54 protein-coding genes (1 of these 54 cut by a window edge) are annotated in these 51,657 nt (G+C 35.4%); 36 read left to right on the top strand and 18 right to left on the bottom strand.

Translation table 11 applies throughout. The annotated features are described in order from the left end of the window. The 3 genes from DWQ18_05305 to DWQ18_05295 form a co-directional block, all read left to right on the top strand. Positions 1-3,341, top strand: a 3,341-nt coding sequence (locus DWQ18_05305) for a hypothetical protein (GenBank protein RDJ34303.1), incomplete at its 5' end; no start/stop codon positions are given. A 110-nt stretch (positions 3,342-3,451) separates the two neighbouring features. Next, entirely contained in the window at positions 3,452-4,063 is a 612-nt protein-coding gene (locus tag DWQ18_05300) for a hypothetical protein (GenBank protein ID RDJ34302.1), read from the top strand. A gap of 139 nt (positions 4,064-4,202) precedes the next feature. Beyond that, entirely contained in the window at positions 4,203-5,204 is a 1,002-nt protein-coding gene (locus tag DWQ18_05295; GenBank protein ID RDJ34301.1) for a hypothetical protein, read from the top strand. 5 nt (positions 5,205-5,209) lie between these two features. On the opposite strand, the gene DWQ18_05290 is transcribed toward DWQ18_05295, so the two are convergent. Further along, positions 5,210-5,623: a hypothetical protein gene (locus DWQ18_05290; GenBank protein ID RDJ34300.1), complete on the bottom strand. Its 414-nt coding sequence runs from the start codon at positions 5,621-5,623 to the stop codon at positions 5,210-5,212. A gap of 55 nt (positions 5,624-5,678) precedes the next feature. Here DWQ18_05290 and DWQ18_05285 point away from each other — a divergent pair, with 55 nt between their 5' ends. Genes DWQ18_05285 through msrA form a run of 3 tightly spaced genes read left to right on the top strand, consistent with a single transcriptional unit; the run spans position 5,679 to position 7,495 of the window. Further along, the gene (locus DWQ18_05285) at positions 5,679-6,020 is read left to right on the top strand and encodes an Lrp/AsnC family transcriptional regulator (GenBank protein RDJ34299.1); all 342 of its coding nucleotides are present in this window, start codon (positions 5,679-5,681) and stop codon (positions 6,018-6,020) included. An 8-nt stretch (positions 6,021-6,028) separates the two neighbouring features. Next, on the top strand, positions 6,029-7,003 hold the full coding sequence (locus DWQ18_05280) for an FAD-binding protein (GenBank protein RDJ34298.1): 975 nt from the start codon (positions 6,029-6,031) through the stop codon (positions 7,001-7,003). A gap of 36 nt (positions 7,004-7,039) precedes the next feature. After that, complete coding sequence (gene msrA, locus DWQ18_05275) at positions 7,040-7,495, top strand: peptide-methionine (S)-S-oxide reductase (protein ID RDJ34297.1); 456 nt, start codon at positions 7,040-7,042, stop codon at positions 7,493-7,495. Positions 7,496-7,497: 2 nt separating this feature from the next. On the opposite strand, the gene DWQ18_05270 is transcribed toward msrA, so the two are convergent. Further along, positions 7,498-7,932, bottom strand: coding sequence for a universal stress protein (locus DWQ18_05270; GenBank protein ID RDJ34296.1), 435 nt, complete (start codon positions 7,930-7,932; stop codon positions 7,498-7,500). 320 nt (positions 7,933-8,252) lie between these two features. On the opposite strand from DWQ18_05270, the gene DWQ18_05265 reads away from it, so the two are divergent. The 3 genes from DWQ18_05265 to DWQ18_05255 all read left to right on the top strand — a co-directional run bounded on the left by DWQ18_05265 (position 8,253) and on the right by DWQ18_05255 (position 9,368). Further along, positions 8,253-8,492 (top strand): Lrp/AsnC family transcriptional regulator, encoded by a 240-nt coding sequence (locus DWQ18_05265; GenBank protein RDJ34295.1) that lies wholly within the window; start codon positions 8,253-8,255, stop codon positions 8,490-8,492. After that, positions 8,492-8,737 (top strand): Lrp/AsnC family transcriptional regulator, encoded by a 246-nt coding sequence (locus DWQ18_05260; protein RDJ34294.1) that lies wholly within the window; start codon positions 8,492-8,494, stop codon positions 8,735-8,737. Before DWQ18_05265 ends, DWQ18_05260 begins: the two co-directional genes overlap by 1 nt. A 73-nt stretch (positions 8,738-8,810) precedes the next feature. Next, the gene (locus DWQ18_05255; GenBank protein RDJ34293.1) at positions 8,811-9,368 is read left to right on the top strand and encodes a hypothetical protein; all 558 of its coding nucleotides are present in this window, start codon (positions 8,811-8,813) and stop codon (positions 9,366-9,368) included. On the opposite strand, the gene DWQ18_05250 is transcribed toward DWQ18_05255, so the two are convergent. Then, positions 9,369-9,659, bottom strand: coding sequence for a hypothetical protein (locus DWQ18_05250; GenBank protein ID RDJ34292.1), 291 nt, complete (start codon positions 9,657-9,659; stop codon positions 9,369-9,371). Position 9,660: 1 nt separating this feature from the next. Beyond that, positions 9,661-10,653 carry a transcription initiation factor IIB gene (gene tfb, locus DWQ18_05245; GenBank protein RDJ34291.1) on the bottom strand — a complete coding sequence of 331 codons (993 nt, stop codon included), beginning with the start codon at positions 10,651-10,653 and terminating at the stop codon, positions 9,661-9,663. A 199-nt stretch (positions 10,654-10,852) separates the two neighbouring features. Between tfb and DWQ18_05240 the strand changes: the two genes are divergently transcribed. From DWQ18_05240 to DWQ18_05230, 3 genes are read left to right on the top strand one after another with little or no spacing between them, the layout of a single operon-like run. Continuing rightward, a complete protein-coding gene (locus DWQ18_05240) occupies positions 10,853-11,671 on the top strand; it encodes a hypothetical protein (protein ID RDJ34290.1) in 819 nt (272 codons plus the stop codon). Positions 11,672-11,674: 3 nt separating this feature from the next. Continuing rightward, a complete protein-coding gene (locus tag DWQ18_05235; protein ID RDJ34289.1) occupies positions 11,675-11,947 on the top strand; it encodes a hypothetical protein in 273 nt (90 codons plus the stop codon). A gap of 22 nt (positions 11,948-11,969) precedes the next feature. Further along, positions 11,970-12,554 (top strand): DNA protection protein DPS, encoded by a 585-nt coding sequence (locus DWQ18_05230; GenBank protein ID RDJ34288.1) that lies wholly within the window; start codon positions 11,970-11,972, stop codon positions 12,552-12,554. Between the two features lie 21 nt (positions 12,555-12,575). Here DWQ18_05230 and DWQ18_05225 read toward each other — a convergent pair whose 3' ends face one another. Beyond that, positions 12,576-13,766 (bottom strand): cation:proton antiporter, encoded by a 1,191-nt coding sequence (locus DWQ18_05225; protein RDJ34287.1) that lies wholly within the window; start codon positions 13,764-13,766, stop codon positions 12,576-12,578. A 67-nt stretch (positions 13,767-13,833) separates the two neighbouring features. After that, positions 13,834-15,222: a hypothetical protein gene (locus DWQ18_05220; GenBank protein ID RDJ34286.1), complete on the bottom strand. Its 1,389-nt coding sequence runs from the start codon at positions 15,220-15,222 to the stop codon at positions 13,834-13,836. A gap of 166 nt (positions 15,223-15,388) precedes the next feature. Between DWQ18_05220 and DWQ18_05215 the strand changes: the two genes are divergently transcribed. Continuing rightward, the gene (locus DWQ18_05215; protein ID RDJ34377.1) at positions 15,389-15,703 is read left to right on the top strand and encodes a hypothetical protein; all 315 of its coding nucleotides are present in this window, start codon (positions 15,389-15,391) and stop codon (positions 15,701-15,703) included. On the opposite strand, the gene DWQ18_05210 is transcribed toward DWQ18_05215, so the two are convergent. After that, positions 15,704-16,696 carry a biotin--[acetyl-CoA-carboxylase] ligase gene (locus DWQ18_05210; GenBank protein ID RDJ34285.1) on the bottom strand — a complete coding sequence of 331 codons (993 nt, stop codon included), beginning with the start codon at positions 16,694-16,696 and terminating at the stop codon, positions 15,704-15,706. It abuts the gene before it with no gap. A gap of 87 nt (positions 16,697-16,783) precedes the next feature. On the opposite strand from DWQ18_05210, the gene DWQ18_05205 reads away from it, so the two are divergent. Continuing rightward, complete coding sequence (locus DWQ18_05205) at positions 16,784-17,320, top strand: inorganic diphosphatase (protein RDJ34284.1); 537 nt, start codon at positions 16,784-16,786, stop codon at positions 17,318-17,320. Between the two features lie 4 nt (positions 17,321-17,324). Here the strand turns inward: DWQ18_05205 and DWQ18_05200 are convergent, their stop codons facing one another. Further along, positions 17,325-17,840: a hypothetical protein gene (locus tag DWQ18_05200; GenBank protein RDJ34283.1), complete on the bottom strand. Its 516-nt coding sequence runs from the start codon at positions 17,838-17,840 to the stop codon at positions 17,325-17,327. 82 nt (positions 17,841-17,922) lie between these two features. On the opposite strand from DWQ18_05200, the gene DWQ18_05195 reads away from it, so the two are divergent. The 3 genes from DWQ18_05195 to DWQ18_05185 are packed head-to-tail and all read left to right on the top strand — an operon-like array spanning position 17,923 to position 19,948. After that, positions 17,923-18,333 (top strand): CoA-binding protein, encoded by a 411-nt coding sequence (locus DWQ18_05195; GenBank protein ID RDJ34282.1) that lies wholly within the window; start codon positions 17,923-17,925, stop codon positions 18,331-18,333. Beyond that, positions 18,334-18,693, top strand: a complete 360-nt coding sequence (locus DWQ18_05190) for a hypothetical protein (protein RDJ34281.1) — start codon at positions 18,334-18,336, stop codon at positions 18,691-18,693. It abuts the gene before it with no gap. 43 nt (positions 18,694-18,736) lie between these two features. Continuing rightward, positions 18,737-19,948 (top strand): redox-regulated ATPase YchF, encoded by a 1,212-nt coding sequence (locus tag DWQ18_05185; GenBank protein RDJ34280.1) that lies wholly within the window; start codon positions 18,737-18,739, stop codon positions 19,946-19,948. Positions 19,949-20,123: 175 nt separating this feature from the next. Here the strand turns inward: DWQ18_05185 and DWQ18_05180 are convergent, their stop codons facing one another. From DWQ18_05180 to DWQ18_05170, 3 genes are all read right to left on the bottom strand, one after another. Continuing rightward, positions 20,124-20,360 carry a winged helix-turn-helix transcriptional regulator gene (locus tag DWQ18_05180; protein RDJ34279.1) on the bottom strand — a complete coding sequence of 79 codons (237 nt, stop codon included), beginning with the start codon at positions 20,358-20,360 and terminating at the stop codon, positions 20,124-20,126. Positions 20,361-20,591: 231 nt separating this feature from the next. Beyond that, entirely contained in the window at positions 20,592-21,980 is a 1,389-nt protein-coding gene (locus DWQ18_05175) for a cysteine--tRNA ligase (protein ID RDJ34278.1), read from the bottom strand. A 7-nt stretch (positions 21,981-21,987) separates the two neighbouring features. After that, positions 21,988-22,773, bottom strand: a complete 786-nt coding sequence (locus DWQ18_05170) for an NAD+ synthase (protein RDJ34277.1) — start codon at positions 22,771-22,773, stop codon at positions 21,988-21,990. 86 nt (positions 22,774-22,859) lie between these two features. Here DWQ18_05170 and DWQ18_05165 point away from each other — a divergent pair, with 86 nt between their 5' ends. After that, positions 22,860-23,177, top strand: coding sequence for a hypothetical protein (locus DWQ18_05165; GenBank protein RDJ34276.1), 318 nt, complete (start codon positions 22,860-22,862; stop codon positions 23,175-23,177). Positions 23,178-23,182: 5 nt separating this feature from the next. Here the strand turns inward: DWQ18_05165 and DWQ18_05160 are convergent, their stop codons facing one another. After that, on the bottom strand, positions 23,183-23,485 hold the full coding sequence (locus DWQ18_05160) for a Rieske (2Fe-2S) protein (protein ID RDJ34275.1): 303 nt from the start codon (positions 23,483-23,485) through the stop codon (positions 23,183-23,185). A gap of 83 nt (positions 23,486-23,568) precedes the next feature. On the opposite strand from DWQ18_05160, the gene DWQ18_05155 reads away from it, so the two are divergent. Genes DWQ18_05155 through DWQ18_05140 form a run of 4 tightly spaced genes read left to right on the top strand, consistent with a single transcriptional unit; the run spans position 23,569 to position 27,763 of the window. Then, positions 23,569-24,807: an adenosylhomocysteinase gene (locus DWQ18_05155; protein RDJ34376.1), complete on the top strand. Its 1,239-nt coding sequence runs from the start codon at positions 23,569-23,571 to the stop codon at positions 24,805-24,807. 36 nt (positions 24,808-24,843) lie between these two features. Beyond that, the gene (locus tag DWQ18_05150; protein ID RDJ34274.1) at positions 24,844-26,502 is read left to right on the top strand and encodes a methionine--tRNA ligase; all 1,659 of its coding nucleotides are present in this window, start codon (positions 24,844-24,846) and stop codon (positions 26,500-26,502) included. After that, on the top strand, positions 26,502-27,245 hold the full coding sequence (locus tag DWQ18_05145) for a DUF726 domain-containing protein (GenBank protein RDJ34273.1): 744 nt from the start codon (positions 26,502-26,504) through the stop codon (positions 27,243-27,245). Before DWQ18_05150 ends, DWQ18_05145 begins: the two co-directional genes overlap by 1 nt. Before the next feature lie 38 nt (positions 27,246-27,283). Then, positions 27,284-27,763, top strand: a complete 480-nt coding sequence (locus tag DWQ18_05140) for an RDD family protein (GenBank protein ID RDJ34272.1) — start codon at positions 27,284-27,286, stop codon at positions 27,761-27,763. A 9-nt stretch (positions 27,764-27,772) separates the two neighbouring features. Here the strand turns inward: DWQ18_05140 and DWQ18_05135 are convergent, their stop codons facing one another. Then, complete coding sequence (locus DWQ18_05135) at positions 27,773-28,300, bottom strand: hypothetical protein (GenBank protein RDJ34271.1); 528 nt, start codon at positions 28,298-28,300, stop codon at positions 27,773-27,775. Positions 28,301-28,410: 110 nt separating this feature from the next. On the opposite strand from DWQ18_05135, the gene DWQ18_05130 reads away from it, so the two are divergent. The 3 genes from DWQ18_05130 to DWQ18_05120 are packed head-to-tail and all read left to right on the top strand — an operon-like array spanning position 28,411 to position 34,130. Further along, the gene (locus DWQ18_05130) at positions 28,411-30,489 is read left to right on the top strand and encodes a glycosyltransferase (protein ID RDJ34270.1); all 2,079 of its coding nucleotides are present in this window, start codon (positions 28,411-28,413) and stop codon (positions 30,487-30,489) included. After that, positions 30,486-33,164: a DUF2334 domain-containing protein gene (locus DWQ18_05125; GenBank protein RDJ34269.1), complete on the top strand. Its 2,679-nt coding sequence runs from the start codon at positions 30,486-30,488 to the stop codon at positions 33,162-33,164. Before DWQ18_05130 ends, DWQ18_05125 begins: the two co-directional genes overlap by 4 nt. 45 nt (positions 33,165-33,209) lie before the next feature. Further along, entirely contained in the window at positions 33,210-34,130 is a 921-nt protein-coding gene (locus tag DWQ18_05120; protein RDJ34268.1) for a response regulator, read from the top strand. Positions 34,131-34,139: 9 nt separating this feature from the next. Here the strand turns inward: DWQ18_05120 and DWQ18_05115 are convergent, their stop codons facing one another. Next, positions 34,140-34,538 carry a response regulator gene (locus DWQ18_05115; protein RDJ34267.1) on the bottom strand — a complete coding sequence of 133 codons (399 nt, stop codon included), beginning with the start codon at positions 34,536-34,538 and terminating at the stop codon, positions 34,140-34,142. A gap of 308 nt (positions 34,539-34,846) precedes the next feature. Here DWQ18_05115 and DWQ18_05110 point away from each other — a divergent pair, with 308 nt between their 5' ends. The 6 genes from DWQ18_05110 (at position 34,847) to DWQ18_05085 (ending at position 41,407) form a co-directional block, all read left to right on the top strand. Further along, positions 34,847-35,767 carry an elongation factor Tu gene (locus tag DWQ18_05110; protein ID RDJ34266.1) on the top strand — a complete coding sequence of 307 codons (921 nt, stop codon included), beginning with the start codon at positions 34,847-34,849 and terminating at the stop codon, positions 35,765-35,767. Between the two features lie 32 nt (positions 35,768-35,799). Continuing rightward, the gene (locus DWQ18_05105) at positions 35,800-36,330 is read left to right on the top strand and encodes a nicotinamide-nucleotide adenylyltransferase (GenBank protein RDJ34265.1); all 531 of its coding nucleotides are present in this window, start codon (positions 35,800-35,802) and stop codon (positions 36,328-36,330) included. A 228-nt stretch (positions 36,331-36,558) separates the two neighbouring features. Beyond that, positions 36,559-38,103, top strand: a complete 1,545-nt coding sequence (locus DWQ18_05100; GenBank protein RDJ34264.1) for a tetratricopeptide repeat protein — start codon at positions 36,559-36,561, stop codon at positions 38,101-38,103. A 106-nt stretch (positions 38,104-38,209) separates the two neighbouring features. After that, positions 38,210-40,036, top strand: a complete 1,827-nt coding sequence (locus tag DWQ18_05095; protein RDJ34263.1) for a cation:proton antiporter — start codon at positions 38,210-38,212, stop codon at positions 40,034-40,036. A gap of 84 nt (positions 40,037-40,120) precedes the next feature. After that, a complete protein-coding gene (locus DWQ18_05090; GenBank protein ID RDJ34262.1) occupies positions 40,121-40,333 on the top strand; it encodes a hypothetical protein in 213 nt (70 codons plus the stop codon). A 63-nt stretch (positions 40,334-40,396) separates the two neighbouring features. After that, on the top strand, positions 40,397-41,407 hold the full coding sequence (locus DWQ18_05085) for a ketol-acid reductoisomerase (GenBank protein RDJ34261.1): 1,011 nt from the start codon (positions 40,397-40,399) through the stop codon (positions 41,405-41,407). 4 nt (positions 41,408-41,411) lie between these two features. Here the strand turns inward: DWQ18_05085 and DWQ18_05080 are convergent, their stop codons facing one another. After that, positions 41,412-41,834 (bottom strand): methylmalonyl-CoA mutase, encoded by a 423-nt coding sequence (locus DWQ18_05080; protein ID RDJ34260.1) that lies wholly within the window; start codon positions 41,832-41,834, stop codon positions 41,412-41,414. 78 nt (positions 41,835-41,912) lie between these two features. On the opposite strand from DWQ18_05080, the gene DWQ18_05075 reads away from it, so the two are divergent. Genes DWQ18_05075 through mce form a run of 5 tightly spaced genes read left to right on the top strand, consistent with a single transcriptional unit; the run spans position 41,913 to position 47,766 of the window. After that, complete coding sequence (locus DWQ18_05075; GenBank protein RDJ34259.1) at positions 41,913-44,402, top strand: M1 family peptidase; 2,490 nt, start codon at positions 41,913-41,915, stop codon at positions 44,400-44,402. Positions 44,403-44,407: 5 nt separating this feature from the next. Beyond that, positions 44,408-44,815, top strand: coding sequence for a hypothetical protein (locus tag DWQ18_05070; protein RDJ34258.1), 408 nt, complete (start codon positions 44,408-44,410; stop codon positions 44,813-44,815). A gap of 42 nt (positions 44,816-44,857) precedes the next feature. Then, complete coding sequence (locus DWQ18_05065) at positions 44,858-45,775, top strand: methylmalonyl Co-A mutase-associated GTPase MeaB (protein RDJ34257.1); 918 nt, start codon at positions 44,858-44,860, stop codon at positions 45,773-45,775. 5 nt (positions 45,776-45,780) lie between these two features. Further along, a complete protein-coding gene (locus tag DWQ18_05060) occupies positions 45,781-47,370 on the top strand; it encodes a methylmalonyl-CoA mutase (protein ID RDJ34375.1) in 1,590 nt (529 codons plus the stop codon). Beyond that, positions 47,371-47,766 carry a methylmalonyl-CoA epimerase gene (gene mce / locus DWQ18_05055; GenBank protein RDJ34256.1) on the top strand — a complete coding sequence of 132 codons (396 nt, stop codon included), beginning with the start codon at positions 47,371-47,373 and terminating at the stop codon, positions 47,764-47,766. On the opposite strand, the gene DWQ18_05050 is transcribed toward mce, so the two are convergent. The 3 genes in view from DWQ18_05050 to tpiA are tightly spaced (at most 39 nt apart) and all read right to left on the bottom strand, a layout consistent with a single transcriptional unit that may run on beyond the window. Next, positions 47,767-48,324: a CBS domain-containing protein gene (locus DWQ18_05050; protein RDJ34255.1), complete on the bottom strand. Its 558-nt coding sequence runs from the start codon at positions 48,322-48,324 to the stop codon at positions 47,767-47,769. A 39-nt stretch (positions 48,325-48,363) separates the two neighbouring features. Next, entirely contained in the window at positions 48,364-51,072 is a 2,709-nt protein-coding gene (locus DWQ18_05045; protein ID RDJ34374.1) for a pyruvate, phosphate dikinase, read from the bottom strand. A gap of 34 nt (positions 51,073-51,106) precedes the next feature. Then, positions 51,107-51,657: the 3' portion of a triose-phosphate isomerase gene (gene tpiA, locus DWQ18_05040; protein ID RDJ34254.1), read on the bottom strand. The gene runs 106 nt beyond the window's last position; 551 of the gene's 657 nt are visible here — the last part of the coding sequence; its start codon lies beyond the right edge, outside the window; it ends in the stop codon at positions 51,107-51,109.

The following is a 51,657-nucleotide window of genomic DNA, read 5'->3' as shown; positions in this document are numbered from 1 at the left end:
CTGCAGCTGATACACTTCTTGCATCTGTTCAATTCAACCGTGCAATAACTGATTCACTATCCACAGATGATTCGATCTTCCGAGTCATTACATTTGGCAGAACAATAACTGATTCACTATCCACAGACGATTCCATCACAAAGGTCACCTCATTTGCACGTCTATTCACTGATGCTGTCTCTGTAAATGACATACTTGTTCCATCAACTTCATTCAACCGCTTCATGACTGACTCACTAGCTGCAGCTGACACACTTCTTGCATCTGTTCAATTCAACCGTGCAATGACCGACTCACTATCCACAGACGATTCCATCACAAAGGTCACCTCATTTGGCAGATTATTCACTGATTCAGCATCATTGCAGGATTCTATATCAAAATCTACGTCATTTAGAAGATTCATGACCGATTCCATGTCTGTATCTGACCCACAAATATTGAGAACATTTGGAAGAATATTGCAAGATTCTGCATCCATTAGCGATTCAATAACTGTTTTGCGTACAAGATATCGCTCAGCTGATGATTCACTAAGCATTTCAGATTTGGTAGGTCTTAGAGGAAAGCTCACTATTGAAACACGAAACAATACATTGATTCCAGGTGCAATATACCGTATCACTCCAAACCCATACACTGGATTTGGAACTCTGACAGTAAGTGATGGCCTATCACCTGATTCGGATCTATCAAACAATGGCTCGATCTCGTTGCTAAATGTACTGCTAGGTAGTTACAAACTAAATCAGACTCAAACTCCATCAGGTTACGTACCTATAACAAAGAAAGGACTAGTCACTGTACACGGCACTAACATTAATGCACTAATGAAATTCGTTGTTGTAACAAATACAACGAATCTGCCTAATTCAGGAGTAATTGACATAGATAATGTCAATATTGATAGTAATCAATTTGGAACATTGCTTAATCCAATAAAGCTAACGAAAGTTAAGAACGGAGTACAGACTCCAATTGTAAAGGTAAATGATCTACCTACACCAAAACTCGTAGGTAAGAACAATACTATTGCAATTTCAAATGCAACTGATTCACAGTATACTCTACTTTACAAATCACTTGCAGAGTTGTTACCAAACGAATCTCCGGATTCTATAATCAATGCATTTAGATTAAACGCAACCGATGCTGGAAATTCAACATCATTGTCTTATGTTGGTATATTGGGAGCTACAGCACAAAGCAATGTCTATGGTCAATATCTTGCAACCCAACCTGTTGAACAATTCAACTGTGGTCAAAGATACATTTACTCACTAGATAACACACTAGTTCCAACATATGGTGGCATCAAGAAGGTTGACTTCACAATATTTGAAAACGGTACATGTCCTGGAACTCTTGATTATGTAACATATGAAGTTGCATCAAAACCACCTATAGAATCAGGCATTCCATCTATCACTGAGAAGGACCCAACACAGAATACATTACTATACATTAATGCAAGATTCCCAGCCGAATTGTCAAATGGTACTGGAATAGACTTTGATAACTCTACAAATACAGAATCATACACCTTTACAGTCTTGACAGCAAAGCCTGAAACAAACAACATTGATGATCTTACAGTGTACACATTTGATGAGATAAACAACGTGTGGACGACCTCTGGAATAACTGAGGTTTCAAAGTATGAAATTGAGTCAGGAATTCATTCTGGCAAAGTACAGATAGAGTTTGCCGTAGAGCACACATCCAAGTTTGCAATTGGTGGAAAGAAGTCTCCAGTAACCAGCACTTCTGGCGGTGTCTCATCACAAGCAGGTCATGGTAAAGTTGGTGTTGGACCTGTTGGAGCCGGCGCTGGAGCTGGAAGTGCATCTGGTGTGTCTCAAGAGAAGCCATCAAAACCGGCTGGAATAACAAACATCGATAGTGTATACTATAATGTCTGTGATGATAACATTGTCAAGGTAATGGTTTCAGGCGAATCATTCCCAACAAATGTGGTCTTACAAACAAAGCATTCAGGCATAATTCCTGCAAAACTTGCAGACTATCAACCATATGCATCAGATAATCAACATTCTGATGTTGCAAGATATGTCTATGAGGCATACATTAATCCAAATGAGACGTACTTTGTTGTGTCTGCCGACGGAGGGTCATCCACTTCTAACACAAGTATTCAGATAATAGAATGTGAAGGAAACGTGTATCTAGTTAAAGAAGATCCTTATTCCAAACCTCAAATCTTTGACTTTAAGATTCACATAGATGATCAAAACAGGCTCATTACTGATGCTAGTTCATACGAGTATGTCACAGAACCTACATCTGTTACTGTCTCTGCACTAATTGATAATGCAAAAAGCGAGTTACGCAGAGCAGAGCTTAGATTGATTACAATGGGTGATGATAACATCGAACGTAATTACACCGGATTAAAGATGAAAGTAGAAGAATTGACTGGAATTTCAAACACCACTTCTAGAGTATACATAACGGTTCCAGCATCTTTACTAAAATCCCCTGCAACTGAATTCTGGATACATGCATTAAATGCAGACGGTAAAGTAAACGACTCTGAACACCTATTCTTGGGATTAACACCAAACAATATCGATATGAGTTCATTAAGTGTAAAATTAGAGATGGATATGCAGACAATTAAAGCTCAAGGAACCATTCTCAAACCCCACGCATACATCAACAACCAAGAGTCTACCTCAATGTATGGTATAGTGACATTATTAGTAGATGGAAGATCTATTGATGCAATTCCGTATTTGTTCAAACCAGGATTCAACGACGTTGAATTATCTTGGATGATTCCAAAGAATGTTCAAAAACTAGATTACAACATTAGTGCCAGGGTGGACTTGTATGGTAATGATTTGTCTACTAGTACTGGTATATTGAATACCTTTGTTAGAACACAGTCTAAACAAATCCAAGACTTTGTCGAGTTGGATTTGATTAGAAATGCTAATGGTGATGTAGTTGCAAGACCCTCATTGATTTATGCATCAAATAATGATGATTCTGATATGAGATTTAGGGTAGTATCTCCACAAGGAACCTGTGTGATTGGATCTGATGATTCTTGCTTGGTTAGTTCATCTACATTTGGAAATCGTGGTGATTTGACTAGTGTTCAGATTGATGGACAAATATACCGAATCAAATACTCTGGTGCAAATAACCCTCTAGAGCGATTCTCAATAACCTCATTTGACCCAATAGTGGGTGATTGGTCAGTCCAATTAGAATCCACAAATGGTATAATTCCATTTGCCCAAGCAACCTCGGATGTAAATATCAAGGTAAAATACAGGGCAGAACTATCTGAAATAACTACCTTGAATTCATAATTTATGAAAAAATCCTTCACTTTTGTGCCTGAGATTAATAAAATCTGAGTACCCGTCTGTTCATTTTTTACAAACTAATTCTAAAAACTACTGCACCAACTATATGAATAATGAAAACTTTGGACCCAAAGCATTTTGGATTACTATTGGTGGCAATAGTAGCTGTGTCTTCAGGTGCAACATATGCAATTTTAGAAGGAGTTTCAGTACAACCCACTATCAAAAATGGCGTTCAGCTATTAGGTCATGTAGAAGTAGTAGTTAGCGATGCACAGGGCAACATCAAGGCGTATCGACAATCTGATAACATGATTGTTACTGATGGAATGGAGCTTTTAGCAGAGAATTTGTTTTCAACTGTAAATGCATCTTCAGCCAAAATCAGCCATATGGAAATTGGAACAGGCGGTGAAACTGCACCAGCAGCAGGACAGACTGATATTATTACAGTAATATCATCATGTGCTAGAGAAGTAGCTGCATTTAGTTCTGTTAATGGCACTATGAATGGTTCTCCAAATGCAAATGTTACAGCAACTGCAACATTTGAGGGCGGTAACGTGGGACCAAACGATTGTGATGATAGCAGCATTGATGAGGCCGCAATATTCAACCATGCCACTGGCGGTGAAATGTTTGCAAGAAACACATTCACAGCAGTTGAACTAACTGCAGATGATACATTGGCATTGACTTGGACATTCCAATTCACTGACACTTAGATCCAAATCTAGGTGTCTCAAAATTTTTATTCTTATCTTTCCTACGAAGGCATTATAAACAAAGCAAATTTCAAAATAATATGTCTGGTTCTGCTCTTCAATCAAGATTAAATTTGGGATTTTTGTTTTTGGAATTACATTGAAATCCTTAATCTTTTTACTGATCTTTGGATTAATTTCTATGATCCCAATTACAGCATATGCGGAAATACTGAGTTTCTCTTTAAACAAATCTCAATATGTTTCTGGGGATTCTGTGATTCTTAATGGTCAGATAGACTCCCCACAACCTGGCCAATTTGTCATTATGCAAATTGTAAATCCTCAAAATTCTGATTTTGCTGCAGTAGATACCTTTCTTGCAAATTCTGATGGTAGTTTCTCTAAATCCTACAAAGCCGATGGTCCAAAATGGTTACAAGAGGGAACTTATACTGTCAAAGTATTCTACCTTGGAGAAGAATATCAAAAGTCATTTCAATTCTCGTTAGGTGATTCCTCAGAAACTATGCCTAAGAATACACAAAAACAACCATCAAAATCTTTGACTCCAAAACACTCTGTTGATGTTACTAAAGAGCCTAAAACCCATATTCCTGGCTTTCCAGCATTTGATAAATCTCCACAATACTATATTGATAGATATAATTCTGATTTAGCATTCAAGGATTGGTTTGATTCTCAATTTACTGGGAAAAATATTGAAGATGTTGTAGGTTATCCTAATACCCACACTCCCGATTTTCCAAAGTCAGATAGATCTCCTCAATACTATGTTGATTGGTATAACAGTGCAAATGATTTTAGAGATTGGTTTGAATCTCAATTTCCTGGCGAAACCATCTACACTGTTTTAGGATTTCCCAATCCTCCTGCAATTCCAGATTGGATACGCAATAATGCTGGATGGTGGTCTACTGGCAAGATATCTGATAAAGAATTTGTGTCTTCAATTCAATACATGATTGATAATCAAATTATCTTTATTCCAAATTTATCTAATTCAGAAACTGTTAGTAATGATTCAATTCCAGATTGGATACGCAATAATGCAAGTTGGTGGTCTGTAGGTCAAATCACTGATGATGAATTCATTACTGCAATAAAATTTCTAGTTGAGCAAGGAATAATTCGAGTTTAGATTTTTTATTTTACCATGACTATCCCTGTCATCCAGGGATGTGTTTGACAGTAGTAAAAGTACTGACCTGATTTAGAAAATACCTGAGAAAAATTTTCCTTTGGGAGAATTTTTCCACTATCAAATAAACCGTAATGGCCTACTTCGGCGCTTCCACTTACTATGGAATGAACTTTGTTACCTGCATTATACCATGTGACCTCTTGCCCAACATTTATCACAAGACCAGTTTCAGAATAACACGATTCATTGATTTCACATCCTTGAGTGTCTGCATTTTTTGCAATTTCTATCTGAATATCTCCAAATGCAAATGAAGAGCTTCCTAGCAAAACTATGGATGCAATGGCTAGAACTCCACACACAACACTTGCAAGTCTGAGTCTCTGTTCCTTGTCATGCTGAACTATCTGTGACATGATTTGGGAATCTGATTAATTTCATATATCGAAATCTAATTTTTGTTTGTCCTGGATGGTCTTTTTGCTTATACTGGACAAACCTGACATGTTTTTACAAGAAAATCTACCGAATTTAGGCACGATCTCAGAGAAACTTTTTATCAATAGGTTCATGAGATACCTCATGAACGAGGCCTATGTTCTTCTAAACGTTGATTACAAAAATCAAAGAGAAATTATTGAAGCATCCAAAAAAATTTCTGTAGTAAAATCAGTAAAGACCGTTTATGGTATTTGTGATATTTTGGTTATTCTTGAGTCTGATGACATGCAAAAAATCAAGGATGCAATAGATAACGATCTACATAACATGAATGGTATCAAAAACTTAACTTCGTTAATCTCTGTAAACTAATTTAGAAATTGGCCCAAGAATATGAAATAATTATAGTTGGAGCAGGTCCTGCTGGTCTTTCAGCTGGAATATACATTGCAAGACAACAAGTTTCGGTTTTAGTCATCTCAAAAGATTTGGGTGGACAGCTTAATTTGATTCCGAAACTTGAAAATTATCCGGGTACTATAATGTCAAGTGGTCCGTTACTTGCTAAAACTTTAGAGAGTCAATTCTTGTCATTCAAAGGTGAGATGACATATGATACTGTGGAAAAAATTGAAGAAGCAGATGGTAAGATGAGAGTTAAAACATCTCGCTCAGAATATTTCGCAAAAGCTATAGTTGTTGCTGCTGGTAAAGTTCCAAATAATTTGGGATTAGAAAATGAATCTCAATTTGCAAACAAGGGAGTACATTATTGTACAAAATGTGATGCACCATTTTATCAGGGACGAACTACTGCATCAGTAGGTGTTGGCGCTTATCTTTTAGAATCCGGTATACTGCTTTCACGAATGGCATCAAAGGCATACATGATTTACAAAGGCGGAAAACTTGGTGGCGATAAAGATCTAATTGCATCCCTTGAGAAAAAAGAAAACGTTGAATTAATTCCAAGCTCTAGCATTAAAGCCATCTCTGGTAATGGAACTCTTCAACAAATTACTGTAGTTGACGCTACCGGTTCAGAAAAAACACTGCAAGTTGATGGTCTGTTTATTGAGATGGGTTCTAAAATTAATTTGGATTTTGTAAAGGATTTGGTAACAATTAACACTAAAGGTGAGATAGAAATTGAATCTGGAGGAAAAACTTCACATCCTGCAATTTTTGCCGCTGGAGATGCAACAAGCATTCCCTATAAGCAAATTGTCGCTGCATGCGGAGATGGTGCTGCAGCAGGGCTTTCTGCCTTTAATTATGTCGAAAAGCTAAAGGGAAAACCTGGAATTCGTGCCGATTGGAAAAAACAGATTGGCGATACAGTATTCCATTACTAGTGTTAGATTTTTAATCTCAATTTACTAATGTATTGTATGAAGGCTACATTTGCAGCTGGGTGTTTTTGGCATGTCGAGGAAATCTTTCGTAAAACCAAAGGTGTCTTAGATACTACTGTTGGATATATTGGCGGAAAAGTTGAAAATCCTACATATGAACAGGTCTGTACTGATAAGACTGGTCATGCAGAAGCAGTTCAAGTAGAGTATGATCCTCAAAAAATCTCATATGATGAATTATTAGACATCTTTTGGAATAATCATAATCCTACTACTCTAAATCGCCAGGGTTTTGATATTGGAATTCAATATCGTTCTGCAATATTCTACCATGACTCTACTCAAGAAGAATCTGCCAAAAAATCTAAAGAATCCTTAGAAAAATCCGGAAAATTCCAAAACCCAATAGTGACTGAAATTGTTCCTGCTCCAACATTTTACAAGGCAGAAGATTATCATCAAAAATATTTTGTAAAGAATGGTATGGTATGAGATTATTTTACTATTAAAACTGGAATGCTAGATTCATGTATAACAAAGTTTGATGTACTTCCCAAGAACATACTCTTAAGGGAACTTCTGCCTCTTGATCCAATAACTATTAAATCAAATTTATTATTTTTTTGATGAGCTGTTTTTACAATGTTGAATCCGATATTGCCTTGTAGGATTTTTGTTGTAAATGAAACTCCTGCTTTTCCACATGTCTTCTTTGCATCATCTAGAACAGTACGTGCCTCTTTCCTCATTTCGTTACTTACTGAAGCTACACCGCGTGTTTCAGAATATGATTGTGTGTACATACAATAGACTCCAGTAATCTTTGCCTTGCAGTTTTTTGCAATTGTAATTGCCATTTCTAAGGCTCTAATGGAATTCTTGGAACCATCAATTGGTACAAGTATTTTATTGATGGAATTGCCCTGCATGACAAAATTTTGAATTCACAGGTTAAAAACCTAGAGATAGAATTTGCTAATTTGTAAAGTTCTGGTGGACCCAAGGGCTAACTATGGTCTGGCTGGGAAGGGTGTTGGCAGCGGGTCCAACAGACTAGTTATAATTTCATTAAATAGAATCTATGTAATTGTGTGTTCAAAACAAACGAACTATGCCTTTCTGATGTTTAATTTGGGGGAAAAACGTTTTTCTTATGAACACTTTTTCATAAATCTGATATTTTTTTAAACAATTTCTAACCTAATTCTTAATTGATATTAAATAACATAATTTGATAATTATGCTGAAAATGGCATCAGCATACGTGTTAATCAATTGCGAGTTAGGTTCTGAAGAATCTGTTATTTCTCAACTAAAAGCACTTGATTCGGTAAAGGAGGTACATGGAACATTTGGAGCATATGATATCTTGGCTAAAGTTGTTTCTGATGAAGTAAGTGCTCTAAGGGAGACCATTACATGGAAGATTAGGAAAATCGATAAAATCCGTTCTACCCTGACATTAATGGGAATAGAAGGCCAAGAATAATGCCTACAACCTATTTTTTACTAAACGTAACTCTTAATCAGGAACAATCAGTTATAGATAATATCAAAAATTCTCTTTCCGAAATTGCAAATATAATATTTGACATACAGGGTGTTTTTGGTGTGTATGATATTGTACTCAAAGTTACTTCTGATTCAGAAGATTCCCTACGAAATACTGTGATGAGCAAAATAAGATCTATTCAAAACATTCAATCTTCCATTACAATGATTGTTAATGAATGATGTCCACTAGATTATGTCATTTGTGAATCTTAATTTTCATATTTGTAATTAATATCTAGATTGCTTCTCTAGTATGGATATTCTTGCGATAGCCGAAGAAAACTTTCTAATTTCATACGGTGTGGTTTTTCTCATTGGAATTTTACAGGGCACAATACTTGGACGTGGTATAAGAAAACGATTTCCAAGATTAAAAATTCATGCAAGGATTACTTCGATTGTTTTGTTACTATTATTCTCAATTAACGCAATTTCAAACGTAATTAAATTTGCAATTCCCGAAAAAATCACCGTTTCTGAAATTGTCGTCCCTGCTACTCCTGAGGAAGGAGTTGCTTTTTTAATTAATGTCCTTGGGTTAAATGCTGGATTTGGAACTATAGTTGCACTTTTTGTTTCTGTCACATTGGTCTTGTTTTTTAAATTTGCCGAGATACCAAATGTTGCAAGATATTTCATGTTTGGATTAAGCGTTATTGTGCTTTTGGTTGCTATTCTAAGCCGATTTACAGAATATGTCCCAAGTTTCTTTCAAGTAATGATGTATGCATTTTATCAATTTGGTATAACTGGCGGAATATTTTTTGTAACTAGGCGTCGTGAACACGAGGAATTACCTGAATTCAGATAATTACTCCATACATTTTGGCAGTTTTCCTTCGTGTCTATTTTTGTAATCTTGGATTAATTCCTGATAGATTTTTTGATATTGTTCTGATATGGTATACCTGAATCTAGTAGCCTGGGCGGTACAATCATTGGATAACGTATCTGCTAGTTCTTTTCTAATGTTTTCAGTTCCTTGAATTAGTAATATCTTCATTGCAGCATGCATCATAAATACACCTGGTTTTGTTGGTGACTTGTTGATAGTTTCAGAATTGTAATCTAGCCAATCCGACCATGATATGCTTTCAGACATTCTAATCCTGAAGAATTTTCCTTAATCCTGCACATCGATTCCTAATTGTAACTTCTGTCACTCCAGATGCAATTGAGATTTCTTTTTGTGATTTTGATTCGCCACCACTAATACATGCAAGATAAAGTGCGGCAGCTGCTATTCCCATAGGATCTTTTCCTGCAACTATTCCTAATTTTTTTGCTTTATCTAATATTGCCACTGCCTTGCGTTTTGTTTTTTCGCTTAATTCTGCTATGCTTGCAATTCGTGAAACTCCTTTAACAGGATCTACTACTGGCATCTTTAGCTCCAGCTCTCTAAAAATTAATCTGTAACATCTTGCAACATCTTTTCTTCTAATGTTGATTCCTTTTGCAACATCATCTAAAGTTCTTGGAGTTTCAGTATTACGACATGCAGCGTATAAGCAGGCTGCTACCAATCCCTGAATTGATCTTCCTCTTACAAGTTTTTTCTCCATTGCTTTTCGATAAATATATGCAGCCTTTTCTACTACTGCATCACCTAAAGCGAGCTTGTCTTTTAGCTTGTCCATTTCATTTAGTGCTTGTCGTAAGTTTCTGTCTGCTGATGAATGTGCTTGTGTTCTACTGTCCCATGTTCGTAATCTCTCAATTGAGCTTTTCATGCTTGCAGATAGTGGTTTACCTGTAGAATCCTTATTGACTGCTCCAATGATGGTTGATAGTCCCATATCGTGCATGGTGATTGATGTTCCAGCTCCTGCACGAGCTCTGTTTGTTTCATCATTTGCAAATGAGCGCCACTCTGCTCCTGTATCCTCTAGTTTGTCATTTACAACAAAACCACAAATGCCACAGATTAGCTCTCCCGTGTTTTCATCTGATACCATTTTTGATTTACCGCAAGAGGGACATCGTTGTGCAGATATTGACGTGTTCAAAGGACAGATAGATGGGGTATTTTGACTTATTATCCATTTTACACATATTCTTAGGGTGATTTGTGTGTAGGTTAAGCTAACCTTCATTCTAAGTTTTTAGAATGAGATTTTGTGGGTAATTTTCTATCAGAAAATTCTTTCAAATTCAAAACTTCATTAATGCGATCAGATTTGCGATCACAGGATTAGGTTTGAATCTGTGAATTTTACGCAAGACAAAGATCGTAAAATGTTTGTCAAAAACACACAAGAAATAATATTGTAATTTTTCATTTTCATTCTTTGTCTGATGAACCCTGAAGAATTATCCTCCCACCTTGAATACTTTGGATTAGACCAAGTTGATTCAAAAATTTACATGGGATTGTTGCAACTGGGTTCCATCTCTGTTGGTACGATGGCTGCAAAATTAGAAATTGATAGAGGAAAGGCATATCGTTCATTAAACAAATTAAAAAACTTTGGAATCGTCACAACAACTTTTTCAAATCCTACAATATGTACAGCTGTTGAACCAAAAACTGCATTAGCATCAATAATTGAGCGACACGATGATGAAATCACCACAATGAAGAATCTTGCAAAAAAACTTACAGAACAACTATCCACAGTTACAAAAACTGCCGAATCTCCAGACATTACGTCCTTGTCAATCATTCAGGGAAGAACCAACGTCTATTCGCGCATTGGAAAGATGATTCAGAGCGCAAAAAATCAAGTTTACATCATGACTACTATTGAAGACCTTACGATGATGTATCATACTTCAATTCCTGAGAAAATATCTCTTGCAAAAAAGAATGGTGTTGACGTTAACATCTTGACACAATTGAATAATGACAAAGATTATCCGTTGATTCATAGATTAAACTCCTCAGACGTCAAATTAGGGAAACTTCCCTCAAAAAGTAGAATTATAGTGGAATGTGATAGGCAATTGATTATGTCTGGGGCAATTAGTGATGCAGTGAATCTAAAGGATGAAGGAGATTCGATTCTATTTACAAATTCTTCGGAGATGGTAAATAACATGTTTAGCTTATGTTCACTTTTGTGGAAAAAATCTAAGAAATTAGAGTTATCTGTTATTTCCCAACGTGAGTAAGAATTGAAATTTAACCAAGTTCAAACACTGGAAGATAAATCTAAAAAATTATTATCCCTGAATCCTAATTTTACTCAAGAACAAAAATATCTGATTGATACATTGGTTGACCCAATTCACGTTATATCCAACTCTAATGAGTTGCTAAAGCAGAAAATACTTCCTTTTGTGGATGCTCCAACGAAAGAATATTTTTACATGATAGAAAGGGCACAAAATAGACTACTTGAGACTCTTGAAAAAATTAGAGACAATTCAAATCCTAAGGCTTTTTAATTCCATCCTATAATCGCCTTTAATGACTGATTCAAAACCAAATGTCGTTGGTATTGAAATTCTCAAAAAAAATGGCCTTAATGTGGATGAATTAGTGAAATCTTTGGTTGTAAATGCTGCAGTGGAATTTACTGCCTATTACTATTTCACAAATCTTAGGGCTCATTGTACAGGAATGGATGGTGAAGGAATAAAGGGAATAATTGAAGATGCACGACTAGAAGACCTTAGTCACTTTGAATCTTGTATAGAGAGAATCTATCAATTAGGTGGAAGCCTCCCCAATGATGCAACCGAATTCATCAAAATATCTGGTTGTGAATTCCTTCAATTGCCTCCTAATCCAACTGACTTGAAAGCAATTTTGGAAAAATGCCTAAAAGCTGAACAGGGTGCAATAGTAAACTGGGATAAAGTTTGCAAGATGACTCATGGAAAAGATCCTGCTACATACGAAATAGCAAAAGACATTCTTGCCGAAGAAATTGAACATGAATCTTGGTTTCTTGAATTATTGTATGGTCGTCCATCAGGACATATGCGAAGAAAATATTCTGGAGAACGTCCTCATACTCGTAAACATTCAAGAGCACTTGATATGGCTTAGGCCTTTCATTTTATTTTTACATTAATTCATTGAACGTAATAACGGCCTTGCAATTATTGGTGTAATTATAGTTGTTATAAAACAAATTGCCACACAAATTGAAAATAGCGCCAAATCTAACACACCTACTGAATAAGCTAATGCTGTAATTGCTAAACCAACAGTACCTCTCCCATTAAGTAATGTTGAAATTGCCAATCCTTGTTTTTTAGGAAAATGAAAAATCCTTGTTCCTACATACCCTCCAAATGTTTTTCCAATTATTCCAAGTATAACTAACAATATTAGGAATGGAATGTGATCTTCTAATGATTGGGCACTAAATTTCATTCCAACAATTGCAAAAAATAATGGTGCAAATATCCCAAACGTAATTTTTGTCATTGTTTTGAAAACTTTACTTTCTTCTCTTTTGGGTAATAATTTTTCACTAAAAATTAACCCCGCAAAAAATGTACCTATGATAAAATGCAATCCTGCTAAATCAGCAATTATTGATAAAACTATTGCCACTGAAATAAATATGATAAATAAAATTTCCTTTGATTTGAACTTGTTAAATTCTTTTAATTTTGAGGGTAACCAACGATTTGCTTTGTAAACTACAAATGTAATGGCAACAATTCCTAACAAATAAGCTACTATTTGAACAACTGATTCTCCAATTTCATAATATGCAAATTGCATTCCGTCACTTAGATGAAGTTGTAAAATAAATGCCAAAATAATCAATGAAATGATGTCATCAATAATTGCTACCGACATCACCGTTGTGCCAATTTTAGTTTTGAGAATCCCCAATTCTCGTAAAATAATTGCACTTACTGGTACTGAAGTTACTGATAATAACAATCCGATGAACAGTGACTCTGATAAATTTAGACCAAAAAACACTGAAAGCACGTACCCTGTAAAAAATGGGATTATCAATGAAAGTATAGAAATCACAAACCCTGATTTTCCGGAATTTTTTATCTCTCTTAGATTCATTTCAATACCGATGAATAACATTACAAAGAAAATTGAAACGGTAGAAAGAAGGTCTAGCATCTCATTTGGATGGACAATTCCAATTAAAGTGGGGCCTAATATGATGCCTGCAAGTAGCTCTCCACCCAAAGATGGTTGTTTTATTTTTTTAAAGACTATTCCAAGAAGTCTAGCACTAACCAGTAAAATTCCAACGGCAAATAATATCTCCAAAATTTCCATGATCTTCTAGATTCTTGATTCTTGATATACTATGCACTAAATTTATTCAATCTCTTTATTCAATTTTTTAATTAAGAATACAATATGCATAAGATGGCTTCAATGATGGATACATTATGTTATTTTCATCTGTGGTATGCTTTAGTCCAATTGAGTGTCCAAGCTCATGTGTCATTATCATTTTGACTGTCTGTACATCATACAGTTGGAAACTACCATCACATGAATAATCTCCAAGTGCTACTTCGACTACTCCCTTACCTAGATGAGCATGCCCTAATACCCCTGCCCCTAAATCACGTACAACCCATGTGGTCCAAATATTTGCCTCATGCTTTTTGTTTGTATATGTGAATTTTATTTTTGCAGTTTGATTATTGACTTTCAAATCTTGAGTTTCCCAAAAACTTAATGATTCACTCAGTGTTCCTACATGATCAAGTGGCAATCCAGAAGGTTGCTCATTTACAAATATTTTGTAATTGATAATGTATGTTCCATTGATAATTTGGTATGTTGGATCTGGAAATTTATCTGCAGCTGATTTTGCTTCTTGTTCAAAATTCCACTTTACATAGTCTCTGAGGAATTTTTTAATCACATCTCTACTTGGATTTGGATATTCGATGTATCTTTTTTCATCAGAGATGTTCTTTGATATCGTTGAAAGATATTTTTCAAACGTATTGTATTCTTCCTCTTGCCTTTGTTGTATTTCATATGCCGCAGGTTTACTGTTTATTACTATGAATCCTTTTTCAATCATAAATTGAATACTTGAGACAAATTCTGTATCTGAAATTTCTCCATTTGACCACCATCGTGCATTATCTTTAATCCATGATGGAATTGAGCCTGTTTTGTTTTCTTCATTGTATGTGCTGGGAATTTTTATTATTTTATTATTCACCATGTATCCTATGGATGATAAAAACTCCTCATCGCTTATGGTTTTTTGACTCCACCATTCTGCATTCTGTTTTACCCAGAATGGAATCTCAATTAAAGTAGTTTTTTGTGGTGGCAAGGGTTTTGGTGTAGGAACATATGGATATTTTGAAATCGTTTTATCGATAAACTGATAATAGTTTTTTGCAACTCTATTTTCAGGTTCTATGTCTAGAACTTTTTCAAAATATTTTTGCGATTCTGTATATTCACCCAAGTTCCCAAAACCAATTCCCATGCCAAGTAATGATATCACATCCTCTGGCTCCTTTTGAAGGGCCTTGTAGAATTGTTTTAGTGAATTTGGATGTTGTTCCAGATTGCTTAACGCAATGCCCTTCATTTTCAACGTTGAGACATTATCTGGTACAATTTTTAGAATATCATCATAGATTTTTACCGCAGCCGAGTAATCTCCAACTGCAAAATGTTTTTTTGCCTCATCAAACAATTTGGCCGGATCTTTTTCCTCTTGGGCAGAAACTGTGTCTATTGTTACTAGGGACATGAAAACACATACCAATAAAATTATGATGCTATTCAATAGAACATTTAGAAATTCAGATTTAGATATGTCTTATTCATAATTTGTATGGTTTCATGCATCAATATTATGACCTGAGTTAAGGAAAAAACTTTAACAGCCAAGACTAATTCCTGATTATATGAAAAAAATGGGACTCGGAGCATTATCTGGCATCCAGCTAAAAATTAAATCTGCAAAAAGTGATCTTAAAGAAATTGCTGACCTCTCTCAACCATTGCCTGAGCTCATAACTTCTGCAAATTTGATTAGAGCAAATGAACATCTAACCAAAACAAACAGCAAACAGTCTGAATTAATTACTTATTACGATGCTTATACTCAACATTTGGAAACTCTCTTAGAAACTGTCTTTGAAATTCAAGATGATCTGAAAAATCTTCTTCGTGAACAATCAAAATTGATAGAGAAAACACCAAAAAAAGCAAAAAGAACACGAAAATAATTATCTTAAATGGATTGCGTCTCCTGCAACAATCCTTTCGGTCTTGTTTCCTTTCTTAATTACTAGTGCTCCATCATCATCAATTCTAATGGCTTTACCGCTGATTTTTTTACTCCCGCTGATTTGAACATTTTTTCCTATGGTCGCAGATCTCTTCTTCCATGCATCAAGAATAATTTTTGAATTTTTCTTGTTTAGTTCTTCAAAAATATCTTCTAATTCATACAGTAGTGCTTGGAAAAATTTTATTGGACTGCTTGATTTTGTCAAACTTGTAATTCCATACGCGTTGGGAGTACCTTTGATTGATTTTTCAATTTTTTTTGTATCTACATCAAAATTTATTCCAATACCAATTACCACATTGTGGATCTTATTTGATTCCATTGATACGTCTGTGAGAATTCCTGCAACTTTTTTGTTATTTAACATGACGTCATTTGGCCATTTCAGACTAGGGTTCTGATTCAACTCTTTTTCTATTGCAGTAGCAATTGCAACTGATACTCCTAATGGCAAAATAGTAAGTGCTTCTACATCAAATTTTGGATGGATAATGATTGATACCCATATGCCACCTTGGGGTGAAATCCATTTTCTTCCCTCTCTTCCTTTTCCCAATGTTTGTTTATGCGCAATAACGACTGTACCGTTTTCTTTTGATTCTTCAGAAATTTTTAACGCAAAATTCTGCGTAGAATCAATGGAATCAAAAAAGTATACTCTTTTTCCAATTTTTTTTGTCTGCAAGCCGTTTGTCACTTCCCATGGCAAAAGCATCTTTGTGTTTTCTACTAGTTTGTATCCTAGTTTTTGTTTTGATTCAATTTTATATCCTAATTCTTGTATTTTCTTGATGTGTTTCCAAATTGCAACTCTGCTGATTTTTAGAACATCGCTAAGGTCTTGACCTGAAAGGTATTCTTTGTTATGTGTTTTTAAAAACGACAGTACTCTAACTAATCCAACATTATCATAAGAATTGTATATCAATTAACCGTGGTTAATAAGAGGAAGAATTTATTATTTCATGGCTAAAAATATCGTACAAAACATATACGAATACATTCCAGTTTTAACATGACAAAAAATTTCTGGCATGATATTGATTCTGGCCCAGATATACCTGATATCATAAACGTGATAATTGAAATTCCAAAGGGTTCCCAAAATAAGTACGAATACGATAAAACCTATAATCTAATGAAACTTGACCGTGTTTTGTTTTCACCTTTTCACTATCCTGGTGATTATGGAATTGTTCCTCAAACATTATCTGATGACAACGACCCATTGGATGCCATGGTTCTAGTTACAAATCCTACGTATCCTGGCATCTTAATTGAAGCAAGACCTATTGGTCTTTTACAAATGAAGGACCAAGGTCAAATGGATGATAAAATAATCTGTGTCTCAACAAGTGATCCGCGATACTTTCATACTAATGACATCCATGATATTGAAGATCATTATCGTTCCGAGATCGCTCATTTCTTTCAAGTGTATAAAGATCTAGAGGGGAAAAAAGTAGAAATTATTGGATGGGAGTCTTCTCAAATTGCAAAAAAAGTCATAGTAGAATCTGTAAAAAGATATCGTGAGACATTAAAGCAGTAATTTTTTAAAAACCAATATCAAAATCAAATCCTCCGCCATCGCCATCACCAGAAAAGTCGCTTTCTCCTCCGGTATCTGTTCCTTCGGGGATTTGGTCAGCTGGTACATAATCATTCATCTGTGCACCAATCATACTAAACATCATTGAAAACATCATGATGTCCATAATTCCAAAAAACATCATCATTGGTAAAATTGATCTGTTGTTATCCATGTAATCGTTTAACTTGTCTTTGTTTCCTGCTTTGTATAGGGCAACCATCTCTCCCCAATTTGCTTCTAACTCGTGAATTCTATGTTCAATTTCATTATCTCCTTTCTCGGTTGTCTTTATCTGGATCTTTTTACCTAGCCATCCTTTCTTCTCTTCAACTTTGATTAGTCCTCTTTCTTCTAATTTTTCTAAAATTTTGTTTAACTCTTCGGGTTCTAATTTTGCAATTCTTCTAATCTTATCAAAGTCTTTTGCTCCACTTTTAATTGTACCAAGCACAATCATGTCTTTTGGCTCATTTTCCATATGCCCAATTGACAATATCTGTATAAAAATTATTCAACTTTTGAAAAGCAATATTCTTTACCCTCCTTTGATAAAACTGTACATGGAGCAAGATCAACACTCTGATGAAGAGATTAGAAATATTCTATCTATGAAGAATGTCGCTGTTGTGGGGATGTCAAAAAATTCTGCAAAGGCGGCTCACTATGTTCCAAAATACCTTATGAATAATGGCTATAACATTACTCCAATAAACCCAACTGCTAAAGAAATTCTAAATAAAAAATGCTACCCTGACATCTCTGCTGTAGATGAACAAATTGACATTGTGGATGTTTTTAGACCTTCTGAGGATGTCTTACCTGTAGTGCAAGAGGCAATTAAAAAGCAACCCAAAGTCATCTGGTTGCAGGAAGGCATCCATAACAAAGAAGCCGAAGACCTTGCTAGAAAAGCTGGAATTACTGTTGTTTTTAACCGATGTATGCTAGCAGAGCACCAAAGGCTTTCCTAAATGACTACATTTTCTGAATTTAACAAAGAACTTGAAAAACTAGTTGAATCATTTTCAAAAAAAGGTGTTCAACTAAAAATCGAAAAAAGCGATGATGACATTATAAAAATTTTCGGTGAAAACATCAACTCATTATCTAGGGCACAAAATGGATTGGAGGATGTGACGGAATTATCCTACACTACTGCTGAGCACCACCCTTATTGGAATCTTCTTTATCATTGTACACAAATTTCAAAAAATGTTTTGGACAAGTGGAACACAAATTTGAACAACGATGATTTGGATGAAATTCGATGGTCAATTACTGAGATGCAAAACTCTTGTGATAAGATCTCACAAGGACCACACGACGAATAAACATCTCAGGCAGAGATAAATATTCAATGGCTGATTCCTAATCATGCCGATTAAAATTGGTCTTATCGGCAAGACAAATACCGGCAAGACTACCTTTTTCAATGCAGCTACGCTGTCTTCTGAAGAAGTATCAAGCTATCCATTTACAACAAAGAAACCTGTTTCCGGTATAGCAAACGCAATCACCCTCTGTGTTCATCCTGAATTTAACGTGCATGACAATCCAAATAATTCAAAATGTGTTGATGGCTGGAGATACATTCCAATTGAACTAATCGACCTACCCGGATTGATTAAAGATGCATGGAAGGGAAAAGGATTGGGAAATCAATTTTTATCAATTGCAGCTCAATCCGATGCATTACTACATGTTGTTGATGCTTCAGGCGGCATTGATTCTACTGGTCAAATTAGTGAGGTAGGGTCTGGTGATCCAATTTCAGATTTTGCTGACATTGAAGAGGAGCTAATCATGTGGTATCAAAAAATCTTTGAGGGAAATCGTGACAAAATTTCTAAACTTGTAAAGTCTGAAACTGATTTGATTGATGCACTAACTGATCTTTATCGAGGTATTGGTGTTACAAAAAGTCATGTAAAAGATACTTTGAGAATCTCTGAATTGGAGGAAAAGGAAGTTGATGACTTTGGAATTGAAGACAGTAAAAAATTTGCATCCCACCTACGAAGAATCTCAAAACCAACATTAATTGTAGCTAATAAAATTGATGTTGAAGGAGCTGACAAAAACTTTGCTCGCTTGCGTGAGCGCTACATTGATACCATAACTGTTCCTGCCAGTGGGGATAGCGAATTAAGCTTAAGACGTGCTGAACAAAAAGGATTGATAAAATATTCTCCTGGATCAGAACAATTCGATATACTCCAATCAGATGCATTAAATGAAAAACAAACCCACGCATTGAATTTAATTAAAAAAGATATCATGGGTGAATACATGCGTACTGGAGTACAGTTTGCAATTAACGTTGCAGTGTTTAAGCTACTAAAGATGAATTCTATCTATCCAGTTGCAGATGAACAAAAACTTGCTGATCGAAAAGGAAGAATTCTTCCAGATTTGATTTTGATGAAAGATGGCGCAACGATAAAAGACTTGGCAAAGGAAATTCACACTGATCTTCCAAAAGGGCTACTTTATGCAAAAGACCTAAGATATAATCTACGATTACCTGTCACATACCAACTTCGTGATCGTGATGTTGTGTCTCTAGTCAGCGCTTCAAAAAAATAGTAATTTACAAAAAACTCAATTAGGAATTTTACTCAGATTTTAATGGAAATTAATAATATTTTCTAATCAATACTACTATTCCGTTATATCCTAAATTGACTTGTGATGCTTATGCCAGATACTTCTGAAATATGGGTAACCAAAATTATTTCAAAAAAACCTGATGATTCTAAAACTAATCATTCTGATTTACAATCAAAACTATGAGGTTTTGATTGCCTTCTTTTCTTACTATGATGATTCCTTTCTCTTCTAGTCTCTTTATCGTACGCCATACTGTGGTTCTAGGCTCATCGAGCTGATTTCTAATATCTTTTTCATACACCTGACCTCCATTTGCATAAATAAATGAGATAATCTTTCTGTCACATTCTCTGAGACTTTTGATAATTTGATTAATCTGCTCAATCATATGTTTTCTCTCTCTTCTTTGATGCTGCCTCTAGTGCACAGGAAAAGGAACAGTAGTTGCTTGCCCTATTTTCAAATTTTTTACAGCACCAGTCGCATGTTTGAATCAATTTAATGACTTGAGCCTCTTAATTCATTTAAGGAACGCTAATGATTCCTATTTTTTGTTGCAAATTAGACAAAATCAGATACAAAACGTCTTGTTTTGAATTAAAATGGAATTTTTTAAAATCTATCTGTCTGATTTAATTCTCTCTTTTTTCATCCAAATAGTTCTTGATTTATGATCGATTAATTCTATTCCTCTACTAGAAATTTCGTCCCTAATTTTGTCTGCCTGTTCATAGTTTTTCTCTTTTCTGAATTTCTCTCTATCTTCTAGCATTTTATTCACCTTTGTGATTTCATCGTCTGAAATTTCTGGAATGTACAAACCCAAAATTCCAAGCATTCTATTAAACTCTAATAAGAAAATACCTGAAATTGATTTTGTTAATTCTTCTTCGGCTGCTATTCGATTAATCTCTTTTACCAGTCTGAAAAATGCGGCTGTTGCCAAGTGCGTATCCATGTCATCATTTAACGCATCATCAAAGCTCTTTTTACAATCCTCTACAAACCTCTCTAAATCTTTAGAATTCCCTTGTGATTTTGAGTGAATCATTTCATAGTATGCTGCTTCTACTTGCCTCCACTTGGTAATGTTTTCTCGTAGAAGGTCTTCTGAATAATCAATTGGTTTTGAATAGTGTCCTGATAAACAAAATAGCCGAATAATGTTTGGACCCCAATTCTTTAAAACGTGTTTTATGGTCTTGATGTTGCCAAGTGACTTTGACATCTTTTCCCCATTGATCGTAACCATTCCAACATGCATCCATGTTTTTGCAAATTCTTTATGTGTAAAAGCTTCAGACTGTGCTATTTCATTTTCATGATGTGGAAAAATCAAATCCCTCCCCCCTCCGTGAATCTCAAAAGAATTACCAAGGTATTTCAGACTCATTGCAGAACACTCGATGTGCCACCCAGGTCTCCCTTTGCCCCAAGGGCTACTCCATGTAGGCTCTGAATCAGAAAACTTCCATAATGCAAAATCTAATGGATTATTCTTTTGCTCATCAATTTCAATCCGTGCACCAGATTGCAACTCATCAATTTTTTTCTTTGAGAGTTTTCCATACTCCTCAAATTTTGATACTGCAAAATACACTCCGTGTTTTGATACATATGCAATTTTTTGCTCAATTAGACCTGAAATAAGGTCTAACATGTCTTGAATGTGCTCAGTCGCTTTAGGGTATACTGTTGCCCTTTTGATGTTTAGTGTATCAAAATCAGTAAAATAATTTTGAATATACTTTTCTGATATCTCAGAAGCAGAAACTCCTTCTTTAGTGGCCCTGTTAATTATTTTATCATCAACATCTGTAAAATTTTGTACAAAATTGATCTTCTTTCCTTTATTCTCAAGAAATCTTCTTAGTACATCAAAAATGATTATCGTTCTTGCATGACCAATATGTGACTCATCATATACTGTAACTCCACATAGGTAAATTCTAATATTTTGCGTATTTACTTCGTTGAGTTTTCCTGTTAATGTATCGTGTATCATCATGGCAATTCTATGTGGGCTTTGGAGCAGTTATTCGCTTGTGTTCACTAATTTTGTATAATGAATGGATTTTTTCTACTGTTTGAATTGGAATCCCTGTTTTTGTTGATGTCTCTTGAATTGTTAGTTTTTTATCAATCAGGCAATATAGTATCGGATCAATTTCTTCATATGCTACTCCTATTTCGTCTTCAGCAAAATGATCTTTCAGCAAATGCGGACCGCTTTTTTTAGCGATAATAGAATCTGGTACACCCAAAAACTCAGCTAACTTTCTTACTTGTAGTTTGTATAGTGATATGATGGGCTGTATGTCTGCGCTACCATCTCCAAATTTTGTAAAGTAACCTAGGAGATACTCACTCTTATCACTAGTTCCTACGACAAGATAATTTTTTGAATTTGCATAATAATAAAGAAGATTTGCCCTGATTCGTGCCCTGAGATTTCCTTTAGCTTTCTCATTTGGTTCAAGGTATTTTGAATATTCATTTACAATTAGACTGATGTCAATTAGCTTATAGTCCATCCCGAGCTTATCTATCATCTTTAGTGCATCCTCTGTTTCACTTTTTGGGGAAATTTTTGTATCTGGCATTATTAGTGCAGTGACCTTTGATTTCATTTCTCTTTGGCATAGATATGCTACTACTGCCGAATCTATTCCTCCACTTAGTCCAAAAATTAATCCTTCAGACGATGTATCTTGAAGTTGTTTTGCAAGGAAACTTTGAATGTTCTCTGAAATCTTTTGATAATTCTTATTTGTTATTTCTGCAATGATTTCTTTACTCATTATGAGTACTCGTAATGCATTGTCATAAAAGTTATCTCAGGGTATTTTCCCCAAAGACTATAAACTGATGTAATCTACTAACTTTCATGAATCTTACCCCAGAAGACAAAAATGAATTAGAATCAATTTTACTAATTGTTACAAACCAGATCCCAAATTACTTTAACCTGATAAACCCATCAAAAAATGACTGGGAGATTGAAAACGTAGAGGATTGTGTTTTTGGCATGGTCTTTAATTCATTTGTTTCAAAATCAACAGAGTATTTGAAAAACATGATAATTGATAAAAACCACGAATCAGATCTTAATTCTAATCTTGAATATTTTGAAACAACGATTAATTTTTTTAACGCAAAAATTCCTCACGTAAAGCAGGCAATAGTTGCAGTTTCTAAATCTTAATTATTTTAAACATCGACATAAATGCCGTCGTCTTTAACTTGAACTTCATACTTTTGGAGTTTTACATCCTTTAGATAGTCAATTAGTTCTCCAGTCTTTATGTTGTAGTGCCAAAAGTGTAATGGACACTCTACGATATCTCCGTCTAGTTTTCCGGGTGCAATCGATCCATCTTGGTGAACACATAATGCATCTAATGCATGGAATCCATCTTGGTTAAACACTGCAATTCGCTTTCCATCAATCTTGAATTCTCGGCCTTTTCCTGATGCAATTGCATTCTTTTCTGCAATCTTCTTCCATGCCATGAATTTAGTCAATTTTTTGTCATTTATTTAGATTCGCATGTTTACGTGATAGAATTTTATAGTCATGACCTTTGGTTTTTTCATTGAGTAAAGTAAAGAATCCGAAATTAGCCAAGCAAGGTAGACTTTCATATGAATGGGCACGAAGTCATATGGAAATATTAGATAATACTCTAAATCGATTAAAAAAATCAAAACCACTAAAAGGAATTACTTTGGGTTTTTGCCTTCATATCACTAAAGAAACATCAGTGTTGTTAATGGGTGCAAAGGAGTTAGGTGCAACAGTAGCAGCATGTGGTGGTAATCCATTAACAACTCAGGATGATATTGCAGCATTTTTGGCATCACAAGGAATTCATATCTATGCTTGGACTGGACAAACCAACAAAGAATATGATTGGTGCATAGAACAAGTTCTGAATCATAAACCTGATATCTTAACTGATGATGGCGCTGACATGAATGTCAAAGTACATTTTGATAAAAAATATCAAAAATTAAAAATTCTTGGAGCAACTGAGGAGACCACAGCAGGTGTAACAAGAATCAAAGCTGTTGAAAAACAAGGCAAACTAAAGTATCCAATTATTGTTGTTAACGATGCATATACCAAGCACATGTTTGATAATCGATATGGTACCGGACAGAGTACCATTGATGGCTATCTTCGTGCAATGAATTTGCTGATTGCATCAAAACGTGTTGTCGTGGTTGGATATGGTTGGGTTGGAAAGGGAGTTGCATCTCGTTCTCAAGGAATGGGTGCTAAAGTTATCGTTACCGAAATTGATCCGATTAAGGCATTAGAAGCTCACATGGATGGTTTTGAAGTAATGCCAATGGCTCAAGCTGCAAAGCTAGGTGATATTTTCATCACCTGTACCGGAATGACAAGTGTAATTCGTAAAGAACACATACTGAAAATGAAATCTGGAGCAATACTTGGAAATGTTGGACACTTTGATGTGGAGATTGATTCTGACTTTTTACTCAAGCAATCAAAATCCGTAAAGCAAGTTCGAGCAAATCTTGATGAGTGCACACTCAAAAATGGAAAGAAGATTTATCTTATTGGTCAAGGCAGATTGGCAAACCTTGTTGCAGCTGAAGGTCATCCTCCCGAAGTAATGGCACAGTCCTTCTCAAATCAAATTCTATCTATTCTGTACATCCTCAAGAACCATAAAAAAATGGAGACTAAAGTTATCAAAGTGCCTGATGAAATTGATAAACAGATAGCAGTTGACGCTCTCAAAGCCATGGATGTAAAAATCGATAGATTAAACGCAGAGCAGATAAAATACATGAATAGCTGGTAAAGCTTCTTAATCTTAGAATTAACTTAAGAGTATACCATGAATAAACGAGCCATCATAACAAGTGCATTACCTTATGCTAACGGAGAGATTCATCTTGGACATGTGGCATCGACGTATTTACCAGCAGATGTAACGACTCGTTATCTAAAACAAAAAGGAGTCGAGGCCTACTACATTTGTGCATCGGATGATTTTGGTACTCCCATCTTGCTTCAATCCGAAAAACTCGGCAAGACTCCACAAGAGTATGTTGAGCACTGGAATAAACGTGACTTGGAAGACTTTACTGCATTTAACATTAATTTTGATTTCTTTTACAAAACAAGCTCTCCTGAAAACATTAGTTTTGTTCAGGATGTGTTTACCAAACTTTATGACTCAGGACATATCTATGAAACTGAAATTACACAGTTTTACTGCAAGACTGATAAGAAATTTTTACCAGACCGATACGTAAAGGGGTCATGTCCTTACTGTAAAGCAGAGGATCAATATTCTGATTTGTGTGAAAGCTGCGGCAAGGTTCCTGAAGAGATTGATGACCCAAAATGTTCAATTTGCGGACAGCCTCCCACCAAAGAAAAAACAAAACACTATTTTTTCAAGCTCAAAAATTTCTCAGAACCTCTTTACAAATGGCTGGATGAGAATCAAAATCTACAAAAGGATGTGAAAAAGTACGTCCAAAACTGGATAAAATCGGGTCTAGTTGACTGGGATATTACTCGTGACATCACATGGGGAGTTGAGATTCCTTTGGATGGCGCAAACGGGAAGGTCTTTTATGGCTGGTTTGATAACCATCTCGCTTACATTTCAACTGCCCTAAAATTTCTCAACGATAAAGGAATTGATGGAAAAGAATTCTGGAATTCTGCTGACATTTATCATTTCATAGGAAAAGACATCGTGTATCACCACTATCTTTTCTTGCCTGCAATGAGAATTGGAATAAACAATGAATTCAAACTTCCTGATTTTATTCCTACAAGAGGTCATTTGACATTAGAATCAAAGAAGATCTCAAAGAGCCGAAACTGGTACATAGGATTAAAGGAGTTTCTTGGTTATTATCCTGCAGACTATCTAAGATTTTACTTGATTTCAATTAATCCCTACTCACAAGATGACTTGAACTTTGATTGGGATGAGTTTGCAACAAAGATTAATTCAGAATTAATTGGAAACATTGGCAATTTTGTCAACAGGGCATTAGGATTTACTGCCAAAAGTTTTGATGGAAAGATACCTGCACCATCTGATTACGAACAAATCGATAATGACGCCAAACAAAAGATTCTTTCACTATCCAATGAACTAGATGAATTGATGAGTCAGAACCATCTCGATAGGGCATTGAAAAAAATTCTAGAGTTTTCAGCACACTTTAATCAATACTTTCAACATAAAGAGCCTTGGAAAAAAGGTTCTGGGACAGATACATGTGTGTACCTATCAGTTAATGCAGTTAGAAGCATTGCAATATCTTTGTCTTCATTTCTTCCAGAATCTTCAGAGAAGATTTGGCAGCAACTTGGACTCTCAGAAACAGCTTCAAAACAACCTTGGGAAACTATATCTGAACTGAATATTTCTTCAGGCCATGCCCTTGGAAAATCTTCGCCTATTTTTGAAAAAATTGAGAGCGAAGACATCAAAGCTCATAAAAATAAACTAGGCACAAAGAATCTGTAATGATTACTCCTCGAATATCTACAAGAAGATATTATGATCTGCTTGACGGGAAAACTCTGAAAACAAATTCGTATTCTCTTTATCCAAAAAATTTCTTTGATACATTAGAGTCCTCAAAGGAGATTGTAGTAATGATTCATGGGTTGAGAAATGATAGCGCATCTGCGGCCAAAAAGTTTGAAATTGCAAGAAACAGACTGCGAAGAATTGGTTACAAATATCCAGTTATCGGCTTTAGCTATGATTCCAATACGCGTGGGGCACATTTGAAAAAAACTGAATTACGTGCACTTCATGTAGGACAAAAAATCGCTCAAAAAAATGGAAAGAATCTTAGTCGATTTATTGCTGATTTGAAGAAATTTTGTCCTCAAATTAAAATTCGATTGATTGGACACTCTCTAGGATCTCAAGTGATTCTAAGTACAATTGATTTTCTGTCCAAAAATTCTTCTAATAAAAATTTGATCGAGACTGCTCACTTTTTTGGGGCTTCAATAACATTTAACGATCTTAAAAAAAATAGAAAAAAAATCAATAATGTAATTAATAAAAAAATTGTAAATTATTTTGCCCCATCGGATGAAGTTTTACAGTATGCTCATGATACAAACTCTGTAACGAATCCATTAGGGCTATGTGGCTCTATGGGGGGAAAAATTTCCAAGTACGCTGAAAAAAAAGTCAAGCCAAGAAATCATAGATTTGCAAGTTATGCCTTAACAATTAGGAGTTTTCCTTAACTTTGATGAATTATTAATTAGTTTATAGTTATGATGTTATGTATGAAAATAAAATCACTCTTGCAAAATGGTCGCATCGATTCTTAGCTTGGCTAATAGACATCATTCTAGTCTCTGTAGTTGTACATTTAATTTCATATGTAATTTTTGGAACCAGCATTTTGATGATTGGATTGAAAAATCCATCATTTAATTTTGATGCGCATTTTTTTTACTTTATTGGATTTGGTTTGTTAGATGATGTTGTCTATTTGTTTTATTGGGCAATACTTGAAAAAAGAAGTGGACAATCCATTGGCAAAATGGTTTTAAAAATTAAAACTACAGATCTTCATGGTCAAAGTATTTCATTTCGGGATAGTATCGTTCAAAGCTTTGGCAAAACATTTCTACTTCCAATAGATGTAATTGTAGGCTGGATTTTTACTAACAAAAATAGACAGCGACTTTTTAACAAAATTAGTGATACAATAGTCATTAAACAATTTTCAAGTGATGAGGCGAAATTGATTATATGAAGGATTAACTCATGTTACACAAAGAAAGTTATTCTCACTAGTTATTCGCTCAGTTTCTATTCTAGCTTTGTCACCTTCGCCAGTATAGACGTCAATGTGTTTTCCTTTGATGGATGGACCGATATCCGTGACTGTTAGGACTTGTTGATTCCATGGTTCAACCAAAGTTGGAATTTTTACCTTTGAGCCTTGTTCAAGTACAAGTGGGTCTGCAGCAATCATCTGTGGAACCAATTTTTTACCATGCATATCCAATGGGGAATCACTAATGTGAAATGCAGAGTCATACCATCCAAGATAATTTCCTGACTCCATCAATCCCCAACCTTCAATTTTTACTGTATCTGTAAACTCTTTTTTTACCATTATCGTATTCCCATCGGCTTTGATTTCAATCACTTTTCCAGAAAAGTCTGACTCAAATGGTGTATAGTATCCTGTAATGTACCATCCATCAGAACAATTGTCTTCAGCGTTGAGAAGTATTAGAACCACTGCAGCAACTCCTACAATCGGAATAATCCAAAAATTCTTCATTATTTTACTAGTCTATGCATGAATAAATCTGATCGATTGATGCTGAATTTACAAAACCGTTTAGATTTGATGAGCAAACTAGACACATATTAAGAAATTTCAAGAATTTTGTGGGCATAGGGCAGTATTCTAAAGTAGAGGCGTATAACAAAATTCAAGATCTAATAGAATCCGGCAACGGTGACGTAGGCAGACTTCAATTCATCCAGAAATGCTTGCGTGAAGGAAAGACCCTGTATCACTCTGATGAAAAATATCTTTTAGGAAAACTAGAATCAACTGTAACGCCGCTTAGTCCTGCTGAAGTTGATGATCAAAAATTAATAAAAATTCTCACTCAGATAATTGAGTGGAATCTTGGTGACGTACAACGATTAGAATTCATTAAAAGTTCACTGAAAAAACACAAACCTCTATACAAATCTGATGAAAAATATCTAAAAAGTAAACTTGAATCTCTTTCAGATAATAAAATTATAGCACCAGTTCTTTTCAAACCGGAGCCCGCAAAACAACTAGGAGAGAGTTTTGAAAGACCAGGTACTGCAATACAAAAATGCTCAAAATGTAAAGAGGAGATTAAACTTTCACACCCTACTAAAAGAATCAATAACATGTGGTATCATGCAGAGTGCCATGTTGAAATTGTTCCTCCAAAACAGAATGTATCTACTAAACCTGATTCGCCCAAATCAACTACTCTGATTGAGACTGCATCGCCTGAGATTATATCAAAAAAGCCTTCCAAGAGTAGGCCTGACCCATTATTGGTTGGTGTCGCGGGCATAATCTTTGCTTTGCTAATTTATACTGCTTATAGCATGTTTACTTATCTTAGTATTATCGCAATATCATTTGCAGCTGCACTAGTATTCTATCATTTACTCTCGTCTAAAATATACAAAAAGGAAGAGCGAAACTATGGCACACATCGTATGTCTGTTTATTCTATAATGATTCTTGTATTGCCATTTGCTTTTGGTGCTATGATTGCTTTTGATGGATATGTTAACTTCATGTCTATCATTCAGGCAGTTTTTGTATGGATGCTGACCTTATCATTTTGGCAGACAATGCTGTTTGTCCCACTAGCAATTAGAAGTGTGCATCTTGAATCACAAATGAAAGATCCTGATGTCTTTCCTTTGATGAGTGTTCTTGTTCCTGCTTACAATGAAGAGAAGGTTATCCAACTGACAATTGATTCATTACTTAATGCTGATTACCCTCATAAAGAAATAATTGTTATTGATGATGGCAGCACAGATAAAACGTTAGAGATTGCAAGACTTTACAAAGATAAGGTAAAAGTACTTCATAAAGAAAATGGTGGAAAAGCATCTGCATTAAACTATGGATTGGTATTCTCCAAGGGTGATATTGTCGTAGTGGTTGATGCAGATACCGTTATTGGACGACAAGCATTGAAAAACATTGCAAAAGGATTTAGAAATGAAAACGTTGCAGCAGTAGCTGGTAATATCAAAATCAGAAACAAGGTTAATTGGTTGACTTGGTGTCAGGCCTTGGACTATCTTACCGGAATCCAAATTATGAGAAGAGCACTTGATTACTTTGGTGCTATTACTATAGTGCCTGGTGCATTAGGTGCATTTAGCAAAAAGAAATTAGAACAAGCCGGTGCATATCACAAAGATACTATTGTTGAAGACTTTGATGCCACAATGAAATTACTAAAATCTGGATTAATTGTTCAGGCAAGCAGTAACGCAGTTGCCTATACTCAGGCGCCTCAAACTTTTAGGGATTTTTACAAACAACGAAAGCGTTGGTATCGAGGAAACCTTCAGGTGATGACTAGGCATGCTGATGCACTAACTAATCCTAGATTTGGATCTCTCCAGAGATTTGCATACCCCTTGATGATCATTCACATGCTAGTTATCCCTACAACCAGCATTATGGTATGGGGCTTTGCTGCATATCAGGCATTAACCGGTCAATACGAGTTTGTAGCATATATGGTGGGCTTGTTTATCCTCCTGCAGTATCTGTTAGGTATATTGGCAGTGCGGATGGATGGGGATGAAAAAAAGATGGTTGCATTTTCGGCATTTCTCGTTATAGGATACAAGCAAATTATTGATGTATTGCAACTAAAGGCTGCCATTGAAGAACTATTAAGACGAAAAGCAACATGGACTAGTGCAGCAAGGGTCAGATCATGAAATTACTACTTTTACTTTTAATCTTCTCAATAGGAATAGCTATACTGCCAGCATATGCGCAAAGCAATTCTGCAGTATTACAAATTAAAAATTTTGGGTTTGAAATGAGTGATCCTTATGGAATCACAGTTTTTGTCTATCAGGATACTACTACAAATCTATACAGAACTATTCCATTAACTGAAAACCCTCAAACAATTAGTGGCCTACCTTCAAACCATGGATATATCTTCAAAGTTGTAAAAAATGGGATTGATTCTGCTACTACTCCTTTAATCAAATCATTTGATTCTCCAATCGAAATTTTAATCCCAAATGATGGTGGAATGAAGTTTAAAATAAAATACAAAGATGGCTCACCTATCTCAGGAGCTAAAGTAGTCGTAAAATCATTAGATAACACTGCATGGGTTACTGCAAATACTGATTCAAAGGGTGAAACCGGAAGATACTGGATTCAATCAACAACATCTAATAGCTTCTATTATGCTGAAGTTTTAATCAATGACAAAGTATCTTATGTTTATTCTCCAGTTAAAACACAATCCGGACTCCCACAGGATTTTAACATTGTAACACCCTGGCCCAAATTAATAGATAAAGTTGATGTCAACATCATAAAAGATAATCGTAAAGTTGGAACTTATGATGGAATATACCTAGTAGAACTATATGACTCGAAAAAAACAAAGATTGCACAATCAAACGTGAATAAAGGCTCTACCCTTTTTACACTATTACCTGTTGACCAATATGATTTCAAAGTATTTCATAAACAAAACCAATCTTCAACTTTTGAACTGTGGTCTGTTCATAGAGCAACATTGACTGCCAATGCTGTGATAAACATTGAACAATTATCCCAATCTCCTTCAGCAAAAAACTGCAAATGTGTTGCTTTTAGATTAGATGACGTTCAGGATTATTTTCTTAGCGCTTCTCAAAAGGCAGTACTCCAAACTTTTTCAACAAAATCAGCTCCTCTTACAATAGGTGTGATTGGGGGGCTCATAGGAGCTGACAACGAATTAGTAAATGTAATAAAAAATAATCTTCATAATTCACGCCTAGAAATTGCCAGTCATAGCTGGAATAATAGCCCAATCACGGTCTTTGATAATGAAAAACAGCAAAAAATTATCAAAGATACCAATCAAAAGATTTTTGATATCTTTGGAATAACTCCGACTGTTTTTATTCCACCCGAAAATGTATTTGATAAAAACACGATTCCTCTTTTGAAATCAAACGGAATTACCCATCTTAGCTCTTCGTTTAATTATGATTCGCCGCCGTTCCAACTTTCAAATTCCACATTTTATCGATTCCCACAGGCAGCACAAACTGCTATTTTAGATTCAACGTCGAATCTTTGGATCGTTGAAAATCGAACCAAAATCCTTAGCGATATAGAATCCAGCATGTTAAGCAACGGTTTTGCAGTTGTTATGATGCATCCTCCTGACTTTTCACAAAGGGAATTGGGCGTATACAAAAACGTCGTAAACCAAAATTCGATTAAAGAATTGGAATTACTAATTGATCAAGTGCGAGATGCAGGATATACAATCGTTCCAATAGGTCAGATTAATCTTGATGCAAAACCTATGTTGCCAAAACCTATGTTGTCAAAACCGATTTCAAATGAGAACAACTCCACTGAGATCATAAGTTGTAACTGTGTGGCCATCCGAATTGATAATGTACAAGATTTTTGGCTAAACCAAGTGCAACAAGAACTACTAAAGACATTTGAAAATAAGAAAACTGATGTTACAATAGGAATTTTAGGAAAATTTTTTGGCGATGACCCAATTACTGTTCAGGCAATCAATTCTACTCTAAATAATAAAAAAATAAGTCTTGATGTGGCAAATAGTGGTTGGGAGTTTATAGATCATACAAAATTTGGCATTGAAGAACAAACATCTAGTATTAAAAAAACAAATGACAAGATCAATTCTCTCTTAAAGAAAAAACCCTCCGTTTTTATTCCTCCTTTGGGTTCTTTTAATGAAAACACTTTATCTGCAGTTAATTCAAGCAATCTAAAATTACTCAGCTCAAACCTGCAACTAGACAATCTTTTGCATTCTGGTTCAAAGAATATCGCCCATGTCCCATCTACTTTGAGTGCATCAGATATTCTTAGCGATGATCCATTTGTTTCTGGAAGTATCAAGGAACAAGCCATTCATAAGATAAACTCTAATTTTGAAAAATACGGGTATTCTGTAATCAGTTTACAAGTTCCAGATTTTGCCCTTAAAGAAGATCAAATTAGCATAAATCAAATCGATGCCGAAAAATTCTCCAAATTAAGCCAAGTTTTGGATGCTTTGAAGGAGAATAACATCGATGTAGTTACGTTGAATTCAGTCTCAAGGATATTGTGGGAGAAATCATTGGATATTCCATCTTGGGTTAAAAATAACGCAGGATGGTGGTCTGAAGGAACAATCGATGATAATGACTTTGTTGGAGGAATCGAATACATGATTAAAACAGGAATTATAAAAATTCCAAATACTGCTCCTTCCTCAGAATCTAACTCTGTTATTCCCTCTTGGGTTAAAAATAACGCCGGATGGTGGTCGGATGGATTAGTTAGTGATGGTGAATTTGTTTTAGGACTAGAATATCTGATCAAAACAGGGATTATTCGTGTATCATAATCTTAGACAAGATTTTTCTATCGCTTTGATGGCTTTGTAAAATTGATGACTGACCTAACGGATAGGGAAATTTTAGTTATAGATGATAGTCCGGCAGTAGGAATCTTTCTTAGAGAATTTTTACTAAAGCTTGGCTTTCAAAGAGTCCATTGTTGTGAAAACGGAAAAATTGGACTTGAGGCATTCAACGAGCTGGTTGATTCTGGTAAAGTTCCAATTGTATTCTTAGATTATAACATGCCTGATATGAATGCCTTGTCTGTTCTTACTCAAATGCTAAATGTCCGACCCGATGTTAAAGTTATAATTGAAACTGCACGAGAAAGAAGTGAGGAATCAATCAAGGAAGTCATCGCACAGGGGGCATACCAGTATCTCTCCAAACCAATCAGATTAGAAAATGTTAAGGAAATAATGAAAACTCTAACTGCTGAAGAAAATTACAAAAATGTATCTCCCGATGATGATATCATACAAAGAGTAGAATTTTTAATTACAACCTCCACTAGGACAAGCTTAACTAGAATTTCACAGTATATGGGTAAAACAAAAGAAGAAATCCTACCAATTATTCAAAAACTAGAGGCAGACAAAAAAATTATCAAATTAAAGGACGTTAAAGAAATTGCATGCCCCGATTGTGGATTGGTAAAAATTTCTCAAATTTTTCATTGTCCATCATGTAAGGGCTCTAACTTCAAACAAGAAAAACTCATTGAACACTATGAGTGCTCTAATGTGTCTCCGGCAAGCTCTTATGTTGATGACATGTGTCCAAAATGTAGAAAAAAGATCAAGGTTTTAGGTTCAGATTACAGAGTTATGGACAACTATTACCTCTGTAATGATTGCTCTGAAAAATTTCCAGAACTTTCCACTGACTTTCTCTGCCTTAGATGTAACAATCGTTTTGAAATTGAAAGAGCAAAATGGGAAACTAGCCCTGCCTATGGTAGATTTAGTTAATTTAGAAAATTACTTTTGCATTAGTTCTTTTTCATAAGATTTTACTTCTTCCATGTTTTTCACTTCTTCAAGCAAATCTTCAAGAGAGTCTAGGTCATATGGTTTGTGTAAAATCGCATAAGGAGAAAGGTCTTCTAATTTCTTTGCTGTATCTACACTTACATCTGCCGTCGCAATTATTATCTTGGCATTTTTTCTCATTTTTCGTATTTCATGAATTCCAAAAAATCCATCAAAATGCGGCATCATGATGTCTAAAACCGTTACATCAGGTTTTAACCTACGGTACAATTCTGCAGCCTCTTTTCCATTATGGCCTACTCCGACTACATTGAATCCTTTGATACTTAGATATTCACTATAGATTTCAGTTGAATCTACATCGTCATCTATTAGAATAACATCCACTCTTTAATTTCTCAAAATGAGTAGATAATGAGGTGTTTGTAATCTGATTACACACAGATTTTATTATTAAATTCGATAGTAAATTACTCATGCCAATTCAGAAAAACTGCCCTAGCTGTACTAGAGTCACAACTTTACAAACAAGAGACTTGGTTGTAGTACCTGATCAGCGTTGTCAGCATTGTGGATTTCGTATGCCAAATGAAGCTGCACGACCACAACTAAAGAGCAGCGATTTTGGTGCATGATCTCATTTTTCTTTGTATAATTCATCATGTTTTAATTATCAATAATTGCTGCAGACAAATATGGTAAAATCCATTAATTTTGCTGTACTGGGTGAGCAGACAATTGCTTCGGACTTTGGCAAGAAAGGCACTGCTACTGATCTAACACTTTATGACAAAAAAGAATCTGACGTAATTAGAACTTGGGTTGCCCCAAATGGATTTCCAGACAAAATTCAACCCTTGTTTCAGGCAATTAATCTAGCAGAATATCCTATTGTGTATTTGGGCTCTCTTGACAAATTTGCAGGTGAACAAATGGTTGCACTGGATGTCTTGCAGAAAAAAGAGGGAATTCTAAGTCATACATACGAGGTTGATGAAGGCAGACTAAACACAATGATTAAAGGAACTGTTTTGGAGCAATACAGAAAGGTAGAATCTCAAAAGATTAAAGATGAACTTTTAAAATTTCAACCTTTACAAACAGACGGTAAGACAAAAATCGTAATTGACCATTGTTTTGATGTCAAAGGCGTTGGAACAGTAATTTTAGGAAAGGTAACCTCTGGCAAAATAAAACAATATGATAATCTCAAACTTCTTCCTGCAGGATTGGATATTATGGTAAAGTCAATTCAAATGCATGATGAACCTGTTGAAGAAGCTACTTCTCCTGCTCGTGTTGGGTTGTCAATTAAAGGTGCAAAACCTGAGGAGATTTCTCGAGGTGATATTTTATGTGAGGATGATTCCATACCCGTTAAATCAGAAATAGAGCTTGATTTTAAAAAAAATCCATTCTATAAAGGAGATGTTACAGAGAATCAAATGTGTATGGTAAATATCGGTCTTCAGATAAAGGCTGCAAAATTTAGCTCTGTCAATCCTCTAAAGCTTTCCTTTGAAAAGCCCGCAGTATGTGATAAATCAGACATATGTGTAATTCTAAAACCAGAATCTACCAGTATCCGAATACTAGGTAGCGGAAAAATAATCTAAGATTTAATTAATTCATAACCCTTGATTTTCATATGCGCGGTTTAATGATCGGTAGGTTTCAACCATTTCATCTTGGACACTTGGAGCTTGCAAAGATTATTCTTCGTGAATGTGATGAGTTGATAATTTGTATTACTAGTCTTCAGTTTAACTACATGGAAAAGGATCCTTTCACTGCTGGCGAAAGAATTCAAATGATTCATGAATCCCTTAAGGAAGAACACTTTGATCTTTCTAAATGCTATGTCTTAGCTATCGAAAATCAATTCAATATTGCAACATGGGCATCATACTTGCGTTCTTCACTTCCAAAATTTGACAGAGTTTACAGTGGCAATGATTATGTTAGAATGTTACTATCTGATTCCGGTTTGGAAGTAATTAAACCAAATTTTCTGAATAGAGAAAAATACAATGCAACATCAATTAGAAAATTAATCTCTGAGAATTCGGATTGGAAACAACTAGTACCAAAGGCAGTGGCAGATAATATTATCAAATTTAATGGAATACAACGAATCCAAACTATTTTGACTTCTGATACAAAACCGACTGAATACTGATGAAAAAGTTACGGGCATGCCCAATTTGCCCAAATTGTGGCTCTAAAAAGTTTCAAAGAATGCAAAAAGAAGATCAAGTCCAGGTAAAATGCCTCAAATGTAGCACAATACTATCAATATAGGATGTTTGTACAGATTAGACATCCTAATACCTATGGAACTTTTTTTACAAAAAACTCTTACAAATGAAGAATTTTACTAAAAATTCAACTGCACTTAGGTGGTACGATGGCCCAAGTAGAGCAGTCTGATTCATTTACTCAGGGGTGTGTACATTACAAAAATGAAGAATATGAGCAAGCCCTGTCTGCATTTGATTCTGTACTCGCTGAAGACTCTAAACATCTAGATTCACTGTGCATGAAAAGCATGACTCTATCAAAAATTGGAAAATTTGAGGATGCATTAGCATGCTGTGATGAAGCATTAGGTGTGGAACCAAATGATAATGTATTGCTAAATAACAAGGGATATTTTGAATCAATTCTTGGTAATAATCAAAAAGCTATCGAAGTTTTTGATCAAATTCTAAAGCGAGAGCCTGAAAATATTTCCGTTCTGTACAATAAGGCATTATGTTTTTCAAGAATGGAAAAATATGAAGAATCTATACGAATCTATAATAAAATCTTGGAAATTGATCCTGAACATACTGATTCATTATTTAACAAAGGAAACGATCTTCATAAACTTGGCAAATTCAAAGAAGCATCTCTTTGTTATGAACAAGTTTTAAAAATAAATCCTAGTCATAATGGGGCAAAAAACAATCATGTCTTATCAAACTCCAAAATTTCTAGTGATTCCCTTGAAAATTATCTTCCTAAAGTAAACGATGAATTATTTGAAAAGCTAAATAACTGGTTGAGTGCAGGAAGACCTGAAACAAAAGATTTTCCCCTGGATACATCACTTATTGAACTGCTTCCTGAAAAAAAGGAAGATGCTGTTCTTGTATTAACCAAAGCAAAAGAAATCATCGTAAAAAATTTTCCTAAGATAGAATCAACTGATCCACATGATGTAATTGCATTAGATCTTGCAAAGGCAATGTCAAAACAGAAAATTTCTGAGAAACCATCAAAAAATAAAGATAAAACTAAAACTCAAAAAAAATCAAAAGCAAAAAAATCTCACAAATCATTTTTGATTTTGGGTCTAATGATATCTGTAGTCGGATTTATTGGAGTTTATGATGCATATCCTGAACTCTTGTTCTCCTTTAATCCTTCACAGCTTTCAAACATGTTTGATTCTAGTTTGTCTTTTGTATCTGAATCTCCATTGCAAGAAAAAGAAAATCTCCCAATCCAAAACATTGCGCCTATTGCTTCATCATATCCTCAAGTCGAGTCTGACATAGTTCAATTAATTAATGAAAAAAGACTGAATATTGGCCGTGGCGCATTTTTGACTCATCCGGAATTGAGTACGTTGGCACTAAAACACAGTCAAGATATGGCATCTCGCAATAGGGTTGATCAGGCATTATCTACTGATGGATTGCCTGTTACTCGTGAATATGCAGATAAACTTCCTATATGCGTGGAGAATGCTGCAAAATATTCTGATTCAAAGGCATCTGGAAGTTCATTGAATATCTACAGTGGAAATATTCCTCTTGATGCATTAACTGCAGAAACTATAATTTCTGAATGGATTCAAAAGGATGTGAAAGAAACCTTACTTCGAGGTACTACTTACTCTAATGTTGGTACTGGAGTTTCATTTTCATCTGACGGTACACTGTATGTAAGTCAGATTTACTGTTGATCAAAAATTCATTTTTTTACACCTACATCAAATCAGATATTTTTTAAAGATCTACATTTGAATCTGATTTGCTGTTATGGTTTAATTATACTAATTTCAAACTATTATGGTGGTATCTGCCGGAGTAACTGAATTCCTAAGTTTACTTACAGTCTTGTTTGGAGGAGGCATGCTTTGTGCATGGTTGATGCACAAGATAAAATTCCCAACAATTATCGGATTCATTTTGATAGGAATAATCGCAGGCCCGTTTGGTCTTGGGGTGGTAACTGATACAGAATTAATCAACTTGTTGGCAGAATTTGGAATTATTATTTTGCTTTTTGTTGTTGGTTTGGAATTTAGCATCCAGAAATTAAGAGATGTTGGATTAAACGGAATTATCATTGGGACGGTACAACTAGCAATAGTATTTGCTGCAGGATACATACTTGGAATGGCATTTGAATGGACACATCTTGAAGCATTATTTTTGGGAAGCATTCTTGCAATTACCAGTACCGCTATCTCTCTTAGATTCCTTCGGGATCTTAATCTTGTCAACACTAAAGAATGGAATACCGTTGTAACTATACTAATAATTGAGGACCTTGCTGCTGTTTTACTTTTGACTCTATTGGGTAATGCCTCAAAGGGGTCTGGGTTCGCATTGACTGATTTTGGTTTGATAATTATTCAAAGCGTTGTATTTTTTGTCTTAACCTTTGCAATTGGAATCAAAGTAATTCCGCGACTATTAGAGCATGTAAGCAAAATCAAGATGGAAGAAGCACAGTTTGTAACTGCTTTGGCACTTGCATTTGGGTTATCAGTTTTAGCACATTTCCTAGGTCTTAGCAGTGCTGTTGGAGCATTCCTAATGGGAATGATAATTGCATCATCAAAGTTTTCAGAATCGGTAACTCACAAGATTCTACCATTAAAGGATTTTTTCATCATAATATTTTTTGTATCTATAGGAATGCTTGTAGACATTACACTTATTCCAAATGCCATTTGGATTGCAATTCCAGTAGTTGCCGTTGCTATTGTTGGAAAATTTGTTGGAAACATGTTTGCTGCATCACTATCTGGAAACAAATTCCTTAGTGCATCAACCATAGGCGTAATGATGATTCCGATAGGTGAATTTTCATTCATTATAGCTAAATTGGGAGTAGACAGTGGAAGCATCAATGAATCAATATATCCTGTTACAATAGTTGTTGCACTAGTTACAATGCTTGCAATGCCACTTTTATTGCGTGCACTACCAACAGTTGCAGATCAAAGGTCAATCATTCCAGTAAAATTACTTGATGGTATTTTCCTTGCAGGCCGATTCATCCGAGCTGGCTCTGCACTTGATGAGACAGGCAAACCTTCAAAAATTAAAAACATTAGCAATATCAAAAAACACGGACCAAACTTTCTAGTTCATTTCATCATAATAGTAACTATTCTAGTTGTTATGGATTATTTTTCATCCGATATCATTTCCCTTTTGGAGAATCCTGATGTTCCATTCTTTATGGATCCATCAATCTTTCTCGGAATTTTGACGGCAGTGATTTTAGTTTACCCTGTTTTTTCGCTTGTTGGAAAAACTGAAAATATTATCACAAACATATCTGATGCGATTACTGTTAATTTTGCACCTGATGGAAAACAGCTAGTTACCAAGCCCGTTCACAGAGTAATTCGAAATATTTTGTTTATGGGATTGATACTGGCATTAGTTGCAGTATTCATTACTTTTGTAGATTTTGAATCAGAAAACGACAAGGTCATAATTTCAACTATAGGCTTTATTGCAATAATTCCATTAATGCTGGATACCTTTATTGTCATGCGAAGAATAACCAGGACGCATCTATTTGATAATTGGATTTCCTCACAAGACAATGATGAGGATGATTTTAAAAAACCTGAAGAGACTGATCCAAAAAATTAATCTTTCACATATATCCAAATCTTAAATCAAATATCAACAAATGTAGACAATTTCTGCTTTAATCATTTTTAATGAGAAATTGAAATGAATCAAAGCATTTTTGAAAAAAAACTTCCATTACTGGTGTCTATAATTGGGGTGCTGACAATTTTGTATGGCATAGTGAACCCCGCAGTCTTATCGAACAAGTGGATTGGTAGTCAATATTTCATAGTTGTGGGTGGGTTGGTCACTACAATCGGCGTAATTTTTACTATGATTGATTCTACACAGAAAAGTTATACCCCTAGCGCTTGATGTTGATTTTGAACCATCAAATTTTTCGTAACCTAATACGCTTTAGTTAATATTTGCAAGATTTTGAGGCTAATTATGGCAAAAACATGGAAAGATGCTGATATTAGTTTGGATCCAATAAAGAATCAAACTATTGCAGTGATTGGCTATGGAATTCAAGGCGATGCTCAGGCAAACAACATGAAAGACTCTGGACTAAAGGTCATCGTAGGACTCAAGAAAGGGGGGAAAAGCTGGAGCAAAGCTGAATCTGATGGTCATAAGGTAATGTCAGTTTCTGATGCATGCAAACAAGCAGATATCATTCATGTGTTACTTCCAGATATGATTCAGGCCCAAGTATACAAAGATGAAATCGGACCTAATCTCTCAGAAGGAAAAGCTTTGTCATTTTCTCATGCAGCAGCTATTCATTGGAGATGGATTGATGCACCAAAAAATGTTGATATCATAATGGTTGCACCAAAAGGACCTGGCTCTAAAGTTCGTGAAACTTATCTAGAGAATTTTGGAACTCCATCAATTGTTGCAGTACACCAAGATCATACAGGAAAAGCTTGGGATAGAACACTAGGTATTGCAAAAGCAATTGGTAGTGCAAGAGCAGGATTAATTCAAACTACATTCAAAGAAGAAGTTGAAACTGATTGGTTTGGAGAACAAGCAGACCTTTGTGGTGGTGCCGCATCTATGATACAAAATGCATTTGAGACATTAGTTGAAGCAGGTTATCAACCAGAGATTGCATACTTTGAGGTACTTCATGAACTAAAACTAATTGTTGATATGATTCAACGATATGGTATCAATGGAATGTGGAGACGAGTTAGTGAAACTGCAAGATATGGTGGACTAACACGTGGACCAATGGTCATGAATGCTTCAAACAAAGAGGAAATGAAAAAAGTACTAAAGATGATCCAAGATGGAACATTTAACGAAGAATGGATTAGCGAATACAAGAAGAACGGCAAAAATGCTTTTGATAGATACATGAAAGAAACCGATGCACATCAGATTGAAAAAGTTGGCAAACAGATGCGAAAAATGATGTGGCCTGATTCCACAGAATAATTTTTTATATTTTTCTTAATTTTGAAACGCCCTTTGTAATGTAATCGATTATTGTTGGAAGTGGTGTGCCTGGACCAAATACTCCGTCAATTCCTCCTTTTTCAAGTCCTTTTTTGTCCTCTTCGGGTATGACGCCGCCTCCTAGAACTAGAACGTCTTTAATTCCCTTCTTTTTTAACTCCTTTACAACTCTAGGAAATAGTGTATTGTGTGCTCCATTGAGTAGGCTTAATGCAATGGCATCAACATCTTCGTCTTCTGCAATTTGTGCTATTCTTGATGGTGTGGCAAATAATCCTGAATAGATTACCTCCATTCCAGCATCCCTAAACGCACGGCATAAAACTAATGCTCCTCTATCATGACCATCTAGTCCTAGTTTTGCTACTAGAATTTTGACTCTTCTTGATGCCATTTTTTGTTTCATAATTATCAATATTTTTTCTATTTTAAAGCCTTTTTTCAATTCCTAAATGTACATAAAGCCTATTTGAGAATGCCATGCGTGAGCGCTTCTCCATTAAATTACAGTCTTGAATTTACTCCGGATCTGAAAAAATTCACCTTTGAAGGAAGGGAGAACATATCAATTCAGTGCAAGAGGCCTACAAATTCGATTACACTACATGCTGCAGAGCTCAAGATCAAAAAATGCCATGTTGAATTCAAAGGTGAAACCATTAGAGCAACTCCTAAAGTTAATTCAAAAACAGAGGAACTGACAATAAAACTAGCAAAAAAGATTAGTGGCCATGCAAATCTCTTCATTGATTTTACAGGCATATTAAATGATAGACTGCTTGGGTTTTATCGCAGCAAATATGAAGTCAATGGAAAGACAAAATATCTTGCGACAACACAGTTTGAGGCAGCAGATGCTCGCAGAGCTTTTCCATGCTGGGATGAACCACAATCAAAAGCAACCTTTGAAATCTCCCTTGTTGTAGCAAAAAACTTCACGGCAATCTCAAACATGCCAGTCAAATCAAAACAAAAAATTAGAGACAAAATTCGTTATGTATTTTCACAAACTCCAACAATGTCAACATATTTGGTTTATCTTGGAGTTGGTGAATTTGAGTACCTCAGAGGAAAAATTGGAAAAACTGAAGTTCGTGTTATCACCACAAAAGGAAAACGTTCCCAAGGAAAGTTTTCCTTAGAACTTGGAAAAAAATTATTAAAATCATACGAAAATTATTTTGGCATAAAATATCCATTACCTAAACTTGATCTCATCGCAATTCCTGACTTTGCAGCAGGTGCTATGGAAAATTGGGGCGCTATTACATTTAGGGAGACAATTTTACTTTATGATCCAAAGGTATCTTCGACAAAAACAAAGCAGTTCATTGCAGAAGTAATATCTCATGAGATTGCCCATCAATGGTTTGGCAACCTTGTCACCATGAAATGGTGGAATGATTTGTGGCTAAATGAGAGCTTTGCTACGTATATGGCCACAAAATTCGTGGATAAATTCTATCCTGAATGGGAACTTTGGGACCAGTTTGTCGAAGATGCAATGAATGTTGCAATGGGACTTGATTCCCTAAAATCATCTCACCCAATTGATGTAAAGGTAAACTCTCCATCTGAGATTCGGGAGATATTTGATGCAATATCCTATGATAAAGGAGGATGTGTCTTGCGTATGCTAGAAAACTATGTCGGTGAGAAAAATTTCAGAAATGGTTTGAAACATTATTTGACAAAGCACAAATACAAAAACGCTGCTGGATATGACCTGTGGGATGCAATCGGTAAAGTTTCAAAACTTCCTGTACGTGCAATGATGGATTCATGGATAAAACAAATCGGATTCCCCGTAGTTGAAGTTAACCAAAAAGATTCATTATTGATTTTATCACAAAAAAGATTTCTTCTAAATGCAAAAGGTACCAACAAAGGACTTTGGCATGTTCCAATCACTCTTCACTCTGATAAAAAAGATGTAAAGAAATTACTTACAAAGAAAAGTGATAAGATTAAAATCAATTCACAAAATGGTGTTGTGATTAATTCAGGACGACATGGATTCTACCGAGTAAAATATGATGAAGGAATGCTAATTGATCTAAAAATGCTTGTTGATAACAAATCAATTTCTCATATTGATAGATGGGCTATCCAAAATGATCTATTTGCATTATGTGTTTCAGGTGATGAATCTCTCCAGAACTATCTTGACTTTACTGATGCATATCATGATGAGGAGAATTATCTTTCCTCCGTAAATGTTGCAAATAACCTATATTCATTATACGATAGAACAATTGGCGAATCTTTTAATCCAATTATCAAGGAGTATGCAAGAAATTACTTTGAGAAAATATTTAATCGATTAGGATGGGATCCTAAACCAAAAGAAAATCATACAGATGCATTGTTGCGAAGCTTTGCAATACACGCACTAGGTAAATTAGGCAATGAAGAAGTAATCGAAGAATCCAAAATCAGATTCCAGAAATTCCTCAAAAATCCCTCCTCGTTACGTCCAGATTTAAGGGATACTGTGTACTCTTTAGTTGCTTTGGCAGGTGACTCAAAGATGCATCAAAAACTAACCCATCTTTACAATAAGACCAGTACCCAGGAAGAGAAACTTCGATTCCTTGGGGCAATGTGTAGCTTTAATGATGAAAAATTACTCTTAAAATCACTGGCATTCTCTCAAACCCCCGCAGTTCGTTCACAAAACATGCAGCTTCCTATAATTCGCGTAGCAAACAATCAGGCAGGCAAAAAAATTCTTTGGCCTTGGCTAAAAAAGAATTGGAGATCATTGAGCAAAAAAGTTGGACATGGCAATCCTTTGTTTAATAGAATTGTTGCAAGTATTTCACTTGTTGCAGATGAATCAATGGAAAAAGAAATTCGCAGGTTTTTCAAACAAAATCCTACTCCTGGTACTGAGAGAACTTTAGAGCAAACACTTGAAATAATCCAAATTCATTCTAAATTCTTAAAACAGCTAAGAACTGAATTCAACTAGAGTTTATGCCAAAAAAAATTTTTCCTTTATTGTCTGTTTTAGCTTTATCTTCTCTTGCAATTTTATTTTTAATCACTGCAGAATCCCCTGATCACCAAAGACTTAGAGAATCATTTTCTATTGATGCCACGTATTATCCTGAGGAACAGTACGCCGAAATAATCTTTGCAGATAAAACACAAAGAACCTCATCTGTTATAATGGAGATATTGGGAATGGAAGATTCATACCAAAAAACTTTTGATGATTATCAGTTTGTCGAGCGTGTCTTATTTTCTGAACCTCCAAAATATGGTTGGTCTATTCATCCAATTGTTTTAAAAATTAATCATCCTGATTTTGGGACAATTGAACTAAAGACCGAGATTCACTCTGTAGGTGATGATGTACCTTCAGTCATATTTAGTACTTAAAGAACATACAAGAATTTATTGTGGGAAAATTAACTTCAGACATTGACACTGCTAACTGACCTCAAAAAAGGTAAACGTGGCGCAATAGCAAAGGCGATATCAATAATAGAAAATGATCAAAAAGAAGCAAGAAAACTCATCAAGCAAATATTTTCAAAAACTGGAAACTCATCAATAATTGGAATTACCGGACCAGCTGGAGCAGGAAAGAGTTCTTTAATCAATGTGACTTCAGTAGAGCTTCGAAAATTGGGAACCAAGCCTGCCGTTCTCGCTGTGGATCCTACTAGTCATGTGACCGGTGGTGCAATTTTAGGCGATAGAGTTAGAATGACTGAATCCACTGATTCTGGCACCTATATCCGAAGCATTGCATCTAGGGGCGCAACTGGAGCAGTATCTCATTCAGTCAGAAATAGCATTCGTGTCTTAGAATATGCTGGCTTTAACCCAATAATTATAGAAAGTGTGGGTGCTGGCCAAACTGAGATTGAAATTTCCAATATTGCCGATATTACAGTTGTAGTCTTTAATCCTCACACTGGAGATAGCATTCAAACCATAAAGGCGGGATTAACTGAGATTGGAGATGTCTATCTTGTAAACAAAAGCGATTTGGATGGGGCATCTCAGCTATATGATGCAGTACGAGATTATATTGGAGCATCAGAAAAAAATCCTATCATCTTAAAGACGTCAACAAAAAAGAACAAGGGAATATCTGAATTTGCAAAGAAGCTCAAAGAATTAATGGCTTTAAAGAAGAAAACAAAAAAGAAGCAAGAACTGAGCCAATTAGAATCGGAGCTAAAAGATATTGTTTTAAATAACATTAACGAAAAAATTACTACGTTGTTGAATTCTGATAAAACCTATGCAAAATATCTTAAAAAATTACAAGCACGTGAGATTAATCCCTTTGAAGCTGGAGATAAAATTACAAAAGCATTGTTAAAGTGATTCAAATGGCAAAATCAAAAACTCCTGAAAAGCAATTTGTAACTGATTCTAACATCCCAGTAAAACGTGTCTTTCACAAGTCTTCAAAGAAGACAAAGAAGGAAGAACCTGGAGTCTATCCATTTACTCGTGGCATACATGCAGGAATGTATCGAGATAGATTCTGGACTATGCGTCAGTACTCTGGATTTGGTGATGCAAAGCTAACAAATGAACGCTTCAAGTTCATGTTAGAAAAAGGACAGACGGGCCTTAGCATGGCATTTGATTTACCAACTCAAATTGGGCACGACCCAGATTCTCCTCAAGCAGAAGGTGAAGTTGGAAAAGTTGGAGTTTCTATTGCTTCTCTAAAAGACATGATGACTGCTTTTGATGGAATTCCCTTAGGTAAGGTTAGCTCTTCTATGACAATTAATTCAACTGCATCTACATTACTTGCATATTATATCGCAGTAGGGGAATCCCAGGGTTCATCAAGCGAACAACTACGTGGTACAACCCAAAATGATATCCTCAAAGAGTACATTGCAAGAAATACCTACATCTATCCACCACAACCCTCTATGAGAATTATTGGTGACATGATTGGTTATTGTGCTAAAAAAGTACCACAGTGGTATCCTGTGTCTATATCTGGATACCATATGAGAGAAGCAGGCTCTACTGCAACACAAGAAGTTGCATTTACCCTGGCAAACGCAATTGCATATATTCAGACATGTCTGGATCAAGGATTAAAGATTGATGACTTTGCACCTCGTTTGTCATTCTTCTTCTGCTGTACAATAGAATTCTTTGAAGAGATTGCCAAGTTTCGTGTTGCAAGAAAAGTTTATGCAAAAATTCTAAAAGAAAAATTCCACGCAAAGGATCCAAAATCATTACAATTAAAATTCCATACTCAAACAAGTGGGGAGTCACTTACTGCTCAGCAACCAGATAACAACATTGTTCGTGTGGCAATTCAATCAATGGCTGCAGTACTTGGCGGAACACAATCATTGCATACAAACTCCAGAGACGAAGCACTTGCATTACCAACACAAGAGTCTGCAAAAATTGCACTTAGAACCCAACAAATTGTAGCATATGAGAGTGGAATTACAAAAACAGTTGATCCAATGGCTGGTTCCCATTATCTTGAGTATCTTTGTGATGAGATAGAAGATGGAGTCTGGACTTATCTTAAAAAAATTGAGAAGATGGGCGGCTCTATCAAAGCAATTGAAAAGGGATTCTTCCAATCTGAAATTAGACAAAATGCATACCGACTCAAAAAAGAAGCTGATGAGGAACAAAGAATCCTTGTAGGCGTCAACAAATTCATTGAAGCCAATGAAAAACCACCCGAACTATTGCGTATTGATGATAAAGTAGAGATACAACAAAATAAAGATCTCAAAAAACTTCGCTCATCTAGAAATGCCAAAAAAGTTGAGGATGCACTATCAAAGCTAAAATCTGTTGCAGATACTGATGAGAATCTAATGCCTTACATTCTTGATGCTGCAAAAGCTTATGGTACTACTGGTGAGATTAGCAACACATTCCGTGAAGTATTTGGCGAGTATAGGCCAAAGGAGGTATTCTAGATGAAAATTGATCATATCGCCATTGCAGTAAATGATGTTGAATCTGCTGCAAAACAGTATCAGGAAGCACTAGGAGTAAACGAAGTTGAGTTTGAGACAGTAGAGACTGAGGGAGTAAAGGTTGCAATCATACACCTTGAGAATGGAAGAATAGAGCTTATGGAGCCGACAAATGAAACTAGTCCGATTAAGAAATTTCTAGAAAAGAAGGGTCAAGGCTTGCATCACATGGCACTTGAGACTGATAATATTGAAGGTGAGGTAACAAGAATGGAAGGATGCGGAATACAGTTCTTAGGTAAAATTAGACCTGGTTCTGCTGGAACAAAAGTCACTTTTATTCACCCAAAGTCACTCAGCGGAGTATTAGCAGAGCTCTGCTCTCATCCAAAATAACTATTCCATCATTTTAAGAGTGTCAGATGCAGTAATTATTCCAACAATCTTTGATTTCTTTGATACCAGTATGCATTTTGAGTATCGAATCAAAGGTACCAAAACATTTGCAGGTGTATTGTAATCCACAATTGGAGGAACTGTATCCATTGTGTTTAGAATCTTTGCGTGCTTTAGTTCTGATTCTCCAACATCAGCTAAATGTTTCATAATTCCATCTTCTGATACAACTCCTACGGGATCGTTTCCTTCAAAGACAGGAATCTGACTGATTGAAAACTTGTGCATCTTTTTTATTGCATCATGTAAAGTATTGTTTGGTTTGATTTTTACAATATCCTTACTACAAAAATCTCCTGCAATGTGAGATGATGATTTTCCTTCCAGTGTTGCTAGATTATCAAAGATTTTCTTTGCTGTCTCATAACTTGGTTGGCTTCTCCCAGATTCTATCTGATTAATCATAGAGGTGCTTACCCCTGTCATGCTAGCAAGTTTTTTTTGTGTAATGCCTAATTTTGTTCTCATCTGTTTAATGGAATCAATTCTTGGCAGCATGGTATGAAAACTGCTTAATCTGTTTTAAATTGTATTGGATTATCGTCTTTTGGCTTTCTTCTTTGCCTTTTTGGCTTGCTTTTTAGCAGGTTTTTTCTTTGAGCTTTTGTTTTCTAGTACTGCTTGAGCAGCTGCTACAATGGCAATCGGTATTCTATGTGGTGATGCACTAACATAGCTGAGATTTGATTTGTGGCAGAATTTGATTGAGCGCGGATCTCCTCCATGTTCTCCACAAATTCCAACCTCCATGTTCGACTTGACTTCTCGTCCTTGTGTTAATCCAATCTTCATTAGGCTTCCAACCCCGTTGACATCAATTGACTGAAATGGACTTGTTTCTAGTAATTCCTTATTGAGATATTCTGGCAAGAACTTTCCTTCTGCATCTTCTCTGCTAAAGCTAAATGTTGCCTGAGTAAGATCATTTGTTCCAAAACTAAAGAATTCTGCAGTCTCGGCTAATTCGCTAGCAGTTAAACATGCTCTTACTACTTCTAGCATAGTTCCAAAATTAATTTTGAATTTTATCTTGTGTTTTTCTTGCATCTCTAATTTTATTTTATTATAGATTCTCTTAATCTGATTTAATTCAGCAATACTGCTTACTTGAGGAATCATTATCTGCGGTCTTGCATCAACTTTTTGTTTTGTCAACTCTGCTGATGCCTCAAACACTGCGCGTATCTGCATTTCATAAATTTCTGGATAAGTAATTCCTACTCTTACTCCTCTGTGGCCCATCATTGGGTTTATCTCTGCAAGCTCACGTGCTCTTTCAAGAATTGTCTTTGTTCTTCTAAGCTCATCAGATGCATTTTGTTCTTCTAGTTTTCTTACTTTGTTTGCAAGCTCTTCTGGATTTGGCAAAAACTCGTGTAATGGCGGGTCAAGCAATCGAATTGTTACTGGATAACCTTCCATTGCTTTTAGGATTTCAATGAAATCACTTTTTTGTAATTGACCTAATTTTTCTAAAACTTGTTTTCGTTTTTCTATAGTGTCTGCCATAATCATGTCTACAAATAGGCCTATTCTGTCACGTCCATTGAACATTCTCTCTGTTCTGCATAGTCCAATTCCTTGAGCGCCATACTCTCTAGCTAATTTTGCAGCTTCTGGTGTGTCAGCATTTGCTCTGATGCCAAGCTTCTTTATGCTTTGAGCCCAGCTTAGAATTGTTCTAAAGTCATCAGTAATTTTTGGCTCTATTGTAGGTACATTTCCAGAATATACATTTCCTGTACTGCCATCAATTGTAATTGCATCCCCTTCAATGATGGTCTTATCGCCTGCCATGCATCTTTTTCCATCATAATCTATCTTTAATTCCGCACAGCCAACTATGCAGGGTTTTCCCATGCCTCTAGCAACAACTGCTGCGTGTGATGTCTTTCCTCCTCTACTGGTTAGAATTCCAACCGATGAGAAAAACGCAGGTACGTCCTCTGGCTTTGTCTCCTCTCTGATTAGGATTACTTTGGCTCCATTATCGCCCATCGCAACTGCTCTTTTTACATCAAATACTGCTACCCCACTTGCTGCGCCAGGGGACGCTGCAATTCCTTTTGTAATTTGAGTATGACCTTTAACGCTGTTTTGATCAATTGTTCTGTGTAATAGCTGTTCTAGCTGTTCTGCTTGTAATCGTAATAATGCTCGCTCTTTGTTGATTAGTTTTTCTTTTACCATTGCAACTGAAGTTTTTACCATTCCAGCTGCATTCATCTTTGCAGAACGGGTTTGTAGTAAAAAGAATTTTCCTTGCTCAATTGTGAATTCAATATCTTGAGGCTCTTTGTAGTGTTTTTCTAATTTCTGGCATGTGTCATACAATTGTTTGTATGATTTTGGCATCTCTTGCTGCATTGCATCAACTGGTTTTGGAGTTCTAATTCCGGCAACTACGTCTTCACCTTGTGCATTGACTAGGTACTCTCCAAAGATTTGTCTTGAACCATCACCGGGGTTTCTAGTAAACACAACTCCTGTAGCACTATCATTGCCCATGTTGCCAAATGCCATTGATACAACATTTACTGCAGTTCCATCTGCAATATCTTTTGTAATGTTATATTTTTCACGATAAACTATTGCACGTTCTCCCATCCAACTGTTAAAGACTGCTTTGATTGCTAGGGTTAATTGCTCATAAGGATCAGTCGGGAATGGTTTTCCAGTTTGTTTCTCACAGATTTTTTTATACTCTGCAACAACTGCCTTTAGTGATTTTTCATTTAATGCACTATCTGATTGAACTGCTTGATTCTTTTTTGCATCCTCTAGCACTTGGTCAAACAATTTGTCATTGACTCCAAATACTACTTTGCCAAATAATTGAACAAATCTACGATATGAATCCCAGGCAAATCTTGGATTGTTGCTTTTTTGTGCTAATCCATTAACTGTAATATCATTAATTCCTAAATTCAAAATTGTATCCATCATTCCTGGCATGGATATTGCAGCACCAGAACGAACAGATACTAGCAGCGGATTGTCCTTTGAATTCCACTTTTTTCCAGTCTTTTTTTCCATCTTTGCAATGTTCTTTTTTACTTGTGAGATGACCTCATTTGGTAATTTTTTGTCATTTTGATAGTATTTTTTGCAGACTTCGGTTGTAATTACAAAGCCTGGAGGAACTGGAAGTTTTAGTCGCGTCATTTCGCAAAGTCCTGCTCCTTTTCCTCCCAAAAGTTTGCGGTCTTTGCCGTTTCCTTCATCAAAAGAGTATACTGCTTTCATTTTTCCTTGGTAATCCACTGAATTTTAGGGGGTTTTAAAGCATTGCCCTTGCAAAGTCATCTATTATATTATTCCAGTTTTTTGCCTTGATGATTCCACTTGCCACCAAAATTCCCTTAGATCCAAGCTCAATTGCTTTGGAGACATCTTTGCCAGAAACAATTCCGGCACCGCACAAAAGTTTCGTATTGTTTTTTGCAGAATGCACTGCTTTTGCTGCCTGGGTGATAAGCTCTGGCTTTTCTGTTGATACTGCCTTTCCTGAACCGATTAATTCAGGCGGCTCTATTGCAATGTAATCTGGATTTAGCTTTGCATATTTTTTTACTTCAGCAACATCCTTTACGCAAACTATGGAAATTAATTTTAATTCTCTTAATCGTTTGACAAGCTCTGCTATATCTTTGCTAGGGATTCTATGCTCACTGTGATTAATAATTGAACCATTGACTTTGGATTTTTTTATCAGCTCTGGAATTACAAAACCCGTAGTGCTTCCAACCTTTGTATTATCAACATGCTGTGCAAGAATTGTAACCTTACTGCTGGCAATTTTTCCTAATAGATGTTGAGGTGGAGCAATTG

This window comes from Thermoproteota archaeon (genome assembly GCA_003352285.1).
Lineage (GTDB): Archaea > Thermoproteota > Nitrososphaeria > Nitrososphaerales > Nitrosopumilaceae > PXYB01.
This window is presented reverse-complemented; position numbering and strand designations above follow the sequence as displayed.

Coding starts and splice junctions, on each gene's coding strand:
- DWQ18_05100 (RDJ34264.1), top strand. CDS start 36,559: ATGGCCCAAGTAGAGCAGTCTGATTCATTTACTCAGGGGTGTGTACAT.
- DWQ18_05080 (RDJ34260.1), bottom strand. CDS start 41,834: ATGAAACAAAAAATGGCATCAAGAAGAGTCAAAATTCTAGTAGCAAAA.
- DWQ18_05060 (RDJ34375.1), top strand. CDS start 45,781: ATGGCAAAATCAAAAACTCCTGAAAAGCAATTTGTAACTGATTCTAAC.
- mce (RDJ34256.1), top strand. CDS start 47,371: ATGAAAATTGATCATATCGCCATTGCAGTAAATGATGTTGAATCTGCT.
- DWQ18_05125 (RDJ34269.1), top strand. CDS start 30,486: ATGAAATTACTACTTTTACTTTTAATCTTCTCAATAGGAATAGCTATA.
- DWQ18_05150 (RDJ34274.1), top strand. CDS start 24,844: ATGAATAAACGAGCCATCATAACAAGTGCATTACCTTATGCTAACGGA.
- DWQ18_05270 (RDJ34296.1), bottom strand. CDS start 7,932: ATGCAGGGCAATTCCATCAATAAAATACTTGTACCAATTGATGGTTCC.
- DWQ18_05180 (RDJ34279.1), bottom strand. CDS start 20,360: ATGATTGAGCAGATTAATCAAATTATCAAAAGTCTCAGAGAATGTGAC.
- DWQ18_05105 (RDJ34265.1), top strand. CDS start 35,800: ATGCGCGGTTTAATGATCGGTAGGTTTCAACCATTTCATCTTGGACAC.
- DWQ18_05165 (RDJ34276.1), top strand. CDS start 22,860: ATGAATCTTACCCCAGAAGACAAAAATGAATTAGAATCAATTTTACTA.
- DWQ18_05190 (RDJ34281.1), top strand. CDS start 18,334: ATGACTACATTTTCTGAATTTAACAAAGAACTTGAAAAACTAGTTGAA.
- DWQ18_05195 (RDJ34282.1), top strand. CDS start 17,923: ATGGAGCAAGATCAACACTCTGATGAAGAGATTAGAAATATTCTATCT.
- DWQ18_05110 (RDJ34266.1), top strand. CDS start 34,847: ATGGTAAAATCCATTAATTTTGCTGTACTGGGTGAGCAGACAATTGCT.
- DWQ18_05220 (RDJ34286.1), bottom strand. CDS start 15,222: ATGTCCCTAGTAACAATAGACACAGTTTCTGCCCAAGAGGAAAAAGAT.
- msrA (RDJ34297.1), top strand. CDS start 7,040: ATGAAGGCTACATTTGCAGCTGGGTGTTTTTGGCATGTCGAGGAAATC.
- DWQ18_05050 (RDJ34255.1), bottom strand. CDS start 48,324: ATGCTGCCAAGAATTGATTCCATTAAACAGATGAGAACAAAATTAGGC.
- DWQ18_05045 (RDJ34374.1), bottom strand. CDS start 51,072: ATGAAAGCAGTATACTCTTTTGATGAAGGAAACGGCAAAGACCGCAAA.
- DWQ18_05145 (RDJ34273.1), top strand. CDS start 26,502: ATGATTACTCCTCGAATATCTACAAGAAGATATTATGATCTGCTTGAC.
- DWQ18_05170 (RDJ34277.1), bottom strand. CDS start 22,773: ATGAGTAAAGAAATCATTGCAGAAATAACAAATAAGAATTATCAAAAG.
- DWQ18_05300 (RDJ34302.1), top strand. CDS start 3,452: ATGAAAACTTTGGACCCAAAGCATTTTGGATTACTATTGGTGGCAATA.
- DWQ18_05160 (RDJ34275.1), bottom strand. CDS start 23,485: ATGGCATGGAAGAAGATTGCAGAAAAGAATGCAATTGCATCAGGAAAA.
- DWQ18_05290 (RDJ34300.1), bottom strand. CDS start 5,623: ATGTCACAGATAGTTCAGCATGACAAGGAACAGAGACTCAGACTTGCA.
- DWQ18_05200 (RDJ34283.1), bottom strand. CDS start 17,840: ATGGAAAATGAGCCAAAAGACATGATTGTGCTTGGTACAATTAAAAGT.
- DWQ18_05175 (RDJ34278.1), bottom strand. CDS start 21,980: ATGATGATACACGATACATTAACAGGAAAACTCAACGAAGTAAATACG.
- DWQ18_05230 (RDJ34288.1), top strand. CDS start 11,970: ATGACTGATTCAAAACCAAATGTCGTTGGTATTGAAATTCTCAAAAAA.
- DWQ18_05260 (RDJ34294.1), top strand. CDS start 8,492: ATGCCTACAACCTATTTTTTACTAAACGTAACTCTTAATCAGGAACAA.
- DWQ18_05120 (RDJ34268.1), top strand. CDS start 33,210: ATGACTGACCTAACGGATAGGGAAATTTTAGTTATAGATGATAGTCCG.
- DWQ18_05250 (RDJ34292.1), bottom strand. CDS start 9,659: ATGTCTGAAAGCATATCATGGTCGGATTGGCTAGATTACAATTCTGAA.
- DWQ18_05090 (RDJ34262.1), top strand. CDS start 40,121: ATGAATCAAAGCATTTTTGAAAAAAAACTTCCATTACTGGTGTCTATA.
- DWQ18_05285 (RDJ34299.1), top strand. CDS start 5,679: ATGGTCTTTTTGCTTATACTGGACAAACCTGACATGTTTTTACAAGAA.
- tfb (RDJ34291.1), bottom strand. CDS start 10,653: ATGAAGGTTAGCTTAACCTACACACAAATCACCCTAAGAATATGTGTA.
- DWQ18_05255 (RDJ34293.1), top strand. CDS start 8,811: ATGGATATTCTTGCGATAGCCGAAGAAAACTTTCTAATTTCATACGGT.
- DWQ18_05185 (RDJ34280.1), top strand. CDS start 18,737: ATGCCGATTAAAATTGGTCTTATCGGCAAGACAAATACCGGCAAGACT.
- DWQ18_05205 (RDJ34284.1), top strand. CDS start 16,784: ATGACAAAAAATTTCTGGCATGATATTGATTCTGGCCCAGATATACCT.
- DWQ18_05140 (RDJ34272.1), top strand. CDS start 27,284: ATGTATGAAAATAAAATCACTCTTGCAAAATGGTCGCATCGATTCTTA.
- DWQ18_05095 (RDJ34263.1), top strand. CDS start 38,210: ATGGTGGTATCTGCCGGAGTAACTGAATTCCTAAGTTTACTTACAGTC.
- DWQ18_05215 (RDJ34377.1), top strand. CDS start 15,389: ATGGGACTCGGAGCATTATCTGGCATCCAGCTAAAAATTAAATCTGCA.
- DWQ18_05070 (RDJ34258.1), top strand. CDS start 44,408: ATGCCAAAAAAAATTTTTCCTTTATTGTCTGTTTTAGCTTTATCTTCT.
- DWQ18_05225 (RDJ34287.1), bottom strand. CDS start 13,766: ATGGAAATTTTGGAGATATTATTTGCCGTTGGAATTTTACTGGTTAGT.
- DWQ18_05265 (RDJ34295.1), top strand. CDS start 8,253: ATGGCATCAGCATACGTGTTAATCAATTGCGAGTTAGGTTCTGAAGAA.
- DWQ18_05135 (RDJ34271.1), bottom strand. CDS start 28,300: ATGAAGAATTTTTGGATTATTCCGATTGTAGGAGTTGCTGCAGTGGTT.